The organism is Roseateles paludis, from assembly GCF_039872745.1.
Lineage (GTDB): Bacteria > Pseudomonadota > Gammaproteobacteria > Burkholderiales > Burkholderiaceae_C > Pelomonas > Pelomonas paludis.
This window is the reverse complement of the sequence record NZ_JBDPZD010000002.1, coordinates 53740-110301: the sequence shown is the minus strand read 5'-3', so window position 1 is coordinate 110301 and position 56562 is coordinate 53740. Positions and strand designations below refer to the sequence as shown.

Annotated in this window: 50 protein-coding genes (2 of these 50 cut by a window edge); 31 read left to right on the top strand and 19 right to left on the bottom strand. The window is 64.7% G+C overall.

Translation table 11 applies throughout. From position 1 onward, the window contains the following. Positions 1 to 784: the 3' portion of an alpha/beta hydrolase family protein gene (locus ABDJ85_RS06395; protein ID WP_347703936.1), read on the top strand. Its footprint begins 260 nt before the window's first position; 784 of the gene's 1044 nt are visible here — the last part of the coding sequence; its start codon lies beyond the left edge, outside the window; its stop codon occupies positions 782 to 784. 16 nt (positions 785 to 800) lie between these two features. On the opposite strand, the gene ABDJ85_RS06390 is transcribed toward ABDJ85_RS06395, so the two are convergent. The 4 genes from ABDJ85_RS06390 to ABDJ85_RS06375 form a co-directional block, all read right to left on the bottom strand. Then, a complete protein-coding gene (locus tag ABDJ85_RS06390; protein ID WP_347703935.1) occupies positions 801 to 1235 on the bottom strand; it encodes a universal stress protein in 435 nt (144 codons plus the stop codon). A 66-nt stretch (positions 1236 to 1301) separates the two neighbouring features. Then, the gene (locus ABDJ85_RS06385; protein WP_347703934.1) at positions 1302 to 2129 is read right to left on the bottom strand and encodes a sulfurtransferase; all 828 of its coding nucleotides are present in this window, start codon (positions 2127 to 2129) and stop codon (positions 1302 to 1304) included. Beyond that, complete coding sequence (locus ABDJ85_RS06380) at positions 2129 to 3031, bottom strand: DMT family transporter (protein WP_347703933.1); 903 nt, start codon at positions 3029 to 3031, stop codon at positions 2129 to 2131. The genes ABDJ85_RS06385 and ABDJ85_RS06380 overlap by 1 nt, the downstream gene beginning before the upstream one ends. A gap of 2 nt (positions 3032 to 3033) precedes the next feature. Then, positions 3034 to 4227: an aromatic ring-hydroxylating oxygenase subunit alpha gene (locus ABDJ85_RS06375; protein WP_347703932.1), complete on the bottom strand. Its 1194-nt coding sequence runs from the start codon at positions 4225 to 4227 to the stop codon at positions 3034 to 3036. 229 nt (positions 4228 to 4456) lie between these two features. Between ABDJ85_RS06375 and xseB the strand changes: the two genes are divergently transcribed. From xseB to dxs, 3 genes are read left to right on the top strand one after another with little or no spacing between them, the layout of a single operon-like run. Beyond that, on the top strand, positions 4457 to 4702 hold the full coding sequence (xseB, locus tag ABDJ85_RS06370) for an exodeoxyribonuclease VII small subunit (protein WP_347703931.1): 246 nt from the start codon (positions 4457 to 4459) through the stop codon (positions 4700 to 4702). Between the two features lie 3 nt (positions 4703 to 4705). Further along, positions 4706 to 5596, top strand: a complete 891-nt coding sequence (locus ABDJ85_RS06365; protein ID WP_347703930.1) for a polyprenyl synthetase family protein — start codon at positions 4706 to 4708, stop codon at positions 5594 to 5596. Next, entirely contained in the window at positions 5596 to 7512 is a 1917-nt protein-coding gene (gene dxs / locus ABDJ85_RS06360; protein ID WP_347703929.1) for a 1-deoxy-D-xylulose-5-phosphate synthase, read from the top strand. Before ABDJ85_RS06365 ends, dxs begins: the two co-directional genes overlap by 1 nt. 213 nt (positions 7513 to 7725) lie before the next feature. Here dxs and ABDJ85_RS06355 read toward each other — a convergent pair whose 3' ends face one another. Further along, positions 7726 to 8550: a PEP-CTERM sorting domain-containing protein gene (locus ABDJ85_RS06355; protein ID WP_347703928.1), complete on the bottom strand. Its 825-nt coding sequence runs from the start codon at positions 8548 to 8550 to the stop codon at positions 7726 to 7728. A gap of 499 nt (positions 8551 to 9049) precedes the next feature. Here ABDJ85_RS06355 and prsT point away from each other — a divergent pair, with 499 nt between their 5' ends. Both prsT and ABDJ85_RS06345 read left to right on the top strand, forming a co-directional pair. Beyond that, positions 9050 to 11833, top strand: coding sequence for an XrtA/PEP-CTERM system TPR-repeat protein PrsT (gene prsT / locus ABDJ85_RS06350; RefSeq protein WP_347703927.1), 2784 nt, complete (start codon positions 9050 to 9052; stop codon positions 11831 to 11833). A 21-nt stretch (positions 11834 to 11854) separates the two neighbouring features. Next, entirely contained in the window at positions 11855 to 12535 is a 681-nt protein-coding gene (locus ABDJ85_RS06345; RefSeq protein ID WP_347703926.1) for a sterol desaturase family protein, read from the top strand. A gap of 23 nt (positions 12536 to 12558) precedes the next feature. On the opposite strand, the gene ABDJ85_RS06340 is transcribed toward ABDJ85_RS06345, so the two are convergent. Further along, positions 12559 to 13617, bottom strand: a complete 1059-nt coding sequence (locus ABDJ85_RS06340) for a nitroreductase family protein (protein ID WP_347703925.1) — start codon at positions 13615 to 13617, stop codon at positions 12559 to 12561. A gap of 427 nt (positions 13618 to 14044) precedes the next feature. Between ABDJ85_RS06340 and ABDJ85_RS06335 the strand changes: the two genes are divergently transcribed. The 18 genes from ABDJ85_RS06335 (at position 14045) to ABDJ85_RS06250 (ending at position 35693) form a co-directional block, all read left to right on the top strand. Then, entirely contained in the window at positions 14045 to 14653 is a 609-nt protein-coding gene (locus ABDJ85_RS06335) for an XrtA/PEP-CTERM system exopolysaccharide export protein (RefSeq protein WP_347703924.1), read from the top strand. A 64-nt stretch (positions 14654 to 14717) separates the two neighbouring features. Beyond that, on the top strand, positions 14718 to 16304 hold the full coding sequence (locus ABDJ85_RS06330; protein WP_347703923.1) for an XrtA system polysaccharide chain length determinant: 1587 nt from the start codon (positions 14718 to 14720) through the stop codon (positions 16302 to 16304). Position 16305: 1 nt separating this feature from the next. After that, positions 16306 to 17292, top strand: a complete 987-nt coding sequence (locus tag ABDJ85_RS06325; protein ID WP_347703922.1) for an XrtA-associated tyrosine autokinase — start codon at positions 16306 to 16308, stop codon at positions 17290 to 17292. Further along, positions 17261 to 18844 carry a TIGR03016 family PEP-CTERM system-associated outer membrane protein gene (locus ABDJ85_RS06320; protein ID WP_347703921.1) on the top strand — a complete coding sequence of 528 codons (1584 nt, stop codon included), beginning with the start codon at positions 17261 to 17263 and terminating at the stop codon, positions 18842 to 18844. The genes ABDJ85_RS06325 and ABDJ85_RS06320 overlap by 32 nt, the downstream gene beginning before the upstream one ends. Before the next feature lie 7 nt (positions 18845 to 18851). Continuing rightward, entirely contained in the window at positions 18852 to 19943 is a 1092-nt protein-coding gene (locus ABDJ85_RS06315; protein ID WP_347703920.1) for an XrtA/PEP-CTERM system-associated ATPase, read from the top strand. Between the two features lie 5 nt (positions 19944 to 19948). After that, entirely contained in the window at positions 19949 to 20848 is a 900-nt protein-coding gene (locus ABDJ85_RS06310; RefSeq protein ID WP_347703919.1) for an XrtA system polysaccharide deacetylase, read from the top strand. After that, positions 20848 to 21894: a FemAB family XrtA/PEP-CTERM system-associated protein gene (locus tag ABDJ85_RS06305; RefSeq protein WP_347703918.1), complete on the top strand. Its 1047-nt coding sequence runs from the start codon at positions 20848 to 20850 to the stop codon at positions 21892 to 21894. The genes ABDJ85_RS06310 and ABDJ85_RS06305 overlap by 1 nt, the downstream gene beginning before the upstream one ends. Then, positions 21891 to 23087, top strand: coding sequence for a TIGR03087 family PEP-CTERM/XrtA system glycosyltransferase (locus tag ABDJ85_RS06300; protein ID WP_347703917.1), 1197 nt, complete (start codon positions 21891 to 21893; stop codon positions 23085 to 23087). Before ABDJ85_RS06305 ends, ABDJ85_RS06300 begins: the two co-directional genes overlap by 4 nt. Further along, complete coding sequence (gene xrtA / locus ABDJ85_RS06295) at positions 23084 to 24625, top strand: exosortase A (protein WP_347703916.1); 1542 nt, start codon at positions 23084 to 23086, stop codon at positions 24623 to 24625. The genes ABDJ85_RS06300 and xrtA overlap by 4 nt, the downstream gene beginning before the upstream one ends. A gap of 35 nt (positions 24626 to 24660) precedes the next feature. Next, positions 24661 to 25947, top strand: coding sequence for a nucleotide sugar dehydrogenase (locus ABDJ85_RS06290; RefSeq protein ID WP_347703915.1), 1287 nt, complete (start codon positions 24661 to 24663; stop codon positions 25945 to 25947). Between the two features lie 8 nt (positions 25948 to 25955). Further along, on the top strand, positions 25956 to 27092 hold the full coding sequence (locus tag ABDJ85_RS06285; RefSeq protein ID WP_347703914.1) for a TIGR03088 family PEP-CTERM/XrtA system glycosyltransferase: 1137 nt from the start codon (positions 25956 to 25958) through the stop codon (positions 27090 to 27092). Positions 27093 to 27219: 127 nt separating this feature from the next. Further along, the gene (locus ABDJ85_RS06280) at positions 27220 to 29151 is read left to right on the top strand and encodes an XrtA/PEP-CTERM system amidotransferase (protein ID WP_347703913.1); all 1932 of its coding nucleotides are present in this window, start codon (positions 27220 to 27222) and stop codon (positions 29149 to 29151) included. Continuing rightward, the gene (locus ABDJ85_RS06275) at positions 29148 to 30323 is read left to right on the top strand and encodes a glycosyltransferase family 4 protein (protein WP_347703912.1); all 1176 of its coding nucleotides are present in this window, start codon (positions 29148 to 29150) and stop codon (positions 30321 to 30323) included. The genes ABDJ85_RS06280 and ABDJ85_RS06275 overlap by 4 nt, the downstream gene beginning before the upstream one ends. A gap of 2 nt (positions 30324 to 30325) precedes the next feature. Further along, positions 30326 to 31501: a glycosyltransferase family 4 protein gene (locus tag ABDJ85_RS06270; protein WP_430765531.1), complete on the top strand. Its 1176-nt coding sequence runs from the start codon at positions 30326 to 30328 to the stop codon at positions 31499 to 31501. A 3-nt stretch (positions 31502 to 31504) separates the two neighbouring features. Beyond that, entirely contained in the window at positions 31505 to 32824 is a 1320-nt protein-coding gene (locus ABDJ85_RS06265; protein ID WP_347703910.1) for a putative O-glycosylation ligase, exosortase A system-associated, read from the top strand. A gap of 20 nt (positions 32825 to 32844) precedes the next feature. Then, positions 32845 to 33813 (top strand): polysaccharide deacetylase family protein, encoded by a 969-nt coding sequence (locus ABDJ85_RS06260; RefSeq protein ID WP_347703909.1) that lies wholly within the window; start codon positions 32845 to 32847, stop codon positions 33811 to 33813. 51 nt (positions 33814 to 33864) lie between these two features. Next, on the top strand, positions 33865 to 34914 hold the full coding sequence (locus tag ABDJ85_RS06255) for an acyltransferase family protein (RefSeq protein WP_347703908.1): 1050 nt from the start codon (positions 33865 to 33867) through the stop codon (positions 34912 to 34914). Positions 34915 to 35174: 260 nt separating this feature from the next. Then, positions 35175 to 35693 carry a hypothetical protein gene (locus tag ABDJ85_RS06250; protein ID WP_347703907.1) on the top strand — a complete coding sequence of 173 codons (519 nt, stop codon included), beginning with the start codon at positions 35175 to 35177 and terminating at the stop codon, positions 35691 to 35693. A gap of 45 nt (positions 35694 to 35738) precedes the next feature. Here ABDJ85_RS06250 and ABDJ85_RS06245 read toward each other — a convergent pair whose 3' ends face one another. Continuing rightward, positions 35739 to 36596 (bottom strand): hypothetical protein, encoded by an 858-nt coding sequence (locus tag ABDJ85_RS06245; protein WP_347703906.1) that lies wholly within the window; start codon positions 36594 to 36596, stop codon positions 35739 to 35741. 170 nt (positions 36597 to 36766) lie between these two features. On the opposite strand from ABDJ85_RS06245, the gene ABDJ85_RS06240 reads away from it, so the two are divergent. The 3 genes from ABDJ85_RS06240 (at position 36767) to ABDJ85_RS06230 (ending at position 40474) form a co-directional block, all read left to right on the top strand. Next, complete coding sequence (locus ABDJ85_RS06240) at positions 36767 to 37474, top strand: tetratricopeptide repeat protein (RefSeq protein WP_347703905.1); 708 nt, start codon at positions 36767 to 36769, stop codon at positions 37472 to 37474. Further along, positions 37471 to 39531, top strand: coding sequence for an acyltransferase family protein (locus ABDJ85_RS06235; protein WP_347703904.1), 2061 nt, complete (start codon positions 37471 to 37473; stop codon positions 39529 to 39531). The genes ABDJ85_RS06240 and ABDJ85_RS06235 overlap by 4 nt, the downstream gene beginning before the upstream one ends. Before the next feature lie 106 nt (positions 39532 to 39637). Continuing rightward, the gene (locus ABDJ85_RS06230) at positions 39638 to 40474 is read left to right on the top strand and encodes a glycosyltransferase family protein (protein WP_347703903.1); all 837 of its coding nucleotides are present in this window, start codon (positions 39638 to 39640) and stop codon (positions 40472 to 40474) included. Positions 40475 to 40493: 19 nt separating this feature from the next. Here ABDJ85_RS06230 and ABDJ85_RS06225 read toward each other — a convergent pair whose 3' ends face one another. The 9 genes from ABDJ85_RS06225 to ABDJ85_RS06185 form a co-directional block, all read right to left on the bottom strand. After that, a complete protein-coding gene (locus ABDJ85_RS06225; RefSeq protein ID WP_347703902.1) occupies positions 40494 to 41945 on the bottom strand; it encodes a lipopolysaccharide biosynthesis protein in 1452 nt (483 codons plus the stop codon). Between the two features lie 15 nt (positions 41946 to 41960). Further along, entirely contained in the window at positions 41961 to 42920 is a 960-nt protein-coding gene (locus ABDJ85_RS06220) for a hypothetical protein (RefSeq protein ID WP_347703901.1), read from the bottom strand. Positions 42921 to 42980: 60 nt separating this feature from the next. After that, positions 42981 to 44822, bottom strand: a complete 1842-nt coding sequence (locus tag ABDJ85_RS06215; protein ID WP_347703900.1) for an asparagine synthetase B family protein — start codon at positions 44820 to 44822, stop codon at positions 42981 to 42983. A 23-nt stretch (positions 44823 to 44845) separates the two neighbouring features. Beyond that, positions 44846 to 45184, bottom strand: a complete 339-nt coding sequence (locus tag ABDJ85_RS06210) for an acyl carrier protein (protein WP_347703899.1) — start codon at positions 45182 to 45184, stop codon at positions 44846 to 44848. Between the two features lie 22 nt (positions 45185 to 45206). Next, positions 45207 to 46226 carry a glycosyltransferase family 2 protein gene (locus tag ABDJ85_RS06205; protein ID WP_347703898.1) on the bottom strand — a complete coding sequence of 340 codons (1020 nt, stop codon included), beginning with the start codon at positions 46224 to 46226 and terminating at the stop codon, positions 45207 to 45209. Next, a complete protein-coding gene (locus ABDJ85_RS06200; RefSeq protein ID WP_347703897.1) occupies positions 46216 to 47130 on the bottom strand; it encodes a hydrolase 1, exosortase A system-associated in 915 nt (304 codons plus the stop codon). The genes ABDJ85_RS06205 and ABDJ85_RS06200 overlap by 11 nt, the downstream gene beginning before the upstream one ends. After that, positions 47127 to 47972: a hydrolase 2, exosortase A system-associated gene (locus ABDJ85_RS06195; protein ID WP_347703896.1), complete on the bottom strand. Its 846-nt coding sequence runs from the start codon at positions 47970 to 47972 to the stop codon at positions 47127 to 47129. The genes ABDJ85_RS06200 and ABDJ85_RS06195 overlap by 4 nt, the downstream gene beginning before the upstream one ends. Before the next feature lie 31 nt (positions 47973 to 48003). Continuing rightward, complete coding sequence (locus ABDJ85_RS06190) at positions 48004 to 49773, bottom strand: arsenate reductase/protein-tyrosine-phosphatase family protein (RefSeq protein ID WP_347703895.1); 1770 nt, start codon at positions 49771 to 49773, stop codon at positions 48004 to 48006. A 67-nt stretch (positions 49774 to 49840) separates the two neighbouring features. After that, positions 49841 to 50095: an acyl carrier protein gene (locus tag ABDJ85_RS06185; protein ID WP_347703894.1), complete on the bottom strand. Its 255-nt coding sequence runs from the start codon at positions 50093 to 50095 to the stop codon at positions 49841 to 49843. A gap of 297 nt (positions 50096 to 50392) precedes the next feature. On the opposite strand from ABDJ85_RS06185, the gene ABDJ85_RS06180 reads away from it, so the two are divergent. The 3 genes from ABDJ85_RS06180 to ABDJ85_RS06170 are packed head-to-tail and all read left to right on the top strand — an operon-like array spanning position 50393 to position 53666. Further along, the gene (locus tag ABDJ85_RS06180) at positions 50393 to 51997 is read left to right on the top strand and encodes an acyl-CoA ligase (AMP-forming), exosortase A system-associated (RefSeq protein ID WP_347703893.1); all 1605 of its coding nucleotides are present in this window, start codon (positions 50393 to 50395) and stop codon (positions 51995 to 51997) included. Then, the gene (locus ABDJ85_RS06175; protein WP_347703892.1) at positions 51994 to 53256 is read left to right on the top strand and encodes a pyridoxal-dependent decarboxylase, exosortase A system-associated; all 1263 of its coding nucleotides are present in this window, start codon (positions 51994 to 51996) and stop codon (positions 53254 to 53256) included. Before ABDJ85_RS06180 ends, ABDJ85_RS06175 begins: the two co-directional genes overlap by 4 nt. Continuing rightward, the gene (locus ABDJ85_RS06170; protein ID WP_347703891.1) at positions 53253 to 53666 is read left to right on the top strand and encodes a PaaI family thioesterase; all 414 of its coding nucleotides are present in this window, start codon (positions 53253 to 53255) and stop codon (positions 53664 to 53666) included. The genes ABDJ85_RS06175 and ABDJ85_RS06170 overlap by 4 nt, the downstream gene beginning before the upstream one ends. Here the strand turns inward: ABDJ85_RS06170 and ABDJ85_RS06165 are convergent. The 3 genes from ABDJ85_RS06165 to ABDJ85_RS06155 form a co-directional block, all read right to left on the bottom strand. After that, positions 53636 to 54481, bottom strand: a complete 846-nt coding sequence (locus tag ABDJ85_RS06165; RefSeq protein WP_347703890.1) for a BPSS1780 family membrane protein — start codon at positions 54479 to 54481, stop codon at positions 53636 to 53638. The genes ABDJ85_RS06170 and ABDJ85_RS06165 overlap by 31 nt on opposite strands. Continuing rightward, positions 54478 to 55476, bottom strand: coding sequence for a homoserine kinase (locus tag ABDJ85_RS06160; protein WP_347703889.1), 999 nt, complete (start codon positions 55474 to 55476; stop codon positions 54478 to 54480). Before ABDJ85_RS06160 ends, ABDJ85_RS06165 begins: the two co-directional genes overlap by 4 nt. Before the next feature lie 199 nt (positions 55477 to 55675). Then, the gene (locus ABDJ85_RS06155; protein ID WP_347703888.1) at positions 55676 to 56005 is read right to left on the bottom strand and encodes a hypothetical protein; all 330 of its coding nucleotides are present in this window, start codon (positions 56003 to 56005) and stop codon (positions 55676 to 55678) included. A 51-nt stretch (positions 56006 to 56056) separates the two neighbouring features. Between ABDJ85_RS06155 and greB the strand changes: the two genes are divergently transcribed. Beyond that, on the top strand, positions 56057 to 56562 hold the 5' portion of the coding sequence (gene greB, locus ABDJ85_RS06150) for a transcription elongation factor GreB (RefSeq protein WP_347703887.1). Its footprint extends 73 nt past the window's final position; the window shows 506 of its 579 coding nt (coding positions 1-506); it begins with the start codon at positions 56057 to 56059; its stop codon lies off the right edge, out of view.

Below are 56562 nucleotides of genomic sequence, written 5' to 3'. Positions count from 1 at the left end.
CACCGCGCTGGCCCAAGCCCTGGTAGACGCCGGCTTCACCGTCGTGCTGCCGCTGCACAGGGGCGACAACTGGACCGACACCAGCCAGCGCGGGCCCGAGAGCTGGCAGCAACGCCCGGCCGAGGTCAGCCATGCCATCGACCGTGTGGCCGCCGACCCGCGCTTTGCCGCCTTGCGGCTGGACCGCGTGGGCGCCTTCGGCATGTCCGCCGGCGGGCACACGGCGTTGAGCCTCGCGGGCGGTGCCTGGTCGCCCGAGCGCTTTCGGGCGCATTGCGCGCGGCATCTGGCCGAGGACTTCCAGGCCTGCGTCGGCCTGGCAACCCAACTGACCGGCGGCTTGCTGGATGGCCCCAAGCTCTGGCTGGCCCAGCGGGTCCTGGACTGGAAGTTTGGCGGCGACGCGGCCCCGCGCACGCACGGCGACGCACGCATCGCCGCAGTTGTGGCCGGGGTGCCGCTGGCGGCCGACTTCGACCCCGCCACGCTGGCGCGGCCGCGTGTGCCCTTGGCACTGATCACCGCGCGGCTTGACCGCTGGCTGCTGCCGCGCTTTCACAGCGACGCGGTGCTTGCCGCCTGCACGGGTTGCGAACTGCTGGCCGATTTGCCATCAGGCGGCCATGGGGCGCTGCTGGCGCCGGCGCCAGCAGCTGCAGAGCTGGGGCGGCTGGAGTGCGAGATGCTGTGTGACCCACCCGGCTATGACCGCCCGGCGATGACAAGCCTTTGGCTCGCGCGGACGGTTGCCTTCTTCCGGCGCCAGCTGCTGGCCGCGCCTTGATCGCCCTGGTGTGGGCTTATTTGACGACGAGCACCTGCAGGTCGGTGTGGGTCAGCACCTTCTGGGTCTCGCTGCCCAGCAACAGGGCGGCCACACCCCGGCGGCCATGTGAGGCCATGACGATGAGGTCGCAGCCTTCGGTCTTGGCGTGGTCAATGATGGCTTCCCAGGCGTGCAGCGCCTCGACGGTGAAGCCCTTGCAGGCCACGCCCTGGGCCTCAGCGGCCGCCTGGGCCGCCTTGACGCGGGCGCTGGCGAGGCGCTCTTGCGCGTCGTAGAACTCTTGCGGCGGCACCGGCTGCATCTCGGTGACCATGCTGTACGGGAAGGGCTCCTTGACACTGAGCGTATTCAGCTCGGCGCCGTGCAGCTTGGCCAGCTGGGCTGCAACGCCAACCGCCTTGGCGCTGATGTCAGACCCGTCGGTGGGAACGAGGATGCGCTTGTACATGGTGAAGACCTCCTGAAGGGATGACTTCAGTTTGCGCCGCGCTAAGCGCCCCTGGCTTGAGTTGGGTCAACCCCGGGCGATGGGGCGGGCGGGGTCGGCGGACCACTCACTCCACGACCCTGGGTAGAGGCGCCCTGGGGCCAAGCCGGCATGGACCATGGCCAACTGGTTGTGGCAGGCGGTGACGCCGGAGCCGCATTGGTGGACGACGTCGTCCCCGCTGAACGGGGCCAGCAGGGCTTCAAATTCGGCACGCAGTTCTGCAGCGGGTTTGAAGCGGTCGTCAGGGCCGAGGTTGTTGCGGAAGAAGCGGTTGCTGGCGCTGGGAATGTGGCCGGCTTGCTTGTCCAGGGGCTCCACCTCGCCACGGAAGCGCTCGCCCGCGCGGGCGTCGATCAGGCGGACGCGGCCGAGCTGGGCGGCGAGGGCGTCGGCATCGATCATGCCGCCCAGCGGCGCATCGGCTTGCCAGTGGCTTGGCGTCGGTTGGGGCGGCAGCTCGGTCGTCCAGGGCCCGGGCCAGGCGCCGTCGAGCACCGCAACCTCGGCATGGCCCAGCCAACGCAGCATCCACCAAAGCCGAGCGGCGTACATGCCGCCGCTGCGGTCGTAGGCCACCACCTGCTGGCCGGCGCGCAAGCCCAGGGACTGAACCCGGGCGGCAAAGTCCTCGCGTGTGGGCAAGGGGTGGCGGCCGAGGAAGCGGCCGGTGGCGTCAGTCTTGGGGCCGCAGAGGTCGCGGTCGAGGTGCAGGTAGTGGGCGCCAGGGATGTGCCCTGCCGCGTAGGCGCGGGCGCCGGCCTCAGGGTCGGCGAGGTCGAAGCTGCAATCCAGCACGAGGACGTCGGTCAGGCCTTGCAAGGCTTCTGGGGCGATCAGGGTGGTGTAGGGCATCAGGATTCGCTCGGGTTGAATTGGCTGTCCTTGGGCGCTGGGGCCAGGCGGCCGCGCAGCCAAGTGGCGGTGACGCCCGCGCCGATGATCAGCAGCATGCCAAGGGTGGCCGACAAGGTCACGGGGTCGTGGAAGAACAGCACGCCCAGCATGTACGCGAAGACGATGCCGAGGTAGTGCAGACAGGCGTTCACCAGGGGCCGCCCAATCGCATAGGCCCGGGTGATGCAGAGTTGGGCCAGGCTGGCCAGGGTACCGACGGCCAGCAGCAGGCCGGCGCCATGGACGGTATGGGTGTGCAGGCCATCGCCCAGCACCAGAGACATCACCGCGCCCGCCAACGCACCACCGCAGGAGAAATAAAAGACGACCCGCAGTTCAGGCTCGCCCGCACGCCCCAGCGCCGTGACCTGCAGATAGGCCAGCGCGGCCAGCATGCCGGACAGCAACCCCGCCACGCCGGGCCAAGCCTGCTGCGGCCCCATGCTGGGCCTCAGTACCAGGGCCACGCCCACAAAGCCCGCCAGCACAGCGGCAAAGAGGCGCATGTCGAGATTCCTAGCGCCCATGAAGACGGCGCCGCCCAGCAGGAAGAGCGCCATCCACACCGAGGACATGTAGTTGAGCGTCATCGCCGTGGCCAGGGGCAGGCCACCAAAGGCAAAGAACCACAGGCTGAGTGCTCCCACGCCCGCAGCGCTGCGAGCCACGTGCATGCCCGGCACCTGGGTGCGCAGGCTGACGCCCTGCCAGCGCGCCAAAGCACCGACCATCAGCACGCCGACGAGGCTGCGGTACATGACGATCTCGGTCGCGTCGTACATCGACGACGCCAGCTTCACGCACACGCCCATGGCGGCGAACAGCAAGCTCGCCAGCACCATGAGCAGCGAAGCGGACACCGTCAGTGGCCGTCGGGCTCCGACTCAGCGACTTCCGCAGAGCCGGCTTCGCCGGGCTGCTGGAAGTGCCCCCTTGAGGGGGCTGGCGAAGCCAGTAGGGGGTGGGACCGGTACCACTCGTGGAAGTGCTGCATGCCATCTTCCATGGGGCTCTGGTAGGGGCCGACCTGGTTGTCGCCGCGGTCGAACAGGGCCTTGCGGCCGGCGTCCATGCGCTCGGCGATCTCGTCGTCCTCGATGCAGGTTTCCATGTAGGCCGCCTGCTGCGCTTCGACGAACTCGCGCTCGAAAGCGACGATCTCTTCGGGGTAATAGAACTCGACGAGATTGAGCGTCTTTTGCGGACCCTGGGGGTGCAGCGTGGAGACGACCAGCACGTGCGGGTACCACTCGACCATGATGTGCGGGTAGTAGGTCAGCCATACGGCACCGGCCTCGGGCAGGCGGCCCTGGCGGTACTTCAGCAATTGCTCATGCCAGCGCCCGTAGACGCCGGAGCCCGGCCGTCCAAAGCCCGGGCTGACGCCGACCGTCTGCACCGAGTGGTGCTTGCCGAACTCCCAGGCCAGGTCCTCACAGCTGACGAACTGACCCAGGCCGGGGTGGAAGGGGCCGACGTGGTAGTCCTCCAGGTAGACCTCGATGAAGGTCTTCCAGTTGTAGTTGCAGACGTGGGCCTGGACCTTGTCGAGCACATAGCCCGAAAAGTCGAGCTTGGCGCGCGGGCCGAGCTGCTGGAGGTGGGCGGCGACGTCGTGGCCGTTGTCCTCGAACAGCAAGCCGTTCCATTCGCGCAGTGGGTAGCGCTGCAGATTGAGGCAGGGGTCGTCGGCAAAGTGCGGGGCCCCGATCAACTCGCCCTGATGCGAGTAGGTCCAGCGGTGTAGCGGGCAGACGATGTTGCTGCGGCTGTTGCCCCGGCCCTTGAGCATCACGGCCTGGCGATGCCGGCAGACGTTGGAGATGAGCTCCACGCCCTGGCTGGACCGCACCAGGGCGCGGCCTTCGCCTTCCTGGGCCAATGCCAGGTAGTCCCCGACTTCCGGGACGGCGAGGGTGTGCCCCACATAGCGCGGCCCCTTCTGAAAGAGTTCTGCCTGTTCCCGCTGATACAGCTGCGGGTCGAAATAGGCGCTCACCGGGAGCTGGGTCCGGCTGCGTTCCAGCGCCGAGACGGAAATGCTCAGGTCCGACATGATTTCTGGCAAAACCTTTGAAAAGGGGGTGTCGCGTCCCTCCGGCGCATCCCGAAAACTCGGGTCGGCCAGGTTGGTAGTGAGTAAGGGAGGTGGGCAGGCTTTCGCGAGCCCAAAAGGGTTCTGATTCTAGCGGGACGGGCGTGACGAACCTGGGGGGCTTTCTCCTCTATGGCCTGACCGGGAGTGCCTATCAGGGCTGACTACAATTCCAGTTTCGCCAAACGAAATGTCCAAGTCCGCCACGTCGCGCAGTCGAACCGCCCCCGAGGAGCCCAGCTACGAGCGCGCTCTGGAGGAGCTGGAGCGGCTCGTCGCCGGCATGGAGGGGCAGCAACTGCCGCTGGATCAATTGCTGGAGAGCTACCGGCGCGGTGCCGAGTTGCTCGGGATCTGCCGGGCCAAGCTGGCTGCCGTTGAGCAGCAAGTCAAGGTGCTGGACGAGGGCGAGCTCAAGAGCTGGCAGGGTGACTGAGGAATGCTGGGATCCAAGACCTTTGAAGCCTGGACCGCCGAGACGCTGAACGCCTTTGAGCGCGCGCTGGACGATCTGGTCCCGGCCGCTGCGCCAGCCGGGTTGGGCGAAGCGATGCGCTATGCGGTGCTGGGAGGCGGCAAGCGGCTGCGGCCCCTGCTGGTGCTGGCCACCAGTGAGACGGTGAGCGGCAATGCGCTGGCTGCCATGCGCTCCGCTTGCGCTGTGGAGCTGATCCATGCCTATTCCCTGGTCCACGACGACATGCCCTGCATGGACGACGATGTGTTGAGGCGCGGCAAGCCCACCACGCACGTCCAGTTCGGTGAGGCCCAGGCCATGCTGGCGGGCGACGCGATGCAGGCGCTGGCCTTTGAGGTGCTGACCCCCGAAGAAGGTATCCCGCCAGCCTTGCAGGCCCGCTTGTGTGCCTTGCTGGCGCGTGCCGCCGGCCATGCCGGCATGGCCGGTGGCCAGGCGATCGACCTGGCCAGCATTGGCAAGCAACTGGACGAAGCCACGCTGCGTGACATGCATCGCCGCAAGACGGGGCTGCTGTTGCAGGCCAGCGTGACGATGGGTGCGGCCTGCGGGCAGTGCGGCGAACAGGCGCTGCAGCAGCTTGAGATCTACGGCGCCGCCATCGGGCTGGCTTTCCAGGTGGTCGATGACATCCTGGACGTCACCCAGGATTCCGCCGTGCTGGGCAAAACGGCTGGCAAGGACCAGGATGCCAACAAGCCGACCTATGTGAGCGTGCTGGGCCTGGACCCCGCACGCCAATTGGCCGATGAGCTTTGCGCCGAGGCCAAGGCGGCACTGGCGGCCAGCGGGCTGGCAGACACGCGATTGCTCGAACTGCTGGCGGATTCCGTCGTGGAGAGGGATAGCTGATGGAATTCCCGCTGCTGAACACCATCAACGATCCAGCCGACCTGCGACGGCTGCCGCGCACCGAGCTGCGGCGTGTGGCCGACGAGCTGCGGGCCTTTGTTGTGGAAAGCGTGTCCAAGACGGGGGGGCATTTCGGCTCCAACCTGGGCACGGTCGAACTGACGGTCGCCCTGCATTACGTCTACAACACGCCCCATGACCGGCTGGTATGGGACGTGGGCCACCAAACCTACCCGCACAAGATCCTCACCGGACGCCGTGATCGCATGGGCACGCTGCGCCAGTTGGGCGGCATCAGCGGCTTTCCCCGCCGTGATGAGAGCGAGTACGACACATTCGGCACCGGCCATTCATCCACCAGCATTTCAGCTGCCCATGGCATGGCGATGGCCGCCCGGCTCAAAGGCGAAGACCGGCGCGCCGTGGCCATCATTGGCGATGGCTCGATGACGGCCGGCATGGCCTTCGAGGCGCTGAACAACGCCGGGGTTTCGCACGGCGGCCTGATGGGCGACCTGCTCGTCATCCTCAACGACAACGACATGTCCATCAGCCCGCCGGTGGGTGCGCTGAACAAATATCTGGCGCGCTTGATGAGCGGCAGCTTCTACTCGGCTGCGCGGGAAGGCGCCAAAAGCGTGCTCAAGAACACCCCGTTCTACGAGTTCGCGCGGCGGTTCGAAGAGCACACCAAGGGCATGGTGGTGCCCGGCACCATCTTTGAAGAATTCGGCTTCAACTACGTCGGCCCCATCGATGGCCACGACCTGGATGCACTGGTCCCGATGCTGGAGAACCTGCGTGAAAAGCGTGGGCCCCAGTTCCTCCACATCATCACGAGGAAGGGTGCTGGCTATAAGTTGGCCGAGGCCGACCCCGTCAAGTACCACGCCGCGTCCGGCAAGTTCGACCCGGCTGTGGGTTTCGTCAAGCCGGCAACGCCGCCCAAGCTGAGCTTCACCCAGGTGTTTGGCGATTGGCTCTGCGACATGGCCGAGCAGGACCAACGCCTCGTGGGCATCACCCCCGCCATGCGCGAGGGGTCCGGCATGGTCGAGTTCCACAAGCGCTTCCCCGAGCGCTACTACGACGTCGGCATTGCCGAGCAGCATTCGGTCACCTTTGCGGCCGGCTTGGCCTGCGAGGGCTTGAAGCCCGTCGTGGCCATCTACTCGACCTTCCTGCAGCGCGCCTACGATCAGCTGATTCACGACGTCGCCATCCAGAACCTGCCTGTCGTCTTCGCCCTGGATCGGGCCGGACTGGTCGGAGCGGATGGCGCAACGCACGCGGGCAATTACGACATTGCCTTCACGCGCTGCATTCCCAATATGGCGGTGCTGACACCTTCGGATGAAGATGAATGCCGGCAGGCGCTCTACACGGCGTTCCAGCACAGCGGCCCGGCCACTGTGCGCTACCCACGCGGAGCAGGTGCTGGCGTGGTGCCGCGCAAGCTGATGTCTGCATTGCCCTGGGGGCGCGGAGAGATCCGGCGGCGGTCGAGCGTAGGTGTCGGTACTGGCAAACGAATTGCGCTGCTGGCGTTCGGCACCGTCCTGCACCCAGCCTTGGTCGCTGGCGAACGGCTCGACGCCACGGTGGTCAATATGCGCTTCGTTAAACCGCTTGACGAGGCCTTGGTGGCAGAAATCGCCCGGACCCACGACGCAATCGTCACCATCGAAGATGGTTGTGTGATGGGGGGGGCCGGCTCTGCTGTTTCAGAGAGTCTGCATGCGGCCGGCATCGACATCCCGGTGCTCCAACTGGGCCTGCCTGACGAGTTCGTTGAGCATGGAGATCCGGCCAAGCTGATGGCGGCATGCGGCTTGGACGCCGCCGGGCTCGAAGCCAGCATCACGCATCGATTTGTTGACCGTGCCGCGAGCCCGCTGCGAGCGGCGAACGACTAGGCACTCGGTCATTTGGCAATAAGCCCCTAATAGGGAGGACGCCCGCCGTCGTGGCGTGAGGCGGCCACTTCGCAACGCTGGATGACCCGAATTGAACACCGTTGCCTGGCAAGCTTGGTCTGCAAGGCGGTGAGCACAAAAAAAGAGAGCCGCATCACGCGGCTCTCTTTGTTTTGCTCAGGCAGCGGTCGAAACCGCCGCCGAGAGGGGCTATTAGGCAGCCTTGCGGGCGCGGCGGCGGGCCACACCAGCACCCACCAGGGCCAGGCCAACCAGGCCCAGAGCGGCGGGCTCGGGAACCACGTTGTCGACGATGTCGATGCGCAGGTCAACGTCAACCACCGGAGCGCCCGGGAAGTTGATGATGGCTTGCAGCGCAGTGATCTGCGAGAAGTCCGCGCAACCAGAGGCCGCGCCACCAGCGCACTGCAGTGCCGGCACGAACGAGAACACGCTGAACGGGATGATGTAAGTGCCAGGGCCGCCGGCCGACACGGCCGTGAACGACGAGAACTGCGTGCCGCCGTTGGAGAAGGCTTGCAACGTGAAGTTGAAGCCAGCATCAGCGCTGATCACGTCCAGTACGAAAGCGCCGGAGCCGGTCGTCTGCAGGTCGGTCGCAGCGAAACCGTTGCCGTTGATCGAACCGATAGCGTTGCTCAGATTGGTGGCGATCGTGTCACCAACGTTCTGGTTGAAGCCGGTGTTGGCCAAACCATCCCAACGGATGATGCCAACGCCGGACTGACCGGAGCCCGAGTTGAACGAGTACTTGCCGTTCTCTACGGATGCGCTGATGGCGCCAGCAAGGCCAGAATCCTCGATACCGGTCTTGATGACGTACAAATCACGTTGACCGCCAAGAATACCGGCACCGCTGTACGACGAACTGTCACCAACCGTGCTCGAAATTTGCGTGTCGTAAACGGTTTGATTGCCAGGGCTAGGGTTGTTGAAGTCGTCAATGACGACAGCTTGCGCAGCGAGTGCGAGGCCTGCAGCAGCACCAGCAATCGCGGTCTTCAGAAATGCATTCATGATCTCTCCTAAGTGGGCCGCAGGCAGAGCCTGTGGGTTAGTTTGCAGAAGTTCCTGTGAAGGTTCTCCTCGTGCCTGGGATTCGCAACGTCTGTGCCAGATTAAAAAATACCTTGTATATCAATGGCTTGGTCGACATCTTGGCGGCGGAAGGCTGGATGAGGTCGGCTTGTGTAAAGGATGTCGACACCGCTCGGCGGTGCTTGGCGTTGTCTTTGGCGCGCCATACATGCTTCGCGCGGCATCACGGTAGGTTGCGCTTGGCCGACTGAATGCCGCGCTCAGGCCGGTTGCCTGCCCAAATTAAGGCTCGTCTACGCGACGCACGCGGCAAAGGTGACGTTTGTCTTCCCGCTGGTGCCAATCTCGGGTTCGAATCGCCGCGCTGCCAAGGCCCTGCGCTGTACGATGCTTTGATCGTTGACGGGACTGGTTTGCCGACGGAGCTGTCGGGCGTGCGCGTCGTCAACAAGGTGTTCCATCGTCCTCAGGGTCTTCGATGCATACAGGCAGATTTCGGGTTTTGGTGAGCGTCCTCGCAGTCACTGGACTTATGCAGGCCTGTGATTGGGGGAGTCGGGGTGACCCTCTCGAGGAGGCGCGGCGCCAGATTGCCAAGCGGGACAAGCCCGCAGCCATGATCACGTTGAAGGAGGCCTTGCAAAAGGCTGATTCAGCGCCGGTGAGATTTTTGCTGGGCAAAACATTGCTCGATGCAGGGCAGCCCATCGAGGCGGAAGTCGAATTGCGCAAGGCGTTGCTGCAGGGGCAGGCGGAGTCGGATGTCGTGCCTGAACTCGTCAAGGCTTTGACGGCGATGGGCCGGGCCGACGAGGCCATCAAGACTTACGCGGGCAAGAAGTTTGACAGCCCCGCTGCGATGGCTGAACTTCAGGTCGGTCTGGCTGCGGCTTGGGCCACGCAGGGCGATACGCCAGCGGCAAGGCGGGCGATTGATGCGGCTTTGCAGGCGGTGCCGAAGCACCCGGTCGCGAGTGCGGCCCTGGCAAACATGCTTTGGTCCGAAGGCAAACCCGAGGCCGCGCTGGCGCTGATCGACGAAGTGCTCAAGCAATCGCCCCAACTTGCGCAGGCATTGCACGCAAAGGGTGTCTTGCTGCGGCACTACAAAAAAGACATCCCTGGCGCCATCGCCAGCCAACGTGAAGCCTTGAAGTCTGAGCCGACGCTCGTCAGTGCACACGCCGAGTTGCTGGCGCTCTATTACGGCCAAGGTGACAAGGCAGCGCTCAGGGCTCAGCTGGATCAGATGCGCAAGTTGATGCCGCGCAGTCCGATTGCGATGCTGTTTCGTGCGCAGGCTGAATATCTGGAAGGGAATCTGCGCTTGGCGCGTGATTTGACCCAGCCGTTGCTCAAGGCCAAAAACCCGGATCCAAGGGCGCTGCTGCTGGCCGGTGAGATTGAATACCGAAGCGGTGCAATGACCCTCGCGGAAAGCTATTTGACGCGGGCGGTCAACTCAGGGCCGTCGATGGATTCGAGTCGACCCTTGCTGGCACAGATTCAGGTGCGGCAGGGTCATACCGACAAGGCGTTGAGGACGCTCCAGCCGCTGCTCGACTTGCCAGAGCCTTCGGCAAATGCGTTGTCCATCGCTGCCGAGGCTTATCTGCACGAAGGCAATCCGGCCAAGGCGCAAGTCCTGTTGGAACGTGCGGCGCGTAGCAGCCCGTCGGATCCTCAAATCCGGACAACGATGGCACTGAGCCGCATTGCGCAAGGGCAGGCGGCCGAGGGGCTGGATGCACTGGAGCGTATTGCCAGCAGCGACAAGTCCACCTTTGCTGATTTAGCCTTGGTTTCGGTACTGCTGCGGCAGGCACGGCTCGACACCGCTTTGCCTGCCCTGGTTCGCCTTGAGGAGAAGGATGAAAAATCCCCGCTTGCGTCTTACCTGAGGGGGAAGGTTATGGCCGCCAAGGGGGATGTGACTGCCGCGCGCGAGGCATATTTGAAGTCGCTCAAGCGTGACGAGACCTATTTTCCTGCCGCCCGGGCCTTGGGAGCGCTGGATATTGAGGCCAAGGATTTGAAGGCGGCGAAAAGTCGGTTTGATGCGATTCTGGCCAAAGATGCAGGGAACCTGTACGCCCTTTTGGCAATTGCCGATTTGCGCGCTCGCATGGGGGATCCCCAGGAGGCTGTGGAAGAGACGCTCAAGCAAGTGGTTGCTAAGAATCCAACTCGGGTCGAAGGCCGTGTTGCTTACGCCGAATATCTACTGCGCATCGGGAAGTCAAAGGAAGGTTTGCAGGTCGCGCAGGAGGCGGTGGCCGCAATTCCTGATGATCCCCAACTACTTGACGTATTGGGCCGAGCTCAGCGTGCCAAGGGGGAATACCTGCAGGCGGTTACCACGTTCAGGAAGCTTGCGAGCATCACGCCAAACTCACCCGTGCCACAGATGCGTCTGGTCGATTTGTATTTGGAGCGAGGCGACCGGGCTTCAGCAATCGGTGCGTTGCGCAAGGCCTTGGACGTTGCACCGAATCTCTTGGATGCGCAGGCCAAGCAAATAGAGTTTTTCGCGGCGGAAAAGCGCTTCAAAGAGGCGCTGGCCTTGGCCAAGAAGATCCAAGCGGCGCGCCCGATGGACGGAATAGGGTTCCTGCTTGAAGCCAGCGTTCATATCGATTCAAAGCAGTGGCCGGCCGCCGCCAGCGCGCTCCGAACTTCTCTCAGCAAGACGCCGTCGACCACCGCAGCCATTCGTCTCTTTGATGTGCTGGGTCAGATGCAGCAGCGTGACGAGGCGCGCCGATTTGCCGCTGAGTGGGAGGCCAAGCACCCTGAAGACATCAAATTTGTCTTCCAGGTGGGCACGACCGCCATGCGCGCTGGTGATTGGCCTTTGGCAGAAGCTGAATTCGGCAAGGTGCTGGCGGTGAATAAGGAGCATGTCAATGCCAACAACAATATGGCATGGGCGCTGATGAACCAGAACAAAACGGGTGCGTTGGAGTATGCCGAGCGAGCCCGAAAATTGGCTCCCAAGGTCCCTGCGGTGATGGATACCTATGCGGCAGCGCTGGCGGAGGCCGGGCAAATCAAGCAGGCCATGGAGTTGCAACGGCAGGTTGTATCCATGGCGCCTGATTTGCAAGATGCTCGTCTGACCTTGGCTCGGATTGCTTTGAAGGCGGGCGATTTGACACTTGCTCGCGCAGAGTTGGATCGGCTCGCCTATGAGGGCTCACGGTATCCGCGGCAAGCCGAAGTCAATGAATTGCTGAAGAAGCTGCAGAAATCAGCCAACTGACGGCCCGATGGGGTGAATGCCATGCGCACTGACAAGCCAGAGTTGCCGGATAGGGGGCCGAAATTTGGCTCAAACGAATATCGGGCCAGCTTCCGCGAAAGCGTACGGCGCCGCCCCAGCGGGACGGTGTATGTGCTGGCAGTTTTCTTGCTTTTGCTCTCAATCCTTGGTTTTATTGTTTGGCGGATTGAAGCATTTGATATTTGGTTCTGGATCTCGCTGCCTGCCTACTTTTTGGTCGCGAACGGTATTGAGTACTGGCTGCATCGCTATCCCATGCATCACCGGATGCGTTTGATGCCCGTGGTTTATGAGCATGTGACCATCCATCACAATTTTTACGCTGACGAGCATTTCTATTTCGAGCAGCCTGAGGACTATTATGCGGCGATTTTGCCGTATTATATTTTTGTGGGGCTGTCTTTGGTAATTGCTCTGATAGCCGGGGTGGTTGGTTTTGTTTTTGGTGCTGATCGAGGTTGGCAATTCGCGTTGGTTGCCTATTCCTACTATCTGCTCTATGAGGCCTTGCATTTTTCCTACCATACTAGGGCAGGTGGCCTGTTGAAGCGCATCCCATTTGTAGATTATTTATCTCGTGGGCATCTGTATCACCACCGCATCGGGCTGATGTCGCGCTACAACTTTAATATAACCTTCCCAATATTTGATAAAATATTCCGTACGCAGTACAAGGAATAATTATCTGGGCACGGTGGGGTTTGCTATTCCAAGGTGGGCTTGCCTGGAATTAGCAATTCTTCGAGTGGGCGCCTGAGGGAGCGCGATTCGGCGGCCTTGCCTGACCCGATTCGCCCCATGAAGCCGATGCGGCGGTAGCTGGGTCCGAATTCTTCGTTTAGTTTTGCTGCAACCTGCTCCGCCAGATGAATCGCGGGCTCATGGGTGGTGAATCGACGACCTGCGTTCGCGTATCTGCTGAAAACCAGTGGGGTGATCTGCGGCTGGATTTGAAGGCCCAGTTTTGTCGCGGTCAGCCAAAACCTTTGCGTCTGACGGCCAATCGCAACATAGTCGTCGAGGCCTTGAGGCTCCTGCCGGGCGGTGATGGCAAAGTGCGCGCCACATCGCAGGGCAGGCAGCGCGTCCAGTTGAATGCGAGGTACCCAGGTGCCCGCGAAATACCTGTTAAGGAAGCTGACGCGCTGCCAACTGACCATCGCGAAGCGCATCAAGCGCAGTGCGGCGGGATCTGCACCCAGGGCTTGATCCGGTATTTTTGTATTGCTGAACTGGCAATTCCACTCGATCACATCGCGATGGACCTCATAGGCCTCGGGACAGATCAGGCGAATCTTGGCGGAGTGGAACAACAGCTTTGCAAGGCGCGCGCGATCAGCCAGGCTCCTTCGCCAGACAACGGCGAATCCCTCGCCTACGCTCGCCTCGAGCGCTTTTTCGGCCGTTTGTCCCAGCGGCGTGGTTTGCATCGACTGGCGCTGCACCCGCCGTTGCTGGATATACGGCGCGAGCGGATCCGGCATCAGTGACGCTTCTTCGATGAAGCGAATGTCAAAGGTGGGCTGTTCGTCGCTTCCGTGCTGGCGTCGCGTGGCAATCGCTCGTAGCCCAAATTGCGTAGCGGCAATGCTGAGGGTTTCGAGCATCGCACCCATTGAAATCTGGCTGGCGTGGCCATCCAGGTCGTAGACGCAGGTGGTGCGGGTATCGAAGCCATGTATGACGACGCCGCCATCGCCGGTTAGCTCAAAGCGCCAGGGCTGCGTGTTGTCACCGCTGGGCGCCCATCTGGCGAGGTCCAAGATGCTGTGCAAGGTGCTTGTGTTGACCATGGTGCTTGGGTCCGCTGAACTGTTAGTTGAAATGTATTGAGTGCGGGGCTGTGCCCATTCATCATGGGGCGAACAAGTTGAGACTCAGACACGAGTCCTGGCAAGGTGAATTCAATGATGGCGGTGCGATTTGACACAGGTCTCGCCACGCAATTCGTGCCAAAAGGGCTTCGCCCGCCGGCTTGGCCAGGGCGTGCGTGCGAAAGTCGACGCTTCCCGGTGTGATGTCGTTTGGCGCCCCTCAGGTGAGGTTGGTGTGCGGTCTCTAGAGCTGCATGCCTGTGGCATCATCCTCGCTCTCGCGTCCGACCCCGTTTTTAGAGGGCGAGCGCCAGCGCGCGATTCAGACAATCTGCCAACGTGATTCACGCTGGCTTCTTTCTTTTGGGGGTAGAGCATGTTGCCTTGGGTGCGTTCGCTTTTGTCGCTCGTTGCCGTTTTGGTGGGCTTGTCAGGTTGCTCGAGCACCAAATTTCCAGCGCCTCCTGATGTTGCCGCCAAAGACTACAGCTATGTGATCGGCGCGGGCGACGCGCTGAACATTCTGGTTTGGCGCAATCCTGAACTTTCGATGTCGGTGCCTGTGCGTCCCGATGGCAAGATCGCCGCCCCGCTGGTCGATGAGCTCCTGGTGCAAGGGAAGACTTCGGTCCAGGTTGCGCGCGAAGTCGAAGCGCAGCTGAGCAAGTACGTGCGGGATCCGGTGGTGACTGTGATCGTCACGGCGTTCGTCGGCCCGTACAGCGAACAGATTCGGGTCGTGGGCGAGGCGGCCAAACCGCAGTTCCTGCCTTACAAGCAGCAGATGACCTTGCTGGACGTGATGATTGCCGTCGGCGGGCTGACTGATTTTGCGGCAGGAAATGAGGCGGTGATCATGCGCACCGCTGAGGGCAATAAGCAGTACGGTGTTCGTCTCAAGGATTTGATTCGTCGGGGCGATCTGTCAGCCAACGTCATGATGCGCCCCGGCGATATTTTGGTCATTCCGCAGAGCTTCTTCTGACCGACCTGCTGATTTTTGTCCCTGACGTGAATATCCGTTCGAGCCATCGATAAGGCCAGCCAATATGGATCAATTGCTTGGGCAGGTGCTCAATATCTTCAAGCGGATGTGGAAATACCGCTGGATTGGTTTGGGCGTGTCCTGGGTCGCTGGGGTGGTGGGGGCGGTCGTGGTCTTCATGCTTCCAGACCGCTACGAGGCCAGCGCCAAGATCTATGTGGATACGCAATCGATCCTGAAGCCATTGATGTCTGGGCTGGCCGTTCAGCCGAACGTCGAGCAGCAGGTCACGATGTTGAGCCGCACACTGATCTCGCGGCCCAACGTCGAGAAGCTGGTGCGGATGGCGGATTTGGATTTGAAGAATCAATCCAAAGCGCAGCAAGACGCCACCATTGACACCGTTACGACGTCACTTTCCATTCAGAGTACGGGGCGTGACAACCTGTACACCCTGGGCTACCGGGACACCGATCCCGAGACGGCCAAGCGCGTAGTTCAGGCCTTGGTGTCCATCTTTGTCGAGAACAGTCTGGGCGCTTCTCGCAAGGACTCGTCGACGGCCACCACCTTCATCAATGAGCAGATCAAGGCCTATGAGGCCAAGCTTGAGGAAGCAGAAGGGCGGCTGAAGGAGTTCCGGCTCAAGAACCTGTCTCGGCTTGGGCCCGACGGCAAGGACGCGGCCGCCCATCTGTCGGAGTTGAGCAGCCAACTGGAGCGTGCGCGACTGGAGTACCGGGAAGCCATGAATGCCCGGGATGCAGCGCGGGCGCAACTGGAGGCCGAAAAGCGCGGTGGTGGCGGGCTCTCGACGACCCAGAGCATCCTTCAGGAGTCGAACATCAATCTGGCGACGCCAGAAATTGATGCACGCCTTGCTGATTCGCGGCGCAATCTTGACTCGCTGCTGCAACGTTTCACCGAGCAGCACCCAGACGTCATCGCCTTGCGCAAGCTGATCAAGGATCTGGAAGAGCAGCGCAAGAAGGAGATTGCCGAACTTCGCCGTGCGGCTGCTCACACGCCGCTGGCGCAAGGCAGTTCGGGTGGTTCAGCTGCGGCACAGGAAATGTCGCGCATTCTGGCGACGGCCGAGGTTCAGGTGGCATCGCTTCGTGCCCGGGTGGACGAGTACACGAGCCGCTACTCGGCTGCGATGGCCGCAGTCCGGAACGCGCCTCAATTGGAGGCCGAAGCGGCGCAGCTCAACCGCGACTACGCGATCCACAAGAAGAACTATGAAGACCTGGTGCAGCGCCGTGAGCAGGCGGCCATGTCTGGCGAACTGGACGTGGCCTCGGGCATTGCCGACTTCAAGGTGATCGAACCTCCACGAGCCTCACCCAAGCCGGTGGCGCCCAATCGCTTGCTGCTGCTTGCAGGCGCGATGGCTGCCGCGCTGTTTGCCGGTGTCTTCACCACCTTTGCCGTGAGTCAATTGCGCCCCGTCTTCTTTGATGCCAACGACCTGCGCTCCAAGGTGGAGTTGCCGATCCTCGGTGTGGTGACGCGTCTTGTGTCTGATGCTGACCGCTCGCGTCAACGTGTGGATCTGGTGCGTTTCGCGGTAGGCACGGGCGGATTGGTCATCCTCTTCGCCATTGCCCTTACTTTGCTTGCCGTCCAACTGAGCCGACAGGTGGCCTGATATGTCCAGTCTGATTGAACAAGCGGCACAGCGGCTCGAGCAACTTCGGCAGGCCGGTGTCGAACTCCCGACTGATGCAGCACCCCTGCCGGTAGCGGCACCGGCAACGCCGGCAGCATCGCCGGTTGTTGCCGATGCGCGCCCGGCCCAGCCTGTCAGCCCTGTCGGCGCGTCGCAGACGGTCTCCTCAGACATCGTGGCTGAGGACGTGCCGCATCATCAGTCCAAGCGGGTCGAGTTGGACCTGGTGGCGCTGGCCGCCCAGGGCTTCCTGATGCCGGATACGCCCCGCTCTCAGACCGGTGACCAATACCGGGTGATCAAGCGCCCTTTGATCCGCAATGCGGTCGGGCAGGGCGCCGCGACGCTCAATCACGCCAATCTGATCATGGTCACGAGTGCCCTGGCCGGTGAGGGCAAGAGCTTCACGTCGATCAATCTGGCGCTCAGCATCGCTGCCGAGTTGGACCATACCGTCATGCTGGTGGATGCGGACGTGGCGCGCCCGTCGGTGCTGCGCATGCTCGGTTTGCCGTCTGGTCCGGGGCTGCTGGACGTGCTGGAAGAGCGTGCCGACATGTCGGACGTGCTGCTGCGTACCAACATCGACAAGCTGACCATCCTGCCGAGCGGCACGCCCCATCAGCGCGCGACTGAATTGCTTGCCAGCGATGCGATGCGGAACCTGCTGGACCACATGGCTCGGCGCTATCCCGACCGGATCATCATCTTTGATTCCCCGCCGCTGCTGCTGACCACCGAGGCCCGAGTGCTGGCAACCCAGGCCGGGCAGGTGGTGGTCGTGATTCATGCCGAGAAGACGCCTCAAGCTGCCGTTCAGCAGGCGCTCGCCACCATCGAGACGGTGCCGCTCAAGATGCTGTTGCTGAACCAAGCCAGTCCAAATGCAGTGGGCGGCTATGGGTATGGATACGGCTATGGGTATGGATACGGCTATGGCTACGGTGATGAGCCGGGCCAATCCTGAAGCGGTGCCGGCCGTCACCCCACTGCATCTGCGCCTGCCCCTGGTGGCGGCCCTGCTCACCTGCGTCTCAGCCGCGCATGGGCAGAGCCTCAGTGAGGCTCCGGCGTCGGGGAGTTCAGGGCCGAGGTTTCGGCCGCAGCTCACCGTGGCTCAGGTCTGGACCGACAACCTGCGAACCGATGGCAGCTCGCTGGGTACCGCCTACTACGGACCCAAAGACGCGGCGCTCGTGACCACCGTGTCACCCGGGTTTTCGTATTCAATCAACTCCAGCGGCCTGCGTACGTCGATTGACTATTCGTTGAGCGCGATTGGCTACGTCAAGTCAAATGCCTCTTCGCGCTTGCAGAACAGCTTGAGCGCGCGCGGCACCATCGAAGTCGTCCCGCAGATTTTGACCGTCGAGGCCAATGCCAGTGCGGGTCAGCAGGCGGCGTCGGCGTTTGGCACGCAGTCGGCGGATGCCGGCATCTCTGCAGCAAATCGTCGTGAGGTGTTGAGCGCGTCGATCTCGCCAACGTTACGCAGCCGGCTGGGCGACATGGCCGACGTGCTGATGCGTGTGGACGAGCAGCGCACTGAAGTTCGCGGCACAGGCCAAGGCGACGGGCGCGGGCGTTCGACGATGGTGCGTCTGGACTCTCGGGGAAGCGGTGCGATGCGCTTTTTTGCGATGCTCAGCCAGCGGCAGGGGCAGTTCCAGGGGGCCTTGAACTCGAATGTCGATTCGCAGACGGTGGGTCTGAACTACCGGCCTGATATCGACTGGACGCTCACGCTCAACGGTGGGCGGGAGAAGTCCGATGTGCTGACGGCAACGTCGGCGACTGGGTCGACCTGGGGGGGCTCCGCCAACTGGGTTCCGGACGTACGCACACAAGTCAACGCCGACTGGCAAAAGCACGCTTACGGCAACACGCACTCGCTGTCTGTCGAGCATCGGATGCGCCTGGTCAGCTTCAGGTTCACCGATTCGGCCAGTCTCAATCAGGGCTACTCGTCGGCGGGGGGGCGGCAGACCAATTTTGATCTGTACTACCAGCTGTTCGCGTCGCGCGAGCCCGATCCCCTGAAGCGCGTGGACTATGTGCGTAACTACCTTCAGGCCATGGGCTTGCCCGCCGATGGCGTGGTCGGTGGTGGATTGCTTACCAGCAGTCCCAACCGCCTGCGCCAGCAGCAGTTCGGGATGACCCTGCTCGGGGTGCGCAGCACCTTGAGCGTGATGGTCGGGCGCACGCAGACGCAGCGCGTCGGGCCCGTCGCCACCGGTGACCTCGCCTTGACGCCGGAGATTGCTCAGCGCACATATTCGATCAGTGCCGCGCACAAGCTCACCCCGACCAGCTCGCTCAGCCTGAGCGCCAACCGGTCGAGCAACCAGGGGCAAGGCGTGAGTCAATTCACATCACTCGACAGCTATATGGCGGGATGGTCGATCCAGCTGGGCTCACGAGCCAACGCTCAGCTCGGACTGCGTCATAGTCGCTCCCAGGGCGTGCAGGGCTATTCCGAAAATTCGGTCACGGCCAGCATGACCCAGCAGTTCTGAGGCCACCATGTACGAAGCCTTTTACGGTCTGACGAGCAAGCCTTTCCAGCTCAGCCCGGACCCGAATTTCTATTTTGGCAGCAAGCAGCACCGGCGCGCCAAGGCCTATCTGGACTACGGCGTGCTGCGCAACGACGGCTTCATCGTCATCACCGGCGAGATCGGTGCGGGCAAGACCACGCTGCTGCGCGGGCTGCTCGACAGCCTCAATCGCGGCAGCATCGTGATCGGCAACGTCGTCACCACGCAGCTCGATGCCGAGGACACGTTGCGCATGGTCGGGGCGGCCTTCGGTGTTCGCGTCAAGGACCTGAACAAGTCTGAGCTGTTGATGAGCTTGGAGGCCTTTTTCGTCAATCAGGTGACGCAAGGCAAGCGCTGCCTGCTCATCGTGGACGAAGCGCAGAACCTGACCCCGCGCGCGGTTGAGGAGCTGCGCATGCTCTCCAACTTTCAGTTCAGCAACCAGTCCTTGCTGCAGACCTTCCTGGTGGGCCAGCCCGAGTTCCGCGGCATCCTGCAGCGGCCCGAGATGGAGCAGTTCCGCCAGCGCGTGGCGGCCACTTGCCATATTGGCCCCCTGGACGAGGACGAGACCCAGCGCTACATGGAGCACCGGCTCAAATGCGCGGGCTCGACCGGCAAGCCCACCTTCGATCACGATGCCTTCCCGGCCATCTACAAGGCCAGCCAAGGCATCCCGCGCCGCATCAACCGGCTGTGTGATCGCTTGCTGCTGCTCGGCTTCATGCAGGGGCGCACGCACCTGACCCTGGAGGACGTGAAGGCTGTGCTGAAGGACATCGCGCAGGAAAGCGCGATCCCGAAGCCCAGCGGCGTTGGTGCGTTGGACTCCAAGCCGGCGCCCTTGTCCGAGGTGAATGGTGGCGAGCCCAGCGCGCCTGGCGCGCTCGACATCAGCCGCTTGCAGCTGAGTGCCGCCGAAGTGCAGGGCCTGTCCAGCGAGATCGCGGCTTTGAGCGCCGACCACCAGACCGACCGCCTGCAGCGCCTTGAGCGCAGCATGATGCGGCTGGAGCGCATCAACCTGCAGACCCTGGCGCTGCTGCAGCGCTTGGTCGAGTCCGTGAAGCACTGACAGCCATGCTGGACCCTAAGCCCGCTCCGCGACTGCGCAATGCCATGTCGATCGACGTGGAGGATTACTTCCAGGTCTCGGCCATGGCGCCCTACATCCGCCGTGCCGACTGGGATGCGTGCGAGTGCCGCGTCGAGCGCAACGTCAACCGCATCCTGCAACTGCTGGCCGACACCCAGGTCCACGCCACCTTCTTCACGCTGGGTTGGATCGCGGAGCGCTACCCGCAACTGGTCAAGAGCATCGTCGCCCAGGGGCACGAGCTGGCCAGCCATGGCTACGGGCACGAGCGCGCCAGCGACCTGGACCGCGATGCGCTGCGGCAGGACCTGACCCGCGCCAAGGCCCTGCTGGAAGACCTGGGCGGGGTCGAGGTCATCGGCTATCGCGCGCCTAGTTTTTCCATCGGCAAGAACAACCTCTGGGCCTTTGACGTGCTGCAGGAGACTGGGCACCGCTACTCGTCCAGCGTCTACCCCATCGCCCATGACCACTACGGCATGCCCGACTCCCCGCGCTTCGCCTACGAGGTGCGCCCGGGCTTGCTGGAGATCCCCGTCACCACCGTGCGCATGGGCTCGCGCAATCTGCCGTCCAGCGGTGGCGGTTACTTCCGGCTGCTGCCTTATGGCATCTCGAATTGGCTGATCTCACGCGTCAACCGCGTGGACGGCGAGTCGGCGGTCTTCTACTTCCACCCCTGGGAGATCGACCCCGAACAGCCGCGCGTGCAAGGCATCGACGCCAAGACACGCTTCCGCCACTACGTGAACCTGCCGCGCACCGAGGCGCGCATCGCCCGGCTGCTGCGTGACTTTGCCTGGGGCCGGATGGACGAGATCTTCCTCGGCCGCACGCTCAGCGCGCCGGCCGCCGCTGTGGCAGCGACGGGCGTCCAGAGCTGATGAACGCGCCTATCCGCATTGCGCGCCTCGACGCGCAAGACGCCGCCGCCTGCGCCCGCTGGGATGCCTTTGTGTTCGCGGCGCCCGACGCGACCTTCTTCCACCGGGCCGGCTGGTTGCGCGTGATCGAACAGCAGTTCGGCCACCGAGGCCATTTCCTCTATGCCGAAAGCGGTGGCGACATCGTCGGCGTGCTGCCGCTGGTGGAAGTCAAGAGCCGCCTCTTTGGCCACTCAGTCGCCAGCCTGCCGTTTGGTGTCTATGGCGGCATCGCAGCGTCGAACGACGAGGCCGTCGCCGCGCTGGAGGCCGAGGCCATCCGCTGGGCCAAGGACACAGGCGCCGAGCACCTCGAGTTCCGCAACCTGGAGCCGCGCCACCTGGACTGGCCCCGGCAAGACCTCTACGTCACCTTTCGCAAGGAGATCCTGCCGGAGGAAGAGGCCAATATGCTCGCCATCCCGCGCAAGCAGCGGGCCATGGTGCGCAAGGGGCAGAAGAACGGGCTCACCAGCCATATCGATGCCAATGTCGATCGCTTCTTCGAGGTCTATGCCGACAACGTCCACCGCCACGGCACGCCGGCCATGCCCAAGCGCTACTTCGCCGCGCTGCTCAAGGAGTTCGGGGCCGACGCTGAAGTGCTGACCGTCTGCGGCCCAGATGGCCGCCTGCTCTCCTCGGTGCTGAGCTTCTACTTCCGCGATGAATGCCTGCCCTACTACGCGGGCGACGACGAAGCTGCGCGCGACCTGGCAGCCAACGACTTCAAGTACTGGGAGCTGATGCGCCGCGCTTGCGCGCGTGGGCTCAAGGTCTTTGACTACGGGCGCAGCAAGCAGGGCACGGGGCCCTATGCCTTCAAGAAGAACTGGGGCTTCGAGCCCAAGCCGCTCTCCTACGAGTACGTGCTGTTCAAGCGTGACGGCATTCCCCAGAACAACCCGAACAACCCCAAGTACCAGCTGCTGATCAAGACCTGGCGCCGCCTGCCGCGCGCCGTCGTCAACTGGCTCGGCCCCCACATCGTCAAGAACCTGGGATGAAGGTTCTCCTGCTCGTCCACCGCCTGCCTTACCCGCCCAACAAGGGCGACAAGGTGCGCTCCTACCACCTGCTGCGCCACCTCGCGCGCGAGCATGAGGTCTATCTCGGCACCTTTGTCGATGACCCGGATGACTGGCAGCACCTGCCCGAGGTGCGCCGCCTGTGTGCCGACGTGCACGCCGCCGGCCTCAAGCCCAGCGCGGCCAAGCTCGCCAGCCTGCGCGGCCTGCTGACGGGCGAGGCGCTGAGCTTGCCCTACTACCGCGATGCCGGCCTGCAAGCCTGGGTGGACCGCGTGCGCCAGGAGGTGGGCGTGGACGCCGTCGTCGTCTTCAGCTCCACCATGGCCCAGTACGCGGCGCCCGACGGCAAGGCCCCGGTGCTGGTGGATTTTGTGGACGTGGACTCGGCCAAGTGGACCGACTACGCGCCCGAACATCGCTGGCCCCTGTCCTGGCTCTACCGCCGCGAGGGTGCCAAGCTGCTGGCCTTTGAGCGCGCCACCGCCGAGCGCGCGACCTGCAGCTTCTTCGTCACCGACAACGAGGTCGAACTGTTTCGCAAGCTCACGCCGGGTGGCCACTTCCCGGTGGAGGCACTGTGCAATGGCGTGGACGCCGACTACTTCAGCCCCGACCCGGCGCGGCCCAGCCCCTTTGCGGCGGGTGAGCAGGCGGTGGTCTTCACCGGCGCGATGGACTATTGGCCCAATGTCGATGCCGTGACCTGGTTCGTGCAGGACATGCTGCCGGCCCTGCGCCAGCAGCACCCCGGCTTGCGCTTCTACATCGTGGGCCGCTCGCCGACGCCTGCCGTCAAGGCCCTGGCCAGCGAGGCCGTCGTCGTGACGGGCACCGTGCCCGACGTGCGACCCTATCTGCAGCATGGGGCGGCCATCGTCGCCCCGCTGCGGCTGGCCCGCGGCATCCAGAACAAAGTGCTCGAAGCCATGGCCATGGCCCGGCCCGTGGTGGCGGCCGAGAGCTGCGTGCGCGCCATCTCGACCCAGCCCCAGGCCGGTCTGCGTGCGGCGGTGGAGCCCCAGGCCTATGTGCAAGCGGTGCTGGAGTGGCTGGCCGCACCGCAAGACGCCGTGCGTGAAGGCGCGCGTGCCCGCCAGTTCGTGCTCGATGCCTACAGCTGGGACTCGCATCTGTCCGGGCTGGATCGATTCCTGGGAGCCGCTGCATGAGACTTGAACCCGCCTGGCGCTGGCCGTTGCTCGCTCTGGCTGCGGCTTGGGCCTGCCTGTTTGGCCTCTACTGGGGCACGGCCGTTTCGATCGTCGCCATCTGGGAGCGCTCCGACACCTTTGCCCACGCCTACGTGGTGCCGCCCATCGCGGCCTGGCTGGTCTGGACCAAGCGCGCGCAGCTTGCGACCATGAAGCCGCGCCCCGACTTGCGTTGGTTGGCGGCCCTGATTCCCGCCGGGGCGCTGTGGCTGGTGGGCAGCCTGGTCGCTTCCAACGCAGCCACCCAGTTCGGTTTTGCCTTCCTGTTGCTGGCGAGCGTGCCCCTCATCCTGGGCTCGCAGGTCGGCAACTTCCTGAGCTTCCCGCTGGTCTTCCTGCTGTTTGCCGTGCCCTTTGGGGACTTCCTCACCCCGCTGCTGATGGAGCGCACGGCCGACTTCACGGTCATGGCCCTGCGCGCCACCGGCGTGCCGGTCTACCGTGAGGGCCTGCACTTCATCATCCCGTCGGGTGCGTGGTCGGTGATCGAGGCTTGCAGCGGCATCCGCTACCTGCTGGCTTCGGTGATGGTGGGGACGCTGTTTGGCTACCTCAACTATCAGTCGATGAAGAAGCGCTTGCTCTTCATGGGCGTCGCGGTGCTGACGCCGCTGATTGCGAACTGGTTGCGCGCCTACATGATCGTCATGATCGGGCACTTGTCCGGCAACGAATTGGCCACTGGCGTGGACCACATCGTCTACGGCTGGGTGTTCTTTGGCCTGGTCATGATCGTGATGTTCACCATCGGCATGCGCTGGGCCGATCCCGATCCATTGCCTGCGTCGGGTGTGGCCCCGGGGGCCGATCTGCCCTCGGCGGCTGCCGCGCCGCTGCTGGCCGGAGTGGCGCTGGCGGCTGGCCTGATGGCCCTGCCCGTGGCTTGGCTGGCAAAGGCCACGCAGCCGATGCCCGCCGTGCCGCCGCTGACGGCACCCGCGCTGCAGGGCTGGACCTGGCAGGCCGAGCCGCTGTCCGATTGGCGGCCCGGCTACCGCGCCCCGACCGCGCAGCTGAGCGGCCAGTTCCGCCGCGATGGGGCCGAGCCGGTTGGTTTCTACGTGGCCTACTATCGCCAGCAGTCACAGGCCAGCAAGCTGGTGTCTTCGGCCAATGGCCTGGCCGCCGATGGCGACAAGCACTGGATCCCGACGGGTTCTGTCTCCCGTGTCGACGTGATGGCAGGCACGGCACCGATCCAGGTCGTGCGCGGCGAATTGCGTGCAGAAGCCTTGGGTGAATTGCGCGCCCGCCGTCTGCGGGCCTGGCAGACGTTCTGGGCCGATGGCGGCGCCTACGTCGATGGCTGGAAGGTCACAGCCTTGAACGCCCTGGCTCGGCTGCGTGGGCAGCACGATGATGCCGCCGTCTTGATCCTCTATGCCGACAAGGGTGTCAATGGGGCGGAAGACGAGGCACTGCAGCGATTTGTGGCCGAGAACTGGCCTGCCCTAGAGTCCTGGATGCGCAGCATGCAGGCAGGCGGCCATCCCTGAGCCTCCGAACAGCGACAAGATTGGAAGGACGAAAGTTGAGTAAGCAGACCATTGCAGTGATCGGCCTGGGCTATGTGGGCCTGCCCCTGGTGGTGGAGTTCGGCAAGCAGGTCCGGACCATCGGCTTCGACATCGCCAAGGCCAAGGTCGCGGCCTGCCAGAAGGGCACCGACCCGAGCCGCGAGCTGACCGACGAACAGGTCCAGGCCGCCACGCACGCCGTCTACACCGACGACCCCAAGATGCTGGCCGAGGCTGACGTGATCATCGTCGCCGTGCCCACGCCGGTGGACGACGCGCACATCCCTGACTTCACGCCGCTAATCGGCTCCTCCACCAGCGTGGGGCGCCACATGAAGAAGGGCGTGACCGTCGTCTACGAGAGCACCGTCTACCCAGGCGCCACCGAGGAGGTCTGCATCCCTGTGCTGGAGCGCGAGTCCGGCATGAAGTGGAAGCAGGACTTCAACGTCGGCTACAGCCCGGAGCGCATCAATCCCGGCGACAAGGAACACACCCTCACCAAGATCCTCAAGATCGTCTCCGGCGACACGCCCGAGACGCTGGAGAAGGTGGCCCAGGTCTACGAAATGATCATCGTGCCCGGCGTGCACCGCGCCAGCAGCATCAAGGTGGCCGAGGCCGCCAAGGTCATCGAGAACACCCAGCGCGACCTCAACATCGCGCTGATGAACGAGCTGGCCATCATCTTCGACAAGCTGGGCATCGACACCTCCGAGGTGCTGGAGGCCGCCGGCACCAAGTGGAACTTCCTCAAGTTCAAGCCCGGCCTCGTGGGCGGGCACTGCATCGGCGTGGACCCCTACTACCTGACCCACAAGGCCGACATGCTGGGCTACCACCCGCAGGTCATCCTGGCCGGGCGCCGCATCAATGACGGCATGGGCAAGTTCATCGCCGAGCAGACCATCAAGCAGATGATCGCGGCGGGCAACCCCATCAAGGGCGCCAAGGTCAATGTGCTCGGGCTGACCTTCAAGGAGAACTGCGGCGACCTGCGCAACTCCAAGGTCATCGACATCATCAATGAGCTCAAGACCTATGGCGTCGACATCTACGTGACCGACCCGACCGCCGAGGTCGAGGAGGCCATGCACGAGTACGGCGTCAAGCTGCTGGCCTGGGACGAACTGCCCGTGGCCGGCGCCATCGTGGCGGCTGTGGCGCACCGCGAGTACCAGGCGCTCAGCGTCGCTGACTTGGGCAAGAAGCTCGCCCCCGGCGGTGCCTTCATCGACGTCAAGGCGGCCTTCGATGGCGCGGCCATTCAGGCGGCGGGCTACCGGCTTTGGCGCCTCTGAGCGCCGCCGTGCGGGACGACCGCCCCCTGGTCGTCCATCTGCTGCACCGCTTTGACACCGGCGGCCTCGAGAACGGGGTCGTCAACGTCATCAACCACCTGGACCAGTATCGCCATGCTGTGGTCGCGGTCACGCAGATCACCGCTTTCAAGGAGCGGGTCAAGGCGCCGGGTACCCAGTTCTTCTCGCTCAACAAGCCGCCAGGGCAGGGGCTGTGGCTCTACCCCAAGGTCTACCGTCTGCTGCGCGAGCTGCGCCCGGCGGTGGTGCACACGCGCAACCTGGGGGCGATGGAGTTCCAGATCCCGGCCATGCTGGCCCGCGTGCCGCTGCGCATCCACAGCGAGCACGGCTGGGATGTTGACGACCTGGGCGGCGTGAACCGCCGCAACCAGAAGCTCCGGCGCATCTATGGCTTGGCGGCGCATGAGTTCGTCGCGCTGTCGCAGGCCATCGAGGTCTACCTGACCGATGCCGTGGGCCTGCCCGGCGCGCATGTGCGGCGCATTTGCAATGGCGTGGACGTGGCGCGGTTCACGCCAGACACGCCAGCCCCAGCGGCCTGGCCCTTTGACCGGCAAACACACCTGGTGATCGGCGCCGTGGGCCGCATGCAGGCCGTCAAGGATCCGCTCAACCTGGTCGCCGCCTTCCTGCGCCTGCGCGACTTGTGCCCGGCTGACTGGCCACGCCTGCGGCTTGCGATGCTGGGCGGAGGCCCTTTGCACGCCGAGGCACTGGCCCAGTTGCAGGCTGCCGGTGCCGCCGAACAGGCCTGGCTGCCAGGCGACCGCAGCGACGTGGCGCAGCTGCTGCCGCAGTTCGACATCTTTGCGCTGCCCTCGCAGGCCGAGGGCATCAGCAACACCTTGCTGGAGGCCATGGCCAGTGGGTGCGCGCCCGTGGCCACGGCGGTGGGCGGCAATGGCGAGCTGATCGAAGACGGCCGGCACGGCCTGCTTGTGCCCTCCTGTGACAGCGAGGCGCTGGCCCGGGCCTTGGCCTCACTGGTGCAGGACCCGTCGCGCCGCGCTGGGCTGGCCCAGACCGCCCTGGTGCGGGCCCGCGAGCGCTTCAGTCTCACGGGCATGATGAAGGCCTACGCAGCGCTCTATGCGGGTGCGGCCCCCTCGAGCGGGGGATAGGTCGTGGTCAAGATCACGCGAGCGCTCATTCCTGAGCGGAGCGGTGGGATGGCTCGGTGAGAATTCATGTTTCGCTGCGGCCAGGTCTGGTCGCTTCCGAGCAGCAGGACTGAGGCGGGCCTAGGGCATGTGCGGCATCACTGGTGTGTTTGACATTCGCGAGCAACGGACGCCCGAGCGCGAACGCCTGCATCGCATGAACGAGTCGCAGCACCACCGCGGCCCCGACGAAGGCGATCTGCACATCGAGCCCGGCGTGGGCTTTGGCCACCGCCGCCTGTCGGTGATCGACATCGCCACCGGGCAGCAGCCCATCTTCAATGACGACAAGACGGTTGCGCTGGTCTTCAACGGCGAGGTCTACAACTACCTCGAATTGATGGACGAGCTGCGCGGCCACGGCTACGTGTTCCGCACCAAGAGCGACTCCGAAGCCATCGTCCGCGCCTGGGAGCATTGGGGCGAGGACTGCGTGCACCACCTGCGCGGCATGTTCGCCTTCATGGTCCATGACCGCCGCCGTGACTGCCTCTTCATGGCCCGCGACCGGATGGGCGTCAAGCCTCTGCACTACGCTGTCACCGAGGACGGCTGGCTGCTCTTTGGCTCCGAGCTCAAGAGCATCGTCGCCCATGGCGGCCTGCGCCAGGAGATCGACCCGCGCGCCATCGAGGCCTATTTCGCTCTCGGCTATGTGCCCGACCCCTGGACCATCTACAAGCACGCCAAGAAGCTCGCGCCCGGGCACCGCCTGCTCGTCAAGCGTGGACAGCCGGTGGGCGAGCCCCAGCGCTACTGGGACGTCAAGTTCACGCTCGACGCCAAGATCGATGAGGTCGAAGCGGCCGAGGAGATGCGCCGGCGCCTGAGCGAGTCCGTCAAGCTGCGCCTCAAGGCCGAAGTGCCGCTGGGCGCTTTTCTCTCTGGCGGTGTCGATTCCAGCGCCGTCGTGGCGGCCATGGCGCAGCTGGATTCACAGCCCGTCAACACCTGCTCCATCGGTTTCGACGACCCCAAGTTCAACGAGACCGAGTTCGCCAAGATGGTGGCCGACCGGTACAAGACCAACCACCGCGTCGAGGTCGTCGGCAGCGATGACTTCGGTCTGGTCGACACCCTGGCCCACCTCTACGACGAGCCCTATGCCGACTCGTCCGCCATCCCGACCTACCGCGTCTGCGAACTGGCCCGCAAGCATGTGACGGTCGCACTGAGCGGCGACGGCGGCGACGAGACCTTCGGCGGCTACCGCCGCTACAAGATGCACATGATGGAAGAGCGCATGCGCAGCGCCTTCCCGCTCGCCGTGCGGCGCGGTGTGTTCGGCCCGCTCGCCAAGCTCTACCCCAAGGCTGACTGGGCACCGCGCGTCTTCCGCGCCAAGACCACCTTCCAGGCCATTGCGCGCAGCTCGGTGGACGCCTACTTCAACACCATGGGCCTGGTGCGTGACCCCATGCGCGAGCAGCTCTTCAGCAGCAAGCTCAAGCGCGAGCTGCAGGGCTGGAACGCCATCGAGATCTTCCACGACCACGCGCGCCGCGCCGGCACGGACGACCCGCTGGCCCTGATCCAGTACATCGACCTGCACACCTACCTGCCGGGCGACATCAACACCAAGGTGGACCGCGCCAGCATGGCGCACTCGCTGGAGGTGCGCGAGCCCCTGATGGACCACCCGCTCGTCGAGTGGTCGGCCACGCTCCCGTCCAGCCTCAAGCTGCGCGGCCAGGAGGGCAAGTACTTCTTCAAGAAGGCGATGGAGCCCATGCTCCCGCATGACGTGCTGTACCGGCCCAAGATGGGCTTCTCTGTACCTCTGGCGCGCTGGCTGCGCGGCCCCCTGCGCGAGGCCACGCGCAATGCGCTGCAACGCGGCGCGCTGGCCCAGACGGGCTGGTTCGAGCCCTCGACCATCGCCCGCATGCTGGACCAGCACGAGCGCGGTGCCCTGGACCACTCTCAGCCCCTGTGGGTGCTGCTGATGTTCGACGCTTTCCTGCGCAACGCCGGCCTGGGCGCCAGCAGCGAGCGCGTCAATGGTCAGCGTGCGGCATGAGGATCCTCTACCACCACCGCACGGCCTCCAAGGACGGCCAGGCGGTCCACATCGAAGAGATGATCACGGCGCTGCGCGAGCAGGGCCATGAGGTGCGCGTCGTCGCGCCCGGCGGTCACGACGAGCCCAGCGGCCAGATGGGCGCCGAGGTCGGCTGGGTCGCGCGTTTGCGTGCCCGGCTGCCCAAGGCCGTCTACGAGCTGCTGGAGCTGGCCTATACCTTGGTGGCCTACCGGCGTCTGGCCGCTGCCGCGCGTGAGTTCAAGCCCGACGTCATTTACGAGCGCTACAACCTCTTCCTGCTCGCCGGCCTGATGCTGAAGCGCAAGACCGGGTTGCCCTTGCTGCTGGAAGTGAATGCCCCGCTGGCGGAAGAGCGTGGCAAGTTCGGTGGCCTGGGCCTGCCGCGCCTGGCGCGCTGGGCCGAGGCCAAAGCTTGGCGGGGCGCTGACTTCGTGCTGCCCGTGACGGACGTGCTGGCCGACCATGTGCGCGCCGTCGGCGTGCCCGAGTCGCGCATCGTCGTCATCCCGAATGGCATCAACGAATCGCACTTTGCGGCCGCCCCCAGCCCCGACGCCGCCAAGGCGCTGCTGGGTTGGCCCGATGCATTGGTTCTTGGCTTCACCGGCTTCGTGCGCGACTGGCATGGCATGGACCGCGTGATCCGCTGGATGGCGGGGGAGGGCGCGCCGGCCAATGCCCGTCTGCTCATCGTGGGCGACGGTCCGGCCCGGCCTGACCTGGAACGCCTGGCGGCTGAACTCAAGCTGGGTGACCGCGTGCGCTTCACCGGCGTCATCCACCGCGACCAGGTGCCTGCCCTGGTGGCCGCCTTCGACATCGCCCTGCAGCCCGCTGTGGTGGCCTATGCCTCGCCCCTCAAGCTGATCGAATACCTGGCGCTGGGCAAGGCCATCGTCGCGCCCAACCAGCCCAATATCGCCGAGGTCCTCGCGCACGACCAGAACGCGCTGCTCTTCGAGCCTGGCGATGTGAGCGGGCTGGAGCGTTCGCTGGCCCGCCTGGCCCACGACCATGAGCTGCGCGGCCGCTTGGGGCAGGGCGCATACGACACCATTTCGCGCCTGCAGTTGACCTGGGCCGGCAATGCCCGCAAGGCCGTCCAACTCGGCGCTCGTGCGGCGGCCGGCGTGGAGCAGGCGGCATGACGCTGCGCATCCTGACTTTCTCGACGCTTTATCCCAGCAGCGCAAGGCCCAGCCACGGCATCTTTGTGGAGACGCGGCTGCGCGAGCTGCTCAAGAGCGGGCAGGTGGAGGTGCGGGTCGTGGCGCCGGTGCCGTGGTTCCCGTTCAAGCACCCGCGCTGGGGCGAGTACGCCGAGATGGCCGCCACGCCCCGTCAAGAGGTGCGTCACGGCATCAGCGTGCAGCACCCGCGCTACCTGGTGCTGCCCAAGGTCGGTATGAACATCACGCCCGCCCTGCTGGCCCGCGCAGCGCTGCCGGTGTTGCGCCAGGTGCAGGCCGAGGGCTTCGATTTCGACCTGATCGACGCCCATTACTTCTACCCCGACGGCGTAGCCGCGGTGGCCCTGGGGCGCGCGCTGGGTAAGCCGGTGACCATCACCGCGCGCGGTACCGACATCAACCTGATCCCTCAGCATCCGGTGCCCCGCCGCCAGATCCTGCAGGCCGCGCAGGACTGCGGTCACATGATCACCGTGTGCGCGGCCCTCAGGGACGAGCTGGTCGCGCTCGGCGCCGAGCCTGGCAAGGTCACGACCCTGCGCAATGGCGTGGATCTGACCCTGTTCCACCCCGAGCCACGCGAGCCGGAACGGCAGCGCTTTGGCATGCAGGGCCACTGCCTGGCCTCGGTCGGCCACCTGATCGACCGCAAGGGCCACCACCACGTCATTGCTGCATTGCCTGACCTGCCCGACGTCAGCCTCTACATCGCCGGCACGGGGCCCGAAGAGGGCGCGTTGCGCGCTCTGGCCGCCAAGCTGGGTGTGCAGGAGCGTGTGCACTTCCTGGGCCGGCGCTCGCAGCCGGAGCTGCGCAGCCTTTACAGCGCCGTCGATGCCCTGGTGCTCGCTTCCAGCCGCGAGGGCTGGGCCAATGTGCTGCTGGAGGCCATGGCCTGCGGTGCACCGGTCGTGGCGTCCAATGTCTGGGGCACGCCCGAGGTGGTGGCGGCCCCCGAGGCCGGCGTGCTGATGCACGAGCTGAGCGCCGCAGGCGTCGCCGAAGGGGTCACCCGGCTTCGCGCTGCGATGCCGGACCGGGCGCAGACGCGGCGCTACGCCGAACAGTTTGATTGGCTCTCGACGACCGAAGGGCAGTTGAGAGTGTTCAGAGGAGTCCTGGGCCTGCCGGGGTGACAGATGCGTGACCTTGCCTTAGTTGGTCTGTTCGCGTTCATGATGATCATGACGCTGCGCAAGCCCGTATTCGGGACCTACACCTGGGCCTGGGTGTCGCTGATGAATCCGCACCAGCTGTGCTACGGGTTCGCGGTCAGCCTTCCGTTCGCCATGTTGACCGTGCTGGTCACCTTGGTGGCGTTTCCGATGGCAAAGACGCGGCAGCCTTTCCCGGTCACGTCGATCACCATCGTCTGGCTGCTGATGGTGTTTTGGATGGGCGTCACCAGCCTTTTCGCCATGGCGCCGACGGACTGGGTGCAGGAGCGCTGGGTCTTTGTGATGAAGATCCAGTTCATGATGCTGATCACCTTGTTGCTGGTGGTGGAGAAGCAGCAGCTCTTCGTGCTGGTGGTGGTGGTGACGCTTTCGATTGCGTTCTTTGGCGTCAAGGGCGGCCTCTTCACGCTGCTGACCGGGGGGGGCAACCGTGTCTCGGGGCCTCCCGGAGGCATGCTAGGCGGCAACAACGAGGCGGCTGTCGGCCTGGTGATGGTGACGCCATTCCTCTATTGGATGCGCATGCAGGCCACCGTGAAATGGCAGCGCATGGCGCTGACGGTTGCCATCGTGCTGACAGTGTTCGCCATCCTTGGAACCCAGTCGCGCGGCGCATTGCTGGCTGTGCTGGCGATGTCGCTTTTCCTTGGGCTGAAGAGTCGCTACCCGGTGCGCTTCACCTTTGCCCTGGTCGTGGTTCTGGCGCTGGCGATTGCCTTCATGCCTGATTCCTGGACCAGCCGGATGGAGACCATCGGCACCTACCAGGAGGACACCTCGGCGCAGTCGCGCCTTTGGGTCTGGAACACGCTTTGGAACGCCGCTGTGGACAGGCCTTTCGTCGGGGCGGGCTTTTGCGCGGAGGCGATCGAGGTCTACATCAAGTACGCACCGAGGGACGATCGCTGGTCGGCCTTCTCGAGCCTGCAAACGACGTGGGTGGCGCACAGCATCTACTTCCAGATGCTGGGCGAGCACGGCTTCGTCGGCTTCGGGCTCTTCATCACGCTGTGGGCGCTTGTCTGGCGCCGGGCCAGTCAGGTGGCCAAGGCCGCCAGCAAGGTGCCGGACCTGGCCGACTCGATTCCGCTGTTGATGTCGATGACGCAGGTGTCGTTGATTGGGTATGCCGTCGGTGGCGCCTTCCTGAGCCTGGCGTATCTGGACTTGCCGCTGTATCTGATGGCCTATGTGCTGCTCTCGGAGAACATCGTCAAACGCGCCAGCAAGCCTGCGCCACAGCGCGTGAATGCGCTGAGTCCGGCAGGGGCGCCGGCATGAGGGCGCTGGTTGGTTCGCTGTTGGCCGGTGGCCTGCAGTGCCTGGACACCGTGCTGGGGCGCAGAGTCTCGGTGCTCACCTTCCATCGGGTCCAGCCGCAACAAGACCCGCTGTTCCCGCTGGAGATGCACGCCGCGCGCTTCGACGCGCTGCTGGGGAGCATCGCGCGCAGCTTCCAGGTCCTTACCTTGGGCGAGGCGCATGCCGCCCTGAAGAGCGGCAAGCTGCCAGCGCGTGCGCTGGTGATGACCTTCGATGACGGCTATGCGGACAACGCCACCGTGGCCTTGCCGCTGCTGCGGCGCCATGGCTTGCGGGCCACCTTCTTTGTCTCGACCGGCTTCCTGGACGGCGGCCGCATGTGGAATGACACGGTGATCGAGACCATCCGGGCCAGCCAGAAGCCTGAGCTGGATCTGGCAGCCTTCGGCTTGGGGCGGTTTCCTCTTGCTTCGCCCGCACAGCGCCGGGCGGCGATCGATGCAGTGCTGCCGAAGATCAAGTACCAGCCGCTCGACCAGCGCGAGCCCTTGATCGCAAAACTGCGCGAAGCGACGGGCCACCCCGATCTGCCCGACGATCTGATGATGCGCAGTGAGCAGGTCCGTGAACTGCACGCTGCCGGCATGGAGATTGGCGGCCATACGGTGCGGCACCCGATCCTGACCGAGACGCCTGATGACCAGGCCCGGGATGAAATCCTGCGGGGCAGGGCGGCACTTGAAGGCCTGATCGGTGCGCCGGTGAAGGTGTTTGCCTACCCCAATGGCGTGCCCGATCGTGACTACGACCTTCGGCATGTGGCCATGGTGCGGGAGGCGGGCTTCAGATGTGCCGTCAGCACCGCACCCGGGCCGGTGTGCCGAGGTCGGGATGATTTCCAGTGGCCGCGATTCACGCCCTGGGATGCTGGTGACGCCGCCTGGTTTGCGCGACTGATGCTGTGTCGGTACGGGCGCCAGGCTGCTCCGCAGGCGGGGCGCCCTTGATCGTGGCGGCAGCGCAGTGTCGCGCGCGTTGGGTGACGCCTTGAGGTTGCCGTGGGAAGCCTGAGGTTGCTGCTGGCGTTGGCCGTGGTGGTGCTGCACTGCGGTGTGCACCGTGTGCTGACAGGGGGCGCACTCTCCGTCCAGATCTTCTACATGATCTCGGGCTTCCTCATCACCCATGTCCTGTTGAGCAAGCCGGTGTACCAAAGCTATGGCACCTTCCTGAAGAGCCGCTGGGTTCGGATCTATCCGATCTATGCCGTGGTGGCGCTGGCGAGTTGGCTGTCGATCCACGTGCTGACGTCCACCGGCATGCCAGGGTGGGACGCCTTGCCCTTGCAGGCCAAGCTGATGCTGGTGCTGGCTAACCTGTTCATCCTGGGCCAGGACTGGGTCATGTTCTTCACGGCCGATGAGCGCGGACTCGTATTCACGTCCAACTTCTGGCAGTCCTCGCCCAAGCTCTACACCTTTTTGCTGGTGCAGCAAGCCTGGTCGCTGGGTGTCGAGCTGAGCTTTTATCTGATTGCCCCGTTCATCGTGCGGCGCAAGCTGTGGGTTCTGGGATTGCTGGTCGCCTCGCTCGGCCTTCGAGTTGTGTTGCTCAAGCTCGTTGTGGGCTGGTCTGACCCGTGGACCTACCGCTTCTTCCCGACCGAGTTGGCGCTCTTTCTCCTGGGTAGCGCAGCGTGGCATTGGCTGCTGCCGCTGTGGCGACGGCTGTCGGAGCGGCGCGGCAAGGTCGCGTTGGCGATGGCGACGGCCGTCCTGCTCGTCGCCTGCGCGGGCTTTGGCAGCGTCGTGTGGCCGGACTGGACCAAAGGGCCCTTGCTGATCGCACTGGCCACGCTGACACTGCCCGCAGCCTTCCTGTTCAGTTCGGGGCATGCCTGGGACCGCGAGTTGGGGGAGCTGAGTTACCCGCTCTACCTCTGCCACACGCTGGTGATCTTCTGGGCGTCAAGAAACTTGCCCGAGGGCTGGGTGCATCAACCTGCCGGGCCTTGTTTGCGTGCTGGCGGTGAGTTTGGCCCTGGCTGCCATGCTGCACCGCTGGGTCCAGCAGCCCATCGAAGCCTACCGTCGAAGGCTCAAGCATGAATGAACCGACCCTGCTCGCCAGGCCGCCCCTCGACGCAGAGTCGATGCTTGCAGCCTGTCGCCATCAGCTGGCCGCTGGGCCTGACACGCAGCGCCTGAGCGGAGCCTCAAACGCCGTGACCCTGGCTGATCAGGCTTGCCCACGTTGGCCCTCAGGCCAACCCGTACTGCCAAGCCCCGACACCCTTTACCGACGACTCCGGCCCGGCACTCCGGATTTGCGGCGTGCCCAGTGGCCGCGCGAAGTTCATATTGCGGCCATGGCGGACGCTCTGCGTGAGGCTATGCATGCCGACCCGGCGCACACCATCGGCGTGCTTTTGCCCTGGCAGCCGCCCGGCACAGCGCAGGTGATCGATGCAGACGAATACCTTCGCCTGGCGCGGCGCTTGATGATTCGCTACCCGGGCTCCAGGCTCTGGGTGCAGACGTTGGACCCGGCTGTCTGGTGCCGCTTTCGAGATGCCTTCGGTGAACGTTGCAGCAACGTTTGGATCGCCGACGGCACACCCGGCTTAGGGCGGACACCCGTGCCCAGCTTTGGCCCCAACGATTGGGCCGACGCTGCACGTGTGAGCGACCTGCATTGGGCGCTGACTCGGCTGCTGGCGGAATCTCGATTCCTCATCACGCACACGGGCGAATGGGGCTTGTGGGCCTGCCTCACGCGCGGGCATCCGCAAGGCGTGTGGCAGGTCGATGCAGTCGCCGGTGCGATCAACCCAGCCTGGCCGGGAGGCTGGCTGGGCGCCTGCCGGCGTTGGTTGAAGCGGCGCTAAAGAGCCAAGGATCGCTTTCGCGCTGGAGCGGGCGGACCGAGCGCGTCAGCGCGACTCGAGACTCCACAGCGCGGTCTTGAGGCGTTGCTTCCAGACGGGCGTCACTTCCGTGTGTTCGGCGCGCAATGAGTCGAACTGAATGCCGTGGATTGCTGAGGCCCAGTAGCTGAAACCGCTTTTCCATCCGTAGGCGCTGTGCGAGAACACCTGGCTCGCACTACAGATCAACGCAAAGTCGACCAAGGTGTCTCGAACCGCCTGATCGTTCACGTCGCAAGCGCCCAGGTGCACCGCCTCCGCCTCGATCAGCCGAAAGCCGTAACGCTCGCAGAGCGCAGCACGAAGCCCCGGGTTGTTGGAAAGCACGGCCACGCGTCGACCCCAAGTGGGTAGAACGCGCGACTCGATCGCCGCACAGAGTGCGGGCTGGGTGGTCTGCAAGGAACGAAAGTCCGCATCCGCTACCCGCACGTGCAGCACAGCCATCGGCTGGTCACCCGCAATGGCGGACTTGGTGTCTTGAGCGGTGGCCAGGATGGCGGGGTTCAACCGCAGGTTTGCCTGCATGGCCTCGCGCACACGCGGTGTGATGCGGCTCTCGTGGGGCAGCAGATTGGTGCAGGTCCGGCCAACTTGCCCTTCTTGCAGGCGATCCATCCAGCCGTAAACGAGGCTCGCACGCTCGTCGAAGAACTCGTCGATGGGTGCTTGAGATGCTTCAGCACTTGCGGTTGGATCCAGAAACTTGCCGATCGGGTGGCCACTGAAGTCGAGCTCGAACCCCCAACCTCGTTCGAGCGCGTGGTGCGCCAGTGCGATTCCTCCACGCAGATAGTCACCCAGGCCCGGAGGCAGTTTCAAGGTCGTGCAGCGCGTTGGGTAGCAGTGCTTCAGCGTGGTCATCAAGCCAGCATACCAAGGGCAATCGGCCATAGAGGGTGAGATGGCGCACCCCATGCGATCCGACACCAGACCCGGTGATTGTTGGCCGTGCGCGCCCATGCCAAGATTGCACGCTCACTCTCGCCCGCCCCTCCCCGTGGCTGGCGGGTGCTCATGCATACTCGTCATCCATGCACTCGTCTGTCTGCTTCCCACTGAAAGCTGGCCCGGTTCTGGGGGCCTTGGTGTTGGCGCTCTTGATGCCGGCAGCGTTTGGCCAAGCTGCCAAAATCAATTCTGCGGAGGAAGAGCGAGAGTGTGGGCCGTTGGTGTCCACTGACACCCAACTCCTGCCGCCCAAGGATTACCGCACCGACCGAGCCTGGCTTTCGATGGTTGAAGGACAGCACTTTCCCCCCGAGGTTGAGAACCTCGTGAAGCCTAAGCTGTCAACGTTTGGCGCCGCGATTGCTTACACCCTTCATGGCTACCCGAACCACGTCCGTGCGCTGGCCACACTGGAGCGGTTGACTGAACGGGAGAAGACAGACCAGCCCAAAGGCGCCCAGTACTCTCTCGATTGCTATTACCGCCGTGCAATTCGCTTTGTCCCCAACGACTTGCTCGTTCGCATGATGTACGCGATGTACCTGCACAAGCGAGGCAAGGTGGATTTGGCGCGCTCTCAGGCTGAGTTCGTGGACGAGTCGGCTGGCAATGATCCCTTGACGCGAAACAATCTGGGGCTGGTTTTTCTCCAACTTAACCTGCCTGAGCGTGCCAGAGAGCAATTGGGCAAGGCAGACGCCGAGGATCCTGCGATGCAGGCCTTGCGCCGCCGCCTTGCAGCGCGCGATGCGCTGCCCAGCGCAGCGTCGGGCGTTCCGCTGGGCCAATGAAGGCCGTTGGGCATGACGCGGGCGCGCCGGAGGGCCGCTCCGGGCTGACGCGTCTCGGGTACCGCGCCGACGTCCAGGGGCTGCGTGCGTTGGCGGTGGCACTGGTGGTGGCGTTCCACGCTGGCGTGCCGTTGCCGGGGGGGTTTGTCGGCGTCGACGTTTTCTTCGTCATATCGGGGTTCGTCATCACCGGCATGCTGTTGCGTGAGTGGCGGGACATCGGGCACCTGGACCTGCGGCGGTTTTATGTCCGTCGGTTTTTCCGGCTGGTGCCGCCGCTGGCCGTGATGATTGCGATCACCTTGATCGTCAGCGCATTGCTGCTGTCGCCGTCCGGTACGCAGCAAGCGGTTTCCGGCACTGCCGTTGGAGCTTTGCTGTTCTCGGCCAACATCGCCATCGCGCGCCTGTCAGGCGACTACTTTGCAACCGCCGCCAACCTGAACCCGCTGTTGCACACCTGGTCGCTGTCGGTCGAAGAGCAGTTCTACATCCTGTTTCCTGCCTTGCTCTACGCCCTGCTGCGCGGCATGCGCGGTGTGCGCACGGGGCCTTTGGCTGCAGTGCTTGCAGGTATCGGACTCTTGTCCTTGCTCTTGACCGTGGCGCCGCCGGCGACCTCTGGGCAGCCAGTGCTGCACTGGCTCGCCGGCTTCTACAGTCCATTCACCCGCAGCTGGGAGTTCCTCGTGGGCGCCTTGTTGGCGCTGCCGTTGGCCCTATGGCGCCAGTGTTCGCAGCGTGCGAGCACCGCCCTTGGGCTGGTTGGCTTGGCCTGCCTTTTGGTTTCCGTGTTCCAGATCACCGAGTCCACGCGCTTTCCCGGTTGGTGGACGCTGCTGCCAACCGTGGGCACCGCCTTGATGCTGCTGGCTGGGTGTCATGCGAACGGATGGGTCACTCGTTGGCTGAGCGCTCGGTCGCTGGCCCTGGTGGGTGACTGGTCCTACTCGATCTACCTCTGGCACTGGCCCGCCATCGTGTTTGCCAAGCTGCTCTGGCCCGACAGTGGCGTGGCGCTCGGGCTGGCGGTCTTGCTCGCCTGCGTGGTGGCAGTTCTGTCGTACTACGGCGTAGAGCGGCCGATGCGGACGGCATATCAATCGAGATCGTCAAACGTCTTGCAGCCGATCCTCGTCATGCAGGCGGCGCCCATGCTGCTTGCGGTGGGCCTGGCCACCGCTGCCTACACCTGGTTCGGCAATCTTGAGCTCAAGCGGTCGATGCAGACGGTCTCCGAGTTGCCGACCGGTTGGGGGCCTGGGGACTGCGGTGCCCGGCTGCCCGTCGAACGCAAACAGTTGGAACGCTGTCGCCTCCTGCCATCCGCCACGGGTCGCCCCATCTACCTCGTTGGCGATTCGAATGCCATGCATTTCAGTGATGGCTTGGCGGCGGCCGCCGAAAAGCTCAACCGCCCCGTCATCACGCTGACCATGGGCGGCTGCCCCTTTGCCGACGCGACGCTCGTCCTTTCGGGTAAGCCAGAGTTTTCAGCCGAGTGCCGCGTCGCGTTCGAATCGCATCGCCAGTGGCTGCAACGTCAGCCTGCAGGGACGGTCATCGTGGGCATGGTCAGCCGGTACTGGAGCGATGAGTCCTACCAGGTGCTGACGGCCGGTTTGCCCGCCGGATCTTCACGTGCGGCGCAGATGGACGCCGGCGTGGAGCATGCGGTGCGCGCAATGCAGGACGCGGGACATCAGGTCGTGCTGGTGCAGACAATCCCGCACTTCGTCGCTGCCGACTATCCGATGGTGGATGGCCAATGTCCCGGCTGGCGGGTGATCACCAGACGCTGCGCTGTGGCTTCAGGGCGCATGCCGCGAACCTTTGCCGACACCTATCAAGCTTTCTCGAGACACGGGCTGGAGGCCGCATCGACTCGCACAGGGGCAGTGTTGGCTGACTTCCGGGACTACTTCTGCCCCGATACACGCTGCCGCACCGACGCGGCCGACGGCACTCCCATGTACATGGCTGATGGCTACCACTTGAACCGAAGTGGCTCGCGGATGTTGGGGCCTCAGTTCTTGCGCTTGCTGGAGCGCGATTGAGCGACCAAGCGCGGTGCTGCCCGATGCGCTTTCGGAAGGTCCCCTTTGGGGCGGGCTTACGATGTGGCCGCAGCAAACTTCGCCATCAACAAGGGCAACGATAAACATGCGCCTGCCGATCACCCTTGCACAACTGCCAACGCTTGCCAAGCAGATGGCGCAACGCGAGTACCGCCTGGCCTTTGGCAAGGATTCGAAGCCCGTCTTTCGGCTGTGCTACTTCAGCTGCCAGTCGTATTTCCCGTATCTCTATTGCGCGTTGCACAGCCTGGTTCAGACGGTTCGATCCAGCCATCTGGAAGTCTTCGTGTTCAGCGACACGGACATGCCTCTCTCAGCGGCCCAGACCGAGGCATTGATGGCCTTGCCTTTGCAGGTCAAGGTGATTCCCTGGCCGAAGAGCGTTGGCTGGGGCGCAGAGCAAATTGGCTGGATCTGGCGCGCCTATGCCCTGGCCTGTGAAGGACTGTCAGACGACGACTTCATCGCCCGCATCGACTCGGATGTGTTCTTCTTCAATGACCGCATCTTTCGCGCGATGGCGCGGAGCCGCGCCGATTTCATTGGCGACGGCCACTACGTCGACTTCGAGTACTGCCAAGGAGGGGCGTACTTCCTGCGGGTCTCAGCCGCGCGCGCTGTGCTCAAGTACCTTGAGTCCAATGACCTCACGCAGGTCCTGGCGCAAGCTCAAATAGGCGTCGAGGATCGCGCGGTGATGCATTTCGCGGCGCTGGTCAAGTTGAAGACCTGGATGACCTGCTTCATGATGTTTCCCGACGAGCTGCGCAATGCCGGAGGGTTGACCGCCCTCGCGCGATTCAAGTTCTCCTGCTTGCATTTCACGTCAAAGAACAAGGCGGGAATGATTGATGCCTATGTCGCAGGTGTGCTACCTCATGCGGAGCAAGCGGCGTTCAAAGCAGTCTTAAGCACGCCCTAACGCAACCCAGCGGTTGCACTTACCGTGATTTGACGGTTGCGATCAGGTCGGTCAGCGCCGCCCGGTTGGCGAGCCAGGTCCAGGCGATGTAGATGGCGGCACCCATCAGCGATAGCAGGGTCAAACGCGACCAGCCGCCAATCGATTGCAGGTGCGGGCTTGTGAACAGCAGTGCCAGCACCATCAAAGCCGTGCCAAGCAGCGGTTTGAACATCGGTGTCAGGAACTCAAGCCATCCGCCTCCGATGGAGCGCAATGCATAGTGCTGCGTGGCCACTTGCAGGACCACCATCGTCACGGAGTAGGCGACGGTCGCCTGGAAGATGTCGGTCTTGCTGAAGAGCCACAGTGCGCCCGCCATCACCGGAAGCGAGACGACCGCGATGTGCATCAAGCGACTGGTACGGCCGGTGCTCATGAGCACGGTGTCCGAGAGGGTGGTTGCGCTCTTGACCATTGCCATGGTGGCAAGCACGGCGACGAGCGGGCCTGAATCGGTCCAGCGGACACCGAAAACCACCGGCATCAAATCACTCGCCAAGGCAGCGATACCTGCGAGCAGGGGGAATGACAGCAGGCCGATGGCACCGGAGGCTCGATAGAGAGCGCTTCGCGCCCTCGGCGGGTCGTTCTGCAGTTTCGAGAAGACCGGGAACGTGGCCTTGACCATGGTCTGGCTGATCTGCGCGAGCGGCAACCAGACGACGGTTTGGGCCATGGTCATCAGCCCCAACGCGGCCACACCGAGTGCTGGTCCGAGGATCAGACTTTGCAGGTTCTTGGTGATGTGGCTGAGGATGTTGCTGCCGAGCAGGTAACCAGAGAAGCCCAAGAGCTGCTGGACTTCGCTGCGGTCGTAAATCAGCTGTGGCCACCAGCGAACTCGCCAGAACAGGTAGGCGGTCGTCGCTGTCGAGCCCGCGAGGGGCTGCATGGCCAAGGCCCAAACGCCAAAACCGAGGTAGGACATCTGCACCGCGACCAAGGCACCGATGATGCTGCCAACAAACGTGGCGACCGCGATCTCGCGCATATCCAAGCGATGGGTGAACAGTGCGTTGGGCACCACGGAGATCGCGGAGACAAAGACGTTCAGCGCGCAGGTGACCATCAGCCAGCGCAGCACGGGTTGCTTGAAGTAGTCGGCAATCCAGGGGCCAGCAGCCACCATGGCCAAGCCGGCCACCACGCCCAATCCGGCTTGGAACCAGAACGTGGTGGAAAGTGCGCGCTCCTCGAGCTTTTCACGCTGCACCAGCGCTGCCCCCATGCCGAAATTGATCAGCAACTGAGCGAGCTCATTGACGAAGACCGTCATGGCAAACACGCCGTAGTCGGACGGTGCCAACAGGCGTGCGATCAGCAGTGAGGCACCGATGGAGATGCCCTGGCGCAGGAACTGGCTGCCGCCCAGCCAAGCGACATTGCTGACGGTTCTGCCCCCGAAGGAGCCTGAGTTCTTGTCGCTCACGGTGTCCGCGCCGGGTCAGTCCGCACGAGCGCGGGGCTTCGGGCTGATCAGGCTGTTGTAGTAGTCATAGAACTGCTCGGCCGCCTGCGAGTAGATGGTGTCCCGGTAGCGATGCGTGCCCACGAAGTGAATAAAGCAGGCCGCGGTGAAAGGGTCGTTCGTGGCCGGGAACATGTAGTTCCTGTACTTGGGCCAGGGCAGGGTGCAGGCGTTTGGCGTCAGCGAGATCAGGCAATTGGAGATGGCTTGTTCGCTGCCCCATTTGTGCCAGTTATCGCGGCCAATGCCCTCCTCGATGCGCAGGGACATCTTCTCCACCGCCTCGCGGCTCAGGCTGCCACGTGGGTAGCCGGCGAACCCGGCACAGCCGTGCAGGTAGCGATGCCCGGGCGGGAAGATGTCGAGATCAGCCAGGACACGCTCCAGGAAGGCCTGCGGGCCCGTCGCGTGCCAGCGGCCGGCGATGGACTGCATGTGTCGTGGAGATACTGGCGTTGTCCAATGGCCGTCGCCGATCATGAAGCCGGTGTTCGTCGAAGCCAGTCGCTCGATCTCGACCATGGGCCCTGCCGCCACGGTATCCGAGTCCAGCTGCACAACGTAGCTGGTCTGCGACCGTTCAATGATCCGGAACAGGCGCTTCCAAGAGCTGTAGGACGGGCAGCGCCCGGTATCGACGTCGGCAGAGTTGCTGATGAAGACGCCCGGGATTTGCTCGCGCAAAACAGCCTGGTCTTGTGCGGTCAGCGACCCGTCGTTGATGACTTCGATGGAGGCATCGACAAAGAACACCATGAAGGACTTGACGGCCACCAGGTACATGTCGACCGAGTCATGCCCCACCATCGAGACCACCCAAACGTCAGGGCTGGGCGTGTAGATCAGAGGCGCGGTCTGCCGCACGCGTGCCGAGGTGCGAGCGAACCGCAGCTTGTTGGCCCTAGAGCGAAGTGCTTGAAGTTTTTCGAGGAGCATGTCGAGCAGTCGTCGAGCGGCAGCGCTCTTAAAGGAGGAGGGGGGCTGCGACCATTCAGATCACTTGGCCGCTGACCAGTCGGGTGCCCGCGCCCTGAGCCAGTGTTCCAACATCAGCAGTATCCACGCCATGGTTCCGTAGTAGTGGGGGTGGCTGGGGAGCAGTTCGTCAAAGAATCGGCGAACGAAATCGTCGCGGATCAAGCCGCGCGGCACCAGCGCCTGCAAGGCATCGCGGGTCAGCGCGTTCAACGCAGCATGCTCGACCATCCAGACGCCAAACGGCAGCCCGAAGCCCTGCTTCTTCTTGGTGATGACCTCGTCGGGCAGAAACCCGCGCATCGCGTCCTTGAAGAACCAGCGCAATTCCTGGCCTTTGACCTTGAACGCCGGGGGCAACTGCATCGAGAACTGCAGCAGCGCGTCGTCCAGCATCGGAAAACCGACCGAGACGCCCGCCAACTGGGTGGAACCCACCACCTTGGGTAAATCGCATTCGGCCAGGGTGTAGCGCCAGTCGTAGGCCAGGTGCCGATCGAGCTCGTCGGGCGCTTGCGCCTGGGCCCAGATCTCGTTCTGCGCGGATTCAATCTCGCTCTGGCTCACCGAAGCAAGGAATGACGGAGGAAAGATCTCCTGGTAGCCGATTCGCTTGATCAGGTTGTATTCCTGGATGCGGCCGGGCATGGGCTGCGATGCTTGGCGCACATAGCTGGCTGCCTTTCGAGCCACCGGCAGCTTGGCCATGATGGACAGCCTGAATAGTGGCCCCAGAAGGCCATCGCGCAGCGGGCCTGGCAGCCGTTGCCAATGGTCAAACAGGCGTTGCGTGGCGTAGCGGGTATTGCCGCCGAACAGCTCATCGCCGCCGTCGCCAGCGAGCATCCGGCTGACACCGTCGGCCCGAGCCTCACGCGCGCAGTGGAAGGACGGCAGCACCGACGAGTTGCCAAAAGGCTGGTCGTAGGACGCAGCCACCTTGGGGATCTCGGCGACCAGAATGTCTGGCGTGAAATAGATTTCCCGATGCTTCAGGCCGAAGTGCTTGGCAGTCACTCGGGCGTAGTGCATCTCGTCGTAGCCATCGGCCTCGAAGCCGATGGAGTAGGCCGTCACGTCGCTGGTCAGGTCAGCCATCATGCCGGCCACGGTGGAGCTATCCGTGCCGCCGCTGAGGAAGCAGGCGGGCTTGGAGCCATCCATCTGCTTGGCCACCGCGTCGCGCATCAAGCCTCTGAGCTGCTTTTTGGCGTCCGCCAGATCCGGGGTGCGTGGGGTAAAGCGCGGTGTCCAGTAGCGGGCAATGTGCAGCTTGCCGTCGCGGAATTCGGCGCAGTGGCCGGGCGGCAGGCGCTGGACACCGGCAAACACCGTGTGCGGCGACGGGATGATGTGGTGGTAGAGGTACTCGAAAACGGCCTGGTTGCTGAGCCGATCAGCCCCATCGGCCAAGCTGTCGGCCCGCTCGGCCACGCGCAGTCCCTGGCTGTCGATGCGGTAGCAGAGGCTTCGAATGGCGAACCGATCCACGGCCATGAAGACGCTGCCATCGGGCCGCACCGTGGCGACCGCGAAATCGCCCTCCACAGCCGCCGCAGCGTCAGTGAACGAGTGCTTCGACAGCAGGTCTTGCCAGAGCGCTTGAGGCGAGGGGGCCGCGTTCAGTTCGCCCGCGCGACGTGGCGAGCCAGTGAATATTTCGGTCACGTCTTGAATGTGTGCGTTGAGGGGCAATGCCACAGTGTCGGAGCGAACCCCGACTTTGCCCGGCGACACCTGCGCGTGCCGGCTATTGAGGGGGTGGGTCCGAGAATGTAGCGGCTCACGCTGCCAGCATGATCGAACTGGGCCTGAGGCTTCGCAATCCGATGAGCATTCCTGAACAGCTTGCCCGTTCGCCACGGCCGCGACACGGGGCCGTCAGGTCAGTCGGGCAGATGTTTCTCGACGAATGTCTGCAGCGTGCTGACCGAGCTGAACACGCTGCCGTCGATCTCGGTGTCGAGGAAGGCGATGTCGAACTCGTTTTCAATCCGTTCAATCAGCGCGACAACGGCCATTGAGTCAAAGCCTGGGACGGCGTCAAGCAGCGGGGAGTCCTTCGTCAGCCGAAGTCCCCTCGATTCAATGCTCAGAACCTCATCCAGGAGGTTGAGTAGTGTTGTTGTGTGGTCCACCACGCTGCCTAAAGATGTGCCAGTCATGCCCCGCCATGGGGCGAAGCTGTCGCAAAGCTGGCTGTTGAGCATATCAGGCTGGTGCATGCAGGCCCAGCCGCGCTGTCCCCTAGTTGGCGGCTGGCCGGTACCACCGCCGGGCCGAGCCATAGAGGCAGTAGCCCAGCCATTTGAGGCCTGGCGCCAAGCCCAGCGCTTCCCATGCGTAGGTTGAGGCCCGCTCCCAATCGCCTGCTTGGCCAAGTTCCTGCGCCAGCCGCTTGAGGGCGTAGCCTTTGTGCTGGACGGCATAGCGTCGCAGGCTGGCATGCTTGGCATGCAAGAGAAAGCGATCCAGCACGATGACCTGCTGCAAGCGCTTGTCGACCATCGAGATCGACGTGGTCACGTTGGCCTTCAGTTGCGGGTTGGGAACGTGATGCCGACCGATCACGGCTGGATGGTGCAATTTGAGCGCGGCCGAGTCGATCAGTTTCAGGAACAGGCTGCGGTCTCCCTCCCAGCGGACGGCTTCATCCAGACCTCCCACCTGCTGGAACAACTCGCGCCGCACCATCAGGCAGTTCAGATGGGCGAAGCCGTCGGCCAGCAAGAACTCGTCGACGCGCACTTCAAAGCAGCCCAAGGCGGTTGGCTTGCGACCCTGCGACAAGAGAGCGGCCTCCAGCTTGCCCAGCCACAGCCGCCCAATGTGGCTGCCATCGGCAGCGAAGGCGTCCTGGTTGCTCGTGTAGAGATCGACAGCCTGGGCCGAGCTCGCATGCGCGGCGATGCACGTTGCGGCGCGCTGCAAATGCCCCCCGTCCACCCAGAGGTCGTCGTCGTCCAGGAAGGTGACGTACTGCCCTGCAGCCTGGTCTACGCCAAAGTTCAGGGCATAGCTCGGGCCGTGGCCGATTGATCTGCGAACGAGGTGAAAGACACGGAAGCGCTCCCCCAGTTGCGCAGCTGCTTCGGCCCAGTGCTTCTCGTACACCGGCAACTGAGCAGCCGCAGAACCGTCGTTGACGACGATGATTTCCTTGTCTGCCCAGCTTTGCGCCAGCACGGACTTGAGCGCGAGGCCAAACAACTCGGCCCGGTCGCGGGTGGCGATGACGACGCTGACGAAGGGCGCGTCAGCGCTCATGCTGTTCGCCTTGTCGGGAGGGCATCCGCTCCAACAGCCACGCCAGGGTTGCGCTGTTGACCTGGAGTCGGTCCGCAATGCTTGAAAACGCCTGGTCGGCATCCGGCAGGTCGTGGCGATCCCAGCGCCGGGGCGCACGCATCGCGGCCTGCCAAGTGGGGTCGTCGCTGACCACCAAATCGAACTCGCGGCTGACCAGGCTCTGCCCGCTCATCAATAGCAGCACTTCGCCCTTGAACCGCTTGAGTCCCTCCTGCATGCGCAGCAGTGGCGGCAGGCTCGGGCTGTCCTGGTAGGCAGCTTGACGCGAACTGGCTGAGCGTGACGGCAGCACTGCCGACTTGAGCTTGCCAAGTACAACGCGACCCAGTGTTGCGACGGCGGGCAGCGGGTTGTAGCCGCCCTTGAGGAACTTGAGCCAGAAGTCCCATTCGCGGATGCGCTGGCCAAAGTGCGCGACGGCGACCTTGTCGCCGGTCACCTCGTTGTGCACCCACGGGTTGCCGAGCACGATGCCGGTCACGCGCGGGAACTTCCATGCGTTGATCATGATGCCGGAGGCGGCATCGCAGCCGCCAAACAGCACGACTTCCTCCATCCCTGGGACGGCGCCCACGAAGGCGTCGATGGCAGCGGCGATGTCCGCCTCCAGTTCCCGGAAGCCTTTGAAAACACCTTCGCTATCGCCCAGCCCGCGGTGGTCAAAACGCATGACGGGCACACCGCGTTCGGCCCATTCCCTGGCCATTTGCAATTGCGAGCGGCACATGCCGGCCCGGTATTGCGAGGCGCCTGCCAGAACGAAGATCAGGCCACGGGCCAGCGGCTTCTCGGGGATGTGCACCATCCCGAGCAGCTCATGGCCTTCGCAGTGGAAGACGATGGGCAGTTCACGAGCGGTCATGACGCGGCTCCCATCAGTTCGGCCGTCTTGTTGACCAAGTCCGTGGCGTGATGCTCGCCCGCCAATTGCCAGACCTGTGGCGCGACGGCCATCGTCACGCTCAAGTCTTTCCCTGCGCCAATGGCTTGCGCAGCCCGCTGGCTCCCCAAGGGCAGCGATTGACCCTCTTGGGCCACGACCTCCACCCAATCAACGCGACGCGCCCGTGCTCCGCCCATGTCGGCCAGGCGCTTGCTGCGCAGGCCATCCGCCAGGCGTTTGGCCAGTGGATAGCCCGCGACCTCGATGGTCTCGCCGGCGTCGAGCCGCTCCATGATGCCGGCCGTGGTTTCTCGCTCCGTGCCGTGGACCATCTGCGAGGCGATGCGCAGCCGCAGGTACTGATTCAGGAAGTTCTTCCCATCCGGCACGGCTTGCCACAGCAGCAGTCGATCGACCTGCAGGGTTTCACTGCAGGCCACGTCGGCCGCCAGTAGGGCGCCGGTGCGCAGGCCCCACAGGGTCAGCGGCAGTGCAGGGGCGTCTTGGCAAAGGTGTGCTGCGGCAGCCAGCGCGTCGGATCTCCAGAACTCCCAGTCCGCCTCCGTGCTGTCGCCATCGCTTTCGCCGGTCCCGTAGTGGTCCAGCAGCAGGCAGCGCAAACCCGTCTGAGCCATCAGGCGCGCGGTCGCTACGACGTGGCAGCGGCAACGGTTCATCTCCTCCGCGTACGGCGGCAGATAGAGGACGTGTCCGCGCACCGGCACGCCCTCGGGCCGGATCTCGAGCGCGAACAGCCGGCGCCCGTTGACATGCAGGAAATAGGGGTGGGACGTGGTGGTCCGGGATTGAGGTGGGGCCATTCGGCGGAATCCTACTTGTCTGACTTGAGGGTCAGCGCGTTGTGGCTGACGCCGGTTGGGCGGAGCGCCCCTTCAGCCAGCGATCGACGCTCTGGATCACGCGCGTGCAGGCGCGGTCATAGGCCTGCGGCGCCTTGCCATAGGGGTCGGCAATCTCGGCCTCCGGGGCGCTGCTGGCGATCGGCGCGGCCAGCAGATGGCACTTGCTTCGCGCGCCGGGATGCAGGGCAGCCAGGCGCTCAATGTGGGCAAGCTCCATCGCCAGGATCACGTCGGCCTGCTCGACGTCGGCGGCCGACAGGCAGTGGGAGCGCCACTCTGACAAATCGATGCCGTGGGCCGACGCCGCCTTCACCATATTGGGGTCGGCCGCGCGCTGACCTTGCGCGTGGAAGCCCGCGGAGCGGATTTGCCAGCGGTCCCCGTAGTGCGCGCGAGCATGCACATGCGCGACGGCACTGCGGTTGATGTTGCCGTAGCAAACGAACAGCACTCGCTCGGCGGCCGTCGTTTGCGATAGGTTTTGCAGCGCGCCTTTGGAGCCGCGCCAGGCCCGAAAGAGCCGCCACCGGTGCACGACAACGCCAGCCAAGCGGTCCCAATACTGATGACCGATGCGTCCGAGGTCCACCAGGCCCGGCCAGGGGTCACTCCAGGACTGGACGTCGAAGCGATGCCGGCGCGAGAAGGTCTTGAAGCTGTCGCGCAGGGCGTCGGCGCGCGTGGGAATCTGGGTCACGCCGCCCGCCCCGGACTGGCGCATCACATGCTCCAGCCACAGCAAATCGCGCGTCAGCAGGCGTCCCAAAATGCCGACTTCGGCGGCCGGGTGCGGGCCCACCCGGCCCGTCGTCATCAGCTCGTACAGCATGAACGGGAAATCCGCGCCTGCCGCGACCGCCAGCGGCAGCGAGCCCCAGAAGCGGCCGTTGATCTCGATCAGCCGGAAGGCGCCGGTGGCGGGGTTGTGCTTGAACTCCACCATGGCCACGCCATGCCAGCCAATCGCGCGCAGCAGCTTGCGGGAAGCCTCCAGCAGGTCGGGCGCCACGGCCTCGCTCACACGCAAACTGCTACCGCCGCCCGTCAGCGGCACCTCGTGCAGCCGGCGGTGCTGGAAGGCGTACTGCACTTCCCCCTGATTGGCGATGACTTCAACCCCTACGCCTTCGCCAGAGAAGTACTCCTGCAAAACCACCTGGCCAAACTGCAGGGTGTGCGTCACGCGCTCCTTCAGTTCAGCCGGCGTCTGCGCATAGCTCACAGCGAGCTGGACGTGGCCCGAGGCATCCTGCCCCACCGAGCGGGCGGGTTTGATCACCAAGGGGTAGCCCAGCACCTGGGCGGCGTCCGACGCCTCGGCGAGGTTGCTGACGTGGATCGATTTAGGAATCGGAATCTGCAGTGACTCGGCGACCGCCATGGTCTTGTCTTTGGCCAGCACCTGTTCCAGCGCCGCCGTTGGCGCGATCGCCAGGCGCTGCTCGTCCAGTTGGGCGCGGTGCAGCATCAGCGGCACGACGGTCCGCTCGGTCACCGGGAAGATCAGTTCGTGCGGATGCTGCTGCTGACGTGCCTGAATCCAGGCCACGAAGGCGGCGCCGTCTCGCAGCGGGTCGGGGTAGCGGACCGGTTTGCCCGCGTAGCGTGAGCTGGCCGCCAGCGGGCGCTCGACGCTGCTGGCGACATGGACCGTGACGCCTTGCCTTCCGAGCGAGCGCACGATGGCCAGCGCCGAGGGCTGATCCCCGTCCAACAGGAGCACTGCAACACTGCGGTCAATCGGAGTGGGGTGAGCCATGCGGGTGGGCGCGGACAGCGGGACAGAGGATGGGCCACAGGCGCCAAGCGCCTGTGCCGCCGTGGGCTCAGTGCTGAGCGAGCTTCTCGTTCACGAACGCCACCAGCGTCCCGACCGAAGCGAAGGTCTCTGCGGAGATCTCGTCATCCGCAACACTGATGCCGAACTGATCCTCCAGCGCGGCGATGACAGCAATGACGGCCATGGAGTCCAACTCTGCAAGCGCGCCGAGCAACGGAGTCTCAGGTGTGAACGAGGCTGAACGTCCTTCCAGCCCCATCACCTGGTCCAGCAGCCCCAGTACGTCGTTGAGAATTTGCATTCGGCGCGTTTCCAATAAGTGCGTTGCACAAAGTGTAGACAATTGTTTCCCTGGGGCCGGGTGCGCCACGTGATTTTGTGCCGACTGCGCCATACCCCTATTCGGGTGGCTGTGGCTCAAACCTCGTGGCCGTGCGATGCGCAGGCATCGCTGGCGAAGCCGCTGAGAAGCTGGCAAATGCGGTGAGGATTTGGGGTTTGGCAGGCTATTGCCAGACAGCTTGCGGCAAGTCCCTATGAGAAACTGGCCGGTGCTCTTGCGAGGGCTTTTGTGCCGTTTTCTGCTGCCCGATCCGATATGACCGAATCCTTTCTGTTGCAAGACTTGATCGCAGTTTCTGCGCATCGAGCGCCAGATGATGCCGCGCTGACTTTCGGCGGCCAAACCCTGAGCTACGGCGAGCTGCACGATCGGCAGCTTCGTTTTGCGTCGGCCCTGCAGACCATGGGGCTCAAGCGCGGCGAGCGTGTTGCGATCTGGCTCGACAAGCGCGCTGAGACGGTGGTTGCGAGTTTTGCGGTTCCGGCTGCGGGCGGCGTGTTCGTGCCGCTCAACCCGGTGCTCAAGCCCGAGCAAGTGGGCTATGTGCTGCAGGATTGCGATGCGCGGGTGCTGGTCACCTCGCCCGAGCGCCTGGTTCAGCTGGAGCCCGTGCTGCAGGCCTGTCCGGGCGTGCGAGCCGTGGTCGTGACCGAGGGCAGCTTGCCGGTCGCGGACGAGGTGGCGGGGCGCCGCTGCCAGCGCTGGTCCGCGTGTCTGGAAGCGGCCGTGACGCGTGAGGTCCGGTTGATCGACACCGATCTGTGCGCCATCCTCTACACCAGCGGCTCCACCGGCCGGCCCAAGGGCGTGATGCTCTCCCACCGCAACATGGTGGCGGGCGCCAAGAGCGTGGCCAGCTACCTGGAGAACCGGCGCAGCGACACCTTGCTCGCTGCCCTGCCTTTGTCCTTTGATGCGGGCTTCAGCCAGCTGACCACCGCCTTCCACAGTGGCGCGCGGGTGGTCTTGCTGAACTACCTGCTGCCGCGCGATGTGCTCAAGGCCATGGAGCGGGAGAAGGTGACCGGCCTCACCGCCGTGCCCCCGCTCTATATCCAACTGACGCAGCTGGAATGGCCCAGCGCCATCAACGAACACCTACGCTATTTCGCCAATACCGGCGGGCGCATGCCGCGCACCACGCTGGATGCGCTGCGCGCGCGGGTGCCATCGGCCAAGCCTTTCCTGATGTATGGCCTGACGGAGGCCTTCCGTTCGACCTTCCTTCCGCCCGAAGAGGTGGACCGCCGGCCGGATTCCATCGGCAAGGCGATCCCGAACGCCGAGATCCTGGTGCTGCGAGAGGACGGTTCTGAGTGCGCCGCCGACGAGCCCGGAGAGCTTGTCCACCGCGGCGCCCTGGTGGGCCTGGGTTACTGGAACGACCCCGAGAAAACCGCCGAGCGCTACAAGCCGCTGCCGCTGGGTGTGGGTGGGCGCGAGGCTGGGATGCAGTTGCCCGAGTTCGCGGTGTTCTCGGGCGACAACGTGCGCCGTGACGCCGAAGGCTTCCTGTACTTCGTCGGGCGCCGCGACGAGATGATGAAGACCTCGGGTTACCGCGTGAGCCCGACCGAGGTCGAAGAGGTGCTTTACGCCACGGGCCTTGTGGGCGAGTGCGTGGCCTTCGGGGTGCCGAACGACATGCTCGGCCAGTCGATCCAGGTCATCGCCACGCCGCCTGAAGGCGCCGCCGAGGTGGACGTGCCGGCACTGACCGCCGCCTGCAAGGCGCGCATGCCCGCCTACATGGTGCCGCACGGCATCAACGTGCGCCCCGGGCCGCTGCCGCGCAACCCCAACGGCAAGATCGACCGCAAGACGCTGTCCACCGAGTGGCTGGAGCGCCATCCCGCATGACCGAGACCAAGAAGACCGCACCGGCCCACGAGCCGACGTCGCAGTTCCCGCTCGACCCGGCCACGGGTGAGCTGACCGTGGGCGGCCACCGCCTCTCGGTGCTGGCCGCGCGCGTCGGGCAGACGCCGTTCTACGCCTACGACCGCAGCCTCTTGAAGGCGCGTGTGCAGCAATTGCGAGCCGCGCTGCCCGCCGGCATCGAACTGCATTACGCGATGAAGGCCAACCCGATGCCGGCGCTGGTGCAGTTCATGGCGGGCCTGGTGGATGGCATCGACGTGGCCTCGGCCGGCGAGCTGCAGGTGGCGCTCAATGCGGGCGCGGACCCGCACGAGGTCAGCTTTGCCGGCCCCGGCAAGCGCGACATCGAGCTGGAGCAGGCCGTGGCGGCTGGCGTGCTGGTCAATGTCGAGACGGCACGTGAGCTGCCGGTGTTGGCTGCCGCGTCACAGCGCCTGGGCCTGCCGGCGCGGGTGGCGATCCGCGTCAACCCCGACTTCGAGCTCAAGGGCTCGGGCATGCGCATGAGCGGCGGGCCCAAGCAGTTCGGCATCGACGCCGAGACCGTGCCCGAGGTGCTGGCCCAGTTCGGGACGCTGGCAGGGCAGGGCCTGCAGTTCGAGGGCTTCCACCTCTTTGCCGGTTCGCAGAACCTCAAGCCCGAGGCCATCTGTGAGGCCCAGCAGAAGAGCTACGCGCTGGCCCTGCGCCTGGCTGAAAGTGCGCCGGCGCCGGTCAAGTTCCTGAACCTGGGGGGCGGCTTCGGCATCCCCTACTTCCCGGGCGAAGCGCGCTTGGATCTGGCCCCCATCGGAGCCAACCTCGCGGCCCTGCAGGCGCGTGCTCGCACGGACCTGCCTGGCGCCAAGCTGGTGATCGAGCTGGGCCGGTACTTCGTGGGCGAGGCGGGTGTGTACGTGACGCGCGTGGTGGACCGCAAGGTCTCGCGTGGCCAGGTTTTCCTGGTCTGCGACGGCGGGCTCAACCATCACCTGTCGGCCTCGGGCAACTTTGGCCAGGTGCTGCGCAAGAACTACCCTGCCGTGATCGTGCCGCAGGGCAGGCGTGAGACGGCCGTGGAAGCGGCCAGCGTCGTGGGCCCCTTGTGCACGCCGCTCGACCTGCTGGCCGACCGCATGGACATGCCGCGCGGCGAGATCGGTGATCTGGCCGTGGTCTTCCAGTCCGGCGCCTATGGCCGCAGCGCCAGCCCCGAGGGCTTCCTCGGTCACCCGGCCTGCGTGGAAGTGCTGGTGTGATTGACGCGGCCACGCTGGCCGAGTTCCTGCGGCGCGAATTTCCGCAGAGCCGTTGCACGGTGGAATCGGTCGACGCCGAGGGCGTCTGGATGGCCCACCCCGTGGGTGAAGCAGAGCTGCGGCCCGGCGGCACCGTCAGCGGGCCAGTGATGATGACGCTCGCCGACGTGGCGCTCTATGGCGCGGTGCTGGCGCGCGTGGGCCTGGAGCCCCTGGCGGTGACGACCAACCTGTCCATCCACTTCCTGCGCAAGCCCAGCGCGGCCGCGCGCGTGCTGGCGCGGTGCCGGCTGATCAAGCTCGGGCGCCGGCTGGCGGTGGGGGAGGTCTGGATCTATTCCGAGGGCGAGGACGACCCCGTGGCCCATGCCACCGGGACCTACGCGCTGCCGGGCTCGTCGTCGCGCTGAGGAGCGTCGGCGGCCTTCGGGGCACCGAAGGCGAAGCAGTCCACGAAGCTGAAGTAGAGCCCCGCGTAGAAGACCACCGCCCCCATCATCCCCAGCGGCACCAGCGCGTACATGGCGAGCGGGCCCAAGCCCAGCAGGCCCAGCACGAGGCTGAAGATCGACGACAGCGCCATGGTCAGCAGCATCCAACTGATGCCATTGAGCGCAAAGGCGCCCTTGTTGCGCCACAGGGCCAAGGTGCTGGAGAAGAGCGCGTGCATGGCACCCTGGCCGCCCCAGTGCACCAGGGCCGGCGCTTGCCACCAGGGCACGGCCAGCAGCCCCAGGCCACCGAAGCGGACCAGCGCCCCCCAGATCAGGCGCGGGTCGGTCAGCGCCTGGGCCAGGGCCTCGGGGTCGGGCTTGGGCTGGGTCATCAGCTCCAGGGCGAGGCGTTGCTGTTCGCCGTCGATGCGCTCGGCGCCGAGCAGCACCAACACGGCCAGCAAAGCAAAGCTGAAGCAAAGCTGCAGCTGCGTGTTGCGGCGAGCCGGGGTGAGCTTGAACGGCTCCAGGAACACCTGCACATTGGGGTGGCCGCCCTGCAGGGTCTGGTGCGTGGCCAGCATGAAGCCCAGCGAGAACACCGGCACCGAAGCCATGCCCAGCACCGGGCCCACCACGGGCAGCATGGACAGCAAGCCGCCCGCCAGGAAGCCGAAGGCGAACAAGCCCAGCAGGGCCAGTGGCTGCCGCCGGAACACCCGCCAGCCGTGCCGGATCCAGAGATTGCCGTTACGCGCCGGCACCTGTTGGAGATGCAGGACCATGCTCATGGTGCCCTCTCGACGCTTGCTGCATGCCAAGGGTTGGCGATGCGATCACGCAGCACGCGTTCGAAGTGGCGCGGGTCGTGCGCCTTGAGCAAGGCCGCCTCGCGCGGCAGGTGCAGGTCAAACAGGCGGGACACCCAGAAGCGCATCGCCGCCGCGCGCAGCAAGGCCGGCAGCAGGCGGTGCTCGGTGCCGGAGAGGGGGCGCTCGGTTTCGTAGGCCGCGACGAAGGCGCTGGCACGGGTTTCGTCCAGCCGCCCCGAGGCGAGGTCGATGCACCAGTCGTTGAGGCACACGGCCACGTCGAATAGCCAGGTGTCGCAGCCGGCAAAGTAGAAGTCGAAGAAGCCCGTCAGGCGTTCGCGCCCTTGGGCTTCGCCGGGCTCGAACATCACGTTGTCGCGGAACAGGTCGGCATGGACGGGGCCGAAGGCATGCGCCAGCAACTCGGCGTAGGGCGCTGAGGCCGCGAGGTGTTCCTGGTAGGCCAGCTCAGACTCGATCAGCGCGCGCTCGTCGGTGGACAGATGTGGCAGCAAGAGCGGCACGGTCTCGCGCCACCACGGCAGGCCACGCAGATTCGGTTGGTGCAAGGGGTAGTCGCGCCCGGCCAGGTGCATGCGCGCCAGGGTGGCGCCCACCTGCTCGCAATGGAAGACGTCGGGCGCCAGGATGTGGCCGCCGTGCAGCCGGTCGCCCAGCGCCGCGGGTTTGCCGCAGACCTCGAAGAGGATCTCGCCGGCCGCATCGGCCTTGGGGGCCGGCACCGGGATGCCGCGCTGCGACAGGTGCTGCACCAGGCGCAGGTAGAAGGGCAGCTGCTCGCGCGTCAGGCGCTCGAACAGCGTCAGCACGAAGTGCCCGCCGTCGCAGTCGAGGAAGTAGTTGGTGTTCTCGATGCCGGCGCCAATGCCGCGCAGCTCGTGCAGGCGCCCCAGTTGCAAACGGTCCAGCAAGGCCTGCGCGGCGGCGGGGCTGACTTCGGTGAAAACGGCCATGGGAGGTCGGGGAGGGCGGTCAGGGTGACCGCAGGGTTCAGAGTTTGAGAGTTTTTCAGACGTGCTCGAAAGGCGCGTCAAAACGCCCTCGTACTAGGCGCAAAGCACAGCCATAGCTTGGGCTATGGCGAGCATTTGCAACGACGGGCGAGGGCGTTTTGGCGAGCAAGGCGGGCATGGATGAAAGACTCTCAAGCTCTCAAAAGTCCAGCACGCGCCAGACGCGACGTCCGGCGGTGAGGTTTTGTTCGCTGCCGCCCGCCGAGGCGCGGCTGGTTTCGGGGGCCCAGACCTCATAGGCCGGGGCGGGGCCGTGCTTTTGCTTGACGATGACCTTGCGAGTCTCGCCGCGCACGCGCAGCTCTTCGATGCGGACGGCGTCGTCTTCGACCACGATCTGTTCGATCTTGGGCTCGCTCACCGCCGAGCGCTGGGCCTCGCGCGGGGTGGTTGGTGGCGCAGGTGGCGGGTCGGCAGCCAGGGCGGCGCTGGCAATCAGCAGCAGCCAAAGGGGGGCGAGGCGGGTCATGCCTGGATTCTAGAAGGCAGGCCTGCGTCGGGGCATAGCGACAATGTGAGCATGAGCAAGGCCTTCACCCGCGAGACCACGCCTGCGCCGGGCCAAGACGACGACGAAGACGGCCCGGCACTGCCGCCACTGCCGGCGGGAACGCGCAACTACATGACGCCCGCCGGCTACGCACGCCTGCGCGCGGAGTTCATGCACTTGATCGACGAGGAGCGGCCCAAGCTGGTCGAGACCGTATCGTGGGCAGCCAAGAACGGTGACCGTTCAGAGAATGGCGACTACCTCTACGGCAAGAAGCGCCTGCGCGAGATCGACCGGCGGCTGCGCTTCCTGACCAAGCGGCTGGACATCGCTGAGGTGGTTGACGCGAGCCAGCACCATGGCAGCGAGCAGATCTTCTTTGGCGCGACGGTCACCTACGCCGACGCCAGCGGCCTGGAGCGCACGGTGACCATCAAGGGCATCGACGAGTCCGACAGCCTGGCGGGCGAGGTGAGCTGGATCTCGCCCATCGCCCGGACCCTGCTCAAGGCCAGGGTGGGCGATGAGCTCAAGCT

What these genes read in the sequence shown, in the direction of transcription:
- ABDJ85_RS06390 (WP_347703935.1), bottom strand. Translation starts at nt 1,235, where the DNA reads ATGTACAAGCGCATCCTCGTTCCCACCGACGGGTCTGACATCAGCGCC.
- ABDJ85_RS06385 (WP_347703934.1), bottom strand. Translation starts at nt 2,129, where the DNA reads ATGCCCTACACCACCCTGATCGCCCCAGAAGCCTTGCAAGGCCTGACC.
- ABDJ85_RS06375 (WP_347703932.1), bottom strand. Translation starts at nt 4,227, where the DNA reads ATGTCGGACCTGAGCATTTCCGTCTCGGCGCTGGAACGCAGCCGGACC.
- xseB (WP_347703931.1), top strand. Translation starts at nt 4,457, where the DNA reads ATGTCCAAGTCCGCCACGTCGCGCAGTCGAACCGCCCCCGAGGAGCCC.
- ABDJ85_RS06365 (WP_347703930.1), top strand. Translation starts at nt 4,706, where the DNA reads ATGCTGGGATCCAAGACCTTTGAAGCCTGGACCGCCGAGACGCTGAAC.
- dxs (WP_347703929.1), top strand. Translation starts at nt 5,596, where the DNA reads ATGGAATTCCCGCTGCTGAACACCATCAACGATCCAGCCGACCTGCGA.
- ABDJ85_RS06355 (WP_347703928.1), bottom strand. Translation starts at nt 8,550, where the DNA reads ATGAATGCATTTCTGAAGACCGCGATTGCTGGTGCTGCTGCAGGCCTC.
- prsT (WP_347703927.1), top strand. Translation starts at nt 9,050, where the DNA reads ATGCATACAGGCAGATTTCGGGTTTTGGTGAGCGTCCTCGCAGTCACT.
- ABDJ85_RS06345 (WP_347703926.1), top strand. Translation starts at nt 11,855, where the DNA reads ATGCGCACTGACAAGCCAGAGTTGCCGGATAGGGGGCCGAAATTTGGC.
- ABDJ85_RS06335 (WP_347703924.1), top strand. Translation starts at nt 14,045, where the DNA reads ATGTTGCCTTGGGTGCGTTCGCTTTTGTCGCTCGTTGCCGTTTTGGTG.
- ABDJ85_RS06330 (WP_347703923.1), top strand. Translation starts at nt 14,718, where the DNA reads ATGGATCAATTGCTTGGGCAGGTGCTCAATATCTTCAAGCGGATGTGG.
- ABDJ85_RS06325 (WP_347703922.1), top strand. Translation starts at nt 16,306, where the DNA reads ATGTCCAGTCTGATTGAACAAGCGGCACAGCGGCTCGAGCAACTTCGG.
- ABDJ85_RS06320 (WP_347703921.1), top strand. Translation starts at nt 17,261, where the DNA reads ATGGCTACGGTGATGAGCCGGGCCAATCCTGAAGCGGTGCCGGCCGTC.
- ABDJ85_RS06315 (WP_347703920.1), top strand. Translation starts at nt 18,852, where the DNA reads ATGTACGAAGCCTTTTACGGTCTGACGAGCAAGCCTTTCCAGCTCAGC.
- ABDJ85_RS06310 (WP_347703919.1), top strand. Translation starts at nt 19,949, where the DNA reads ATGCTGGACCCTAAGCCCGCTCCGCGACTGCGCAATGCCATGTCGATC.
- ABDJ85_RS06305 (WP_347703918.1), top strand. Translation starts at nt 20,848, where the DNA reads ATGAACGCGCCTATCCGCATTGCGCGCCTCGACGCGCAAGACGCCGCC.
- ABDJ85_RS06300 (WP_347703917.1), top strand. Translation starts at nt 21,891, where the DNA reads ATGAAGGTTCTCCTGCTCGTCCACCGCCTGCCTTACCCGCCCAACAAG.
- xrtA (WP_347703916.1), top strand. Translation starts at nt 23,084, where the DNA reads ATGAGACTTGAACCCGCCTGGCGCTGGCCGTTGCTCGCTCTGGCTGCG.
- ABDJ85_RS06280 (WP_347703913.1), top strand. Translation starts at nt 27,220, where the DNA reads ATGTGCGGCATCACTGGTGTGTTTGACATTCGCGAGCAACGGACGCCC.
- ABDJ85_RS06275 (WP_347703912.1), top strand. Translation starts at nt 29,148, where the DNA reads ATGAGGATCCTCTACCACCACCGCACGGCCTCCAAGGACGGCCAGGCG.
- ABDJ85_RS06265 (WP_347703910.1), top strand. Translation starts at nt 31,505, where the DNA reads ATGCGTGACCTTGCCTTAGTTGGTCTGTTCGCGTTCATGATGATCATG.
- ABDJ85_RS06250 (WP_347703907.1), top strand. Translation starts at nt 35,175, where the DNA reads ATGGCGGACGCTCTGCGTGAGGCTATGCATGCCGACCCGGCGCACACC.
- ABDJ85_RS06245 (WP_347703906.1), bottom strand. Translation starts at nt 36,596, where the DNA reads ATGACCACGCTGAAGCACTGCTACCCAACGCGCTGCACGACCTTGAAA.
- ABDJ85_RS06240 (WP_347703905.1), top strand. Translation starts at nt 36,767, where the DNA reads ATGCACTCGTCTGTCTGCTTCCCACTGAAAGCTGGCCCGGTTCTGGGG.
- ABDJ85_RS06235 (WP_347703904.1), top strand. Translation starts at nt 37,471, where the DNA reads ATGAAGGCCGTTGGGCATGACGCGGGCGCGCCGGAGGGCCGCTCCGGG.
- ABDJ85_RS06230 (WP_347703903.1), top strand. Translation starts at nt 39,638, where the DNA reads ATGCGCCTGCCGATCACCCTTGCACAACTGCCAACGCTTGCCAAGCAG.
- ABDJ85_RS06220 (WP_347703901.1), bottom strand. Translation starts at nt 42,920, where the DNA reads ATGCTCCTCGAAAAACTTCAAGCACTTCGCTCTAGGGCCAACAAGCTG.
- ABDJ85_RS06210 (WP_347703899.1), bottom strand. Translation starts at nt 45,184, where the DNA reads ATGCACCAGCCTGATATGCTCAACAGCCAGCTTTGCGACAGCTTCGCC.
- ABDJ85_RS06205 (WP_347703898.1), bottom strand. Translation starts at nt 46,226, where the DNA reads ATGAGCGCTGACGCGCCCTTCGTCAGCGTCGTCATCGCCACCCGCGAC.
- ABDJ85_RS06200 (WP_347703897.1), bottom strand. Translation starts at nt 47,130, where the DNA reads ATGACCGCTCGTGAACTGCCCATCGTCTTCCACTGCGAAGGCCATGAG.
- ABDJ85_RS06195 (WP_347703896.1), bottom strand. Translation starts at nt 47,972, where the DNA reads ATGGCCCCACCTCAATCCCGGACCACCACGTCCCACCCCTATTTCCTG.
- ABDJ85_RS06190 (WP_347703895.1), bottom strand. Translation starts at nt 49,773, where the DNA reads ATGGCTCACCCCACTCCGATTGACCGCAGTGTTGCAGTGCTCCTGTTG.
- ABDJ85_RS06185 (WP_347703894.1), bottom strand. Translation starts at nt 50,095, where the DNA reads ATGCAAATTCTCAACGACGTACTGGGGCTGCTGGACCAGGTGATGGGG.
- ABDJ85_RS06180 (WP_347703893.1), top strand. Translation starts at nt 50,393, where the DNA reads ATGACCGAATCCTTTCTGTTGCAAGACTTGATCGCAGTTTCTGCGCAT.
- ABDJ85_RS06175 (WP_347703892.1), top strand. Translation starts at nt 51,994, where the DNA reads ATGACCGAGACCAAGAAGACCGCACCGGCCCACGAGCCGACGTCGCAG.
- ABDJ85_RS06165 (WP_347703890.1), bottom strand. Translation starts at nt 54,481, where the DNA reads ATGAGCATGGTCCTGCATCTCCAACAGGTGCCGGCGCGTAACGGCAAT.
- ABDJ85_RS06160 (WP_347703889.1), bottom strand. Translation starts at nt 55,476, where the DNA reads ATGGCCGTTTTCACCGAAGTCAGCCCCGCCGCCGCGCAGGCCTTGCTG.
- ABDJ85_RS06155 (WP_347703888.1), bottom strand. Translation starts at nt 56,005, where the DNA reads ATGACCCGCCTCGCCCCCCTTTGGCTGCTGCTGATTGCCAGCGCCGCC.